49 protein-coding genes and 1 pseudogene (1 of these 50 running past the window's edge) are annotated in these 57,671 nt (G+C 63.6%); 30 read left to right on the forward strand and 20 right to left on the reverse strand.

All coding sequences use genetic code 11. The features are described from left to right. Nucleotides 1-189, forward strand: a pseudogene (gene tdh, locus AC0L17_RS14610) (L-threonine 3-dehydrogenase); the annotation flags it as partial. A 62-nt stretch (nucleotides 190-251) separates the two neighbouring features. Here tdh and AC0L17_RS14615 read toward each other — a convergent pair. Then, a complete protein-coding gene (locus AC0L17_RS14615; RefSeq protein WP_473516344.1) occupies nucleotides 252-707 on the reverse strand; it encodes a MarR family winged helix-turn-helix transcriptional regulator in 456 nt (151 codons plus the stop codon). 79 nt (nucleotides 708-786) lie between these two features. Here AC0L17_RS14615 and hmgA point away from each other — a divergent pair, with 79 nt between their 5' ends. The 6 genes from hmgA (at nucleotide 787) to AC0L17_RS14645 (ending at nucleotide 5,283) form a co-directional block, all read left to right on the forward strand. Further along, nucleotides 787-2,100 carry a homogentisate 1,2-dioxygenase gene (hmgA, locus tag AC0L17_RS14620; protein ID WP_473516345.1) on the forward strand — a complete coding sequence of 438 codons (1,314 nt, stop codon included), beginning with the start codon at nucleotides 787-789 and terminating at the stop codon, nucleotides 2,098-2,100. Between the two features lie 11 nt (nucleotides 2,101-2,111). After that, nucleotides 2,112-2,993: an MBL fold metallo-hydrolase gene (locus tag AC0L17_RS14625; protein ID WP_473516446.1), complete on the forward strand. Its 882-nt coding sequence runs from the start codon at nucleotides 2,112-2,114 to the stop codon at nucleotides 2,991-2,993. A gap of 83 nt (nucleotides 2,994-3,076) precedes the next feature. Beyond that, a complete protein-coding gene (locus AC0L17_RS14630; RefSeq protein WP_473516346.1) occupies nucleotides 3,077-4,090 on the forward strand; it encodes a fumarylacetoacetate hydrolase family protein in 1,014 nt (337 codons plus the stop codon). A 27-nt stretch (nucleotides 4,091-4,117) separates the two neighbouring features. After that, nucleotides 4,118-4,666, forward strand: a complete 549-nt coding sequence (locus tag AC0L17_RS14635; RefSeq protein ID WP_473516347.1) for a DinB family protein — start codon at nucleotides 4,118-4,120, stop codon at nucleotides 4,664-4,666. 51 nt (nucleotides 4,667-4,717) lie between these two features. Beyond that, nucleotides 4,718-4,963, forward strand: coding sequence for a BrnT family toxin (locus tag AC0L17_RS14640; protein ID WP_473516348.1), 246 nt, complete (start codon nucleotides 4,718-4,720; stop codon nucleotides 4,961-4,963). Then, nucleotides 4,960-5,283, forward strand: coding sequence for a BrnA antitoxin family protein (locus AC0L17_RS14645; RefSeq protein WP_473516349.1), 324 nt, complete (start codon nucleotides 4,960-4,962; stop codon nucleotides 5,281-5,283). Before AC0L17_RS14640 ends, AC0L17_RS14645 begins: the two co-directional genes overlap by 4 nt. A gap of 7 nt (nucleotides 5,284-5,290) precedes the next feature. On the opposite strand, the gene hppD is transcribed toward AC0L17_RS14645, so the two are convergent. After that, on the reverse strand, nucleotides 5,291-6,403 hold the full coding sequence (gene hppD / locus AC0L17_RS14650) for a 4-hydroxyphenylpyruvate dioxygenase (RefSeq protein ID WP_287173235.1): 1,113 nt from the start codon (nucleotides 6,401-6,403) through the stop codon (nucleotides 5,291-5,293). 140 nt (nucleotides 6,404-6,543) lie between these two features. Here hppD and AC0L17_RS14655 point away from each other — a divergent pair, with 140 nt between their 5' ends. From AC0L17_RS14655 to AC0L17_RS14665, 3 genes are all read left to right on the forward strand, one after another. Further along, nucleotides 6,544-7,011, forward strand: a complete 468-nt coding sequence (locus AC0L17_RS14655) for an Lrp/AsnC family transcriptional regulator (RefSeq protein ID WP_023803215.1) — start codon at nucleotides 6,544-6,546, stop codon at nucleotides 7,009-7,011. 78 nt (nucleotides 7,012-7,089) lie between these two features. Beyond that, nucleotides 7,090-7,395 (forward strand): 4-fold beta flower protein, encoded by a 306-nt coding sequence (locus tag AC0L17_RS14660; RefSeq protein WP_473516350.1) that lies wholly within the window; start codon nucleotides 7,090-7,092, stop codon nucleotides 7,393-7,395. Continuing rightward, the gene (locus AC0L17_RS14665) at nucleotides 7,392-7,772 is read left to right on the forward strand and encodes a DUF2513 domain-containing protein (RefSeq protein ID WP_473516351.1); all 381 of its coding nucleotides are present in this window, start codon (nucleotides 7,392-7,394) and stop codon (nucleotides 7,770-7,772) included. Before AC0L17_RS14660 ends, AC0L17_RS14665 begins: the two co-directional genes overlap by 4 nt. 74 nt (nucleotides 7,773-7,846) lie before the next feature. Here the strand turns inward: AC0L17_RS14665 and AC0L17_RS14670 are convergent, their stop codons facing one another. From AC0L17_RS14670 to aztA, 4 genes are all read right to left on the reverse strand, one after another. Next, on the reverse strand, nucleotides 7,847-8,185 hold the full coding sequence (locus AC0L17_RS14670) for a protein tyrosine phosphatase family protein (protein WP_473516352.1): 339 nt from the start codon (nucleotides 8,183-8,185) through the stop codon (nucleotides 7,847-7,849). Nucleotides 8,186-8,331: 146 nt separating this feature from the next. Further along, nucleotides 8,332-9,264 carry a zinc ABC transporter substrate-binding protein AztC gene (aztC, locus tag AC0L17_RS14675; protein ID WP_473516353.1) on the reverse strand — a complete coding sequence of 311 codons (933 nt, stop codon included), beginning with the start codon at nucleotides 9,262-9,264 and terminating at the stop codon, nucleotides 8,332-8,334. Between the two features lie 19 nt (nucleotides 9,265-9,283). Continuing rightward, nucleotides 9,284-10,159 (reverse strand): zinc ABC transporter permease AztB, encoded by an 876-nt coding sequence (gene aztB, locus AC0L17_RS14680; RefSeq protein ID WP_027153901.1) that lies wholly within the window; start codon nucleotides 10,157-10,159, stop codon nucleotides 9,284-9,286. After that, on the reverse strand, nucleotides 10,159-10,983 hold the full coding sequence (gene aztA, locus AC0L17_RS14685) for a zinc ABC transporter ATP-binding protein AztA (protein WP_473516354.1): 825 nt from the start codon (nucleotides 10,981-10,983) through the stop codon (nucleotides 10,159-10,161). The genes aztB and aztA overlap by 1 nt, the downstream gene beginning before the upstream one ends. 223 nt (nucleotides 10,984-11,206) lie before the next feature. On the opposite strand from aztA, the gene AC0L17_RS14690 reads away from it, so the two are divergent. Then, nucleotides 11,207-11,551 carry a RidA family protein gene (locus tag AC0L17_RS14690; protein WP_473516355.1) on the forward strand — a complete coding sequence of 115 codons (345 nt, stop codon included), beginning with the start codon at nucleotides 11,207-11,209 and terminating at the stop codon, nucleotides 11,549-11,551. Between the two features lie 350 nt (nucleotides 11,552-11,901). Here the strand turns inward: AC0L17_RS14690 and hutC are convergent, their stop codons facing one another. Beyond that, nucleotides 11,902-12,663 (reverse strand): histidine utilization repressor, encoded by a 762-nt coding sequence (gene hutC / locus AC0L17_RS14695; RefSeq protein ID WP_091600541.1) that lies wholly within the window; start codon nucleotides 12,661-12,663, stop codon nucleotides 11,902-11,904. Then, a complete protein-coding gene (locus tag AC0L17_RS14700; RefSeq protein ID WP_473516356.1) occupies nucleotides 12,660-14,012 on the reverse strand; it encodes a formimidoylglutamate deiminase in 1,353 nt (450 codons plus the stop codon). The genes hutC and AC0L17_RS14700 overlap by 4 nt, the downstream gene beginning before the upstream one ends. 100 nt (nucleotides 14,013-14,112) lie before the next feature. On the opposite strand from AC0L17_RS14700, the gene hutI reads away from it, so the two are divergent. From hutI to AC0L17_RS14740, 8 genes are all read left to right on the forward strand, one after another. Then, nucleotides 14,113-15,348, forward strand: coding sequence for an imidazolonepropionase (gene hutI / locus AC0L17_RS14705; RefSeq protein WP_473516357.1), 1,236 nt, complete (start codon nucleotides 14,113-14,115; stop codon nucleotides 15,346-15,348). After that, the gene (gene hutH / locus AC0L17_RS14710) at nucleotides 15,345-16,880 is read left to right on the forward strand and encodes a histidine ammonia-lyase (protein WP_473516358.1); all 1,536 of its coding nucleotides are present in this window, start codon (nucleotides 15,345-15,347) and stop codon (nucleotides 16,878-16,880) included. The genes hutI and hutH overlap by 4 nt, the downstream gene beginning before the upstream one ends. 52 nt (nucleotides 16,881-16,932) lie before the next feature. Continuing rightward, nucleotides 16,933-17,751 (forward strand): N-formylglutamate deformylase, encoded by an 819-nt coding sequence (hutG, locus tag AC0L17_RS14715; protein WP_473516359.1) that lies wholly within the window; start codon nucleotides 16,933-16,935, stop codon nucleotides 17,749-17,751. A gap of 40 nt (nucleotides 17,752-17,791) precedes the next feature. Then, nucleotides 17,792-19,462: a urocanate hydratase gene (gene hutU, locus AC0L17_RS14720; protein ID WP_473516360.1), complete on the forward strand. Its 1,671-nt coding sequence runs from the start codon at nucleotides 17,792-17,794 to the stop codon at nucleotides 19,460-19,462. 8 nt (nucleotides 19,463-19,470) lie between these two features. Continuing rightward, on the forward strand, nucleotides 19,471-20,058 hold the full coding sequence (locus AC0L17_RS14725) for a HutD/Ves family protein (RefSeq protein ID WP_473516361.1): 588 nt from the start codon (nucleotides 19,471-19,473) through the stop codon (nucleotides 20,056-20,058). A gap of 244 nt (nucleotides 20,059-20,302) precedes the next feature. Further along, nucleotides 20,303-28,861: a glycoside hydrolase family 94 protein gene (locus tag AC0L17_RS14730; protein WP_473516362.1), complete on the forward strand. Its 8,559-nt coding sequence runs from the start codon at nucleotides 20,303-20,305 to the stop codon at nucleotides 28,859-28,861. 360 nt (nucleotides 28,862-29,221) lie between these two features. Then, entirely contained in the window at nucleotides 29,222-30,994 is a 1,773-nt protein-coding gene (locus tag AC0L17_RS14735) for a glucan ABC transporter ATP-binding protein/ permease (protein WP_128170259.1), read from the forward strand. A 96-nt stretch (nucleotides 30,995-31,090) separates the two neighbouring features. Continuing rightward, nucleotides 31,091-31,855 carry a heme ABC transporter permease gene (locus tag AC0L17_RS14740; protein WP_027153912.1) on the forward strand — a complete coding sequence of 255 codons (765 nt, stop codon included), beginning with the start codon at nucleotides 31,091-31,093 and terminating at the stop codon, nucleotides 31,853-31,855. 89 nt (nucleotides 31,856-31,944) lie between these two features. Here the strand turns inward: AC0L17_RS14740 and AC0L17_RS14745 are convergent, their stop codons facing one another. Next, nucleotides 31,945-33,003: a D-TA family PLP-dependent enzyme gene (locus tag AC0L17_RS14745; protein ID WP_473516363.1), complete on the reverse strand. Its 1,059-nt coding sequence runs from the start codon at nucleotides 33,001-33,003 to the stop codon at nucleotides 31,945-31,947. A 146-nt stretch (nucleotides 33,004-33,149) separates the two neighbouring features. Here AC0L17_RS14745 and AC0L17_RS14750 point away from each other — a divergent pair, with 146 nt between their 5' ends. After that, nucleotides 33,150-33,836 (forward strand): D-lyxose/D-mannose family sugar isomerase, encoded by a 687-nt coding sequence (locus tag AC0L17_RS14750; RefSeq protein WP_473516364.1) that lies wholly within the window; start codon nucleotides 33,150-33,152, stop codon nucleotides 33,834-33,836. A gap of 15 nt (nucleotides 33,837-33,851) precedes the next feature. Here the strand turns inward: AC0L17_RS14750 and AC0L17_RS14755 are convergent, their stop codons facing one another. The 6 genes from AC0L17_RS14755 to AC0L17_RS14780 are packed head-to-tail and all read right to left on the reverse strand — an operon-like array spanning nucleotide 33,852 to nucleotide 39,811. Further along, the gene (locus AC0L17_RS14755; RefSeq protein ID WP_473516365.1) at nucleotides 33,852-34,718 is read right to left on the reverse strand and encodes an RDD family protein; all 867 of its coding nucleotides are present in this window, start codon (nucleotides 34,716-34,718) and stop codon (nucleotides 33,852-33,854) included. Continuing rightward, nucleotides 34,705-35,736, reverse strand: coding sequence for a stage II sporulation protein M (locus AC0L17_RS14760; RefSeq protein ID WP_473516366.1), 1,032 nt, complete (start codon nucleotides 35,734-35,736; stop codon nucleotides 34,705-34,707). Before AC0L17_RS14760 ends, AC0L17_RS14755 begins: the two co-directional genes overlap by 14 nt. Beyond that, on the reverse strand, nucleotides 35,733-37,043 hold the full coding sequence (locus AC0L17_RS14765) for a DUF58 domain-containing protein (protein WP_473516367.1): 1,311 nt from the start codon (nucleotides 37,041-37,043) through the stop codon (nucleotides 35,733-35,735). Before AC0L17_RS14765 ends, AC0L17_RS14760 begins: the two co-directional genes overlap by 4 nt. Continuing rightward, complete coding sequence (locus tag AC0L17_RS14770) at nucleotides 37,040-37,996, reverse strand: AAA family ATPase (protein WP_473516368.1); 957 nt, start codon at nucleotides 37,994-37,996, stop codon at nucleotides 37,040-37,042. The genes AC0L17_RS14765 and AC0L17_RS14770 overlap by 4 nt, the downstream gene beginning before the upstream one ends. Next, nucleotides 37,983-39,188, reverse strand: a complete 1,206-nt coding sequence (locus AC0L17_RS14775; RefSeq protein ID WP_473516369.1) for a DUF4350 domain-containing protein — start codon at nucleotides 39,186-39,188, stop codon at nucleotides 37,983-37,985. The genes AC0L17_RS14770 and AC0L17_RS14775 overlap by 14 nt, the downstream gene beginning before the upstream one ends. After that, a complete protein-coding gene (locus tag AC0L17_RS14780; protein ID WP_473516370.1) occupies nucleotides 39,185-39,811 on the reverse strand; it encodes a DUF4129 domain-containing protein in 627 nt (208 codons plus the stop codon). Before AC0L17_RS14780 ends, AC0L17_RS14775 begins: the two co-directional genes overlap by 4 nt. A gap of 151 nt (nucleotides 39,812-39,962) precedes the next feature. On the opposite strand from AC0L17_RS14780, the gene AC0L17_RS14785 reads away from it, so the two are divergent. Next, nucleotides 39,963-40,727 carry a glycerophosphoryl diester phosphodiesterase membrane domain-containing protein gene (locus AC0L17_RS14785; RefSeq protein ID WP_473516371.1) on the forward strand — a complete coding sequence of 255 codons (765 nt, stop codon included), beginning with the start codon at nucleotides 39,963-39,965 and terminating at the stop codon, nucleotides 40,725-40,727. A gap of 69 nt (nucleotides 40,728-40,796) precedes the next feature. Continuing rightward, nucleotides 40,797-41,669 carry a DUF7847 domain-containing protein gene (locus AC0L17_RS14790; protein WP_473516372.1) on the forward strand — a complete coding sequence of 291 codons (873 nt, stop codon included), beginning with the start codon at nucleotides 40,797-40,799 and terminating at the stop codon, nucleotides 41,667-41,669. Nucleotides 41,670-41,675: 6 nt separating this feature from the next. On the opposite strand, the gene AC0L17_RS14795 is transcribed toward AC0L17_RS14790, so the two are convergent. From AC0L17_RS14795 to AC0L17_RS14815, 5 genes are read right to left on the reverse strand one after another with little or no spacing between them, the layout of a single operon-like run. Further along, on the reverse strand, nucleotides 41,676-42,986 hold the full coding sequence (locus AC0L17_RS14795; RefSeq protein WP_473516373.1) for an aspartate aminotransferase family protein: 1,311 nt from the start codon (nucleotides 42,984-42,986) through the stop codon (nucleotides 41,676-41,678). Continuing rightward, nucleotides 42,983-43,750: an N-formylglutamate amidohydrolase gene (locus AC0L17_RS14800; RefSeq protein WP_473516374.1), complete on the reverse strand. Its 768-nt coding sequence runs from the start codon at nucleotides 43,748-43,750 to the stop codon at nucleotides 42,983-42,985. The genes AC0L17_RS14795 and AC0L17_RS14800 overlap by 4 nt, the downstream gene beginning before the upstream one ends. After that, entirely contained in the window at nucleotides 43,750-45,072 is a 1,323-nt protein-coding gene (locus tag AC0L17_RS14805) for a type I glutamate--ammonia ligase (protein ID WP_473516375.1), read from the reverse strand. Before AC0L17_RS14805 ends, AC0L17_RS14800 begins: the two co-directional genes overlap by 1 nt. Then, the gene (locus AC0L17_RS14810; protein ID WP_473516376.1) at nucleotides 45,069-45,716 is read right to left on the reverse strand and encodes a cysteine hydrolase family protein; all 648 of its coding nucleotides are present in this window, start codon (nucleotides 45,714-45,716) and stop codon (nucleotides 45,069-45,071) included. Before AC0L17_RS14810 ends, AC0L17_RS14805 begins: the two co-directional genes overlap by 4 nt. Then, the gene (locus tag AC0L17_RS14815; protein WP_473516377.1) at nucleotides 45,713-46,660 is read right to left on the reverse strand and encodes a MurR/RpiR family transcriptional regulator; all 948 of its coding nucleotides are present in this window, start codon (nucleotides 46,658-46,660) and stop codon (nucleotides 45,713-45,715) included. The genes AC0L17_RS14810 and AC0L17_RS14815 overlap by 4 nt, the downstream gene beginning before the upstream one ends. 158 nt (nucleotides 46,661-46,818) lie before the next feature. Between AC0L17_RS14815 and AC0L17_RS14820 the strand changes: the two genes are divergently transcribed. The 8 genes from AC0L17_RS14820 to metH form a co-directional block, all read left to right on the forward strand. After that, entirely contained in the window at nucleotides 46,819-47,985 is a 1,167-nt protein-coding gene (locus tag AC0L17_RS14820; RefSeq protein ID WP_473516378.1) for an NAD(P)/FAD-dependent oxidoreductase, read from the forward strand. Next, nucleotides 47,985-49,862, forward strand: coding sequence for a branched-chain amino acid ABC transporter ATP-binding protein/permease (locus tag AC0L17_RS14825; RefSeq protein ID WP_473516379.1), 1,878 nt, complete (start codon nucleotides 47,985-47,987; stop codon nucleotides 49,860-49,862). Before AC0L17_RS14820 ends, AC0L17_RS14825 begins: the two co-directional genes overlap by 1 nt. A gap of 41 nt (nucleotides 49,863-49,903) precedes the next feature. Next, nucleotides 49,904-51,076 (forward strand): ABC transporter substrate-binding protein, encoded by a 1,173-nt coding sequence (locus AC0L17_RS14830; protein ID WP_473516380.1) that lies wholly within the window; start codon nucleotides 49,904-49,906, stop codon nucleotides 51,074-51,076. Between the two features lie 4 nt (nucleotides 51,077-51,080). Beyond that, nucleotides 51,081-51,785, forward strand: a complete 705-nt coding sequence (locus AC0L17_RS14835; protein WP_473516381.1) for an ABC transporter ATP-binding protein — start codon at nucleotides 51,081-51,083, stop codon at nucleotides 51,783-51,785. A gap of 3 nt (nucleotides 51,786-51,788) precedes the next feature. After that, nucleotides 51,789-52,670 carry a branched-chain amino acid ABC transporter permease gene (locus tag AC0L17_RS14840; protein WP_091591683.1) on the forward strand — a complete coding sequence of 294 codons (882 nt, stop codon included), beginning with the start codon at nucleotides 51,789-51,791 and terminating at the stop codon, nucleotides 52,668-52,670. 63 nt (nucleotides 52,671-52,733) lie between these two features. Further along, nucleotides 52,734-53,363, forward strand: a complete 630-nt coding sequence (locus AC0L17_RS14845; RefSeq protein ID WP_473516382.1) for an FMN-binding negative transcriptional regulator — start codon at nucleotides 52,734-52,736, stop codon at nucleotides 53,361-53,363. A 28-nt stretch (nucleotides 53,364-53,391) separates the two neighbouring features. Continuing rightward, the gene (locus tag AC0L17_RS14850) at nucleotides 53,392-54,456 is read left to right on the forward strand and encodes an ornithine cyclodeaminase (protein ID WP_473516383.1); all 1,065 of its coding nucleotides are present in this window, start codon (nucleotides 53,392-53,394) and stop codon (nucleotides 54,454-54,456) included. Nucleotides 54,457-54,784: 328 nt separating this feature from the next. After that, nucleotides 54,785-57,671, forward strand: partial view of a methionine synthase gene (gene metH / locus AC0L17_RS14855; protein WP_473516384.1) — the 5' portion only. The gene runs 923 nt beyond the window's last position; the window shows 2,887 of its 3,810 coding nt (coding positions 1-2,887); the start codon lies at nucleotides 54,785-54,787; the stop codon falls past the right edge of the window.

The following is a 57,671-nucleotide window of genomic DNA, read 5'->3' on the forward strand; positions in this document are numbered from 1 at the left end:
AAGATGCTGCATCTCAAGGGCATCTATGGCCGCGAAATGTTCGAGACCTGGTACAAGATGATCGCGCTGGTGCAGGGGCCGCTCGATGTCACTGGGCTGATCACCCACCGCATCGGCGTGGACGACTTCCAGACCGGGTTCGACGCGATGAAGAGCGGCAATTCCGGCAAGGTGGTGATGGACTGGTGAGTGTTGGCCGGCTGCCGTTCCGGAAACGTTGGAGGGGTGGGAAGGATCGCTGCGTAGCAGTTTCATAGCTGCGTCGTTGATCTATCCAATGCCCCCTTAAGTGCCGCCATCCCTTCCGTGACCGCCGCTCGCTCGCTCGCGGTCAGCCTTCCCAGCAAGTCCCGCTCGAACGCTTTTGCCAACGGCACCATCTCGCGATAGGCGGCAAGGCCCGCGTTGGTCAGCGTCAGATGCTCGACACGGCGGTCTTTTTCATCAGGTTTTCGCGTCAGCCAGCGGCGTTGTTCGAGCTCGGCGACGGCGCGCGAAACCTTGGTCTTGTGCATAGCCGACTGTTCGCCGAGCGCTGTTGCCGTCATCGTGCCGTGCTGGCCGAGACCGGCCAGCGTGCGCCATTCGGGCCGCGTCAGGCCGTGGCGGTCCTTGTAAACCCTGGAAAATTCGCGGCTGACAGCATCGGCAAGGCGATAGAGCCGGTAGGGCAGGAAGCTTTCGAGTTCGAGGGTGTCAGCCTCCATGGTCTGCTCCATCACGATTGATAGTTACATTTTCAATGGTTACAAACGAAACCAATTTGGTCAATCCAGGGAGGATGCCATGGCCTTTTCCTACATGCCGGGGTTCGGCAACGACTTCGAAACCGAGACTTTGCCCGGTTCGCTGCCGCAAGGGCGGAATTCGCCGCAGCGGCCGGCCTACGGCCTTTATGCCGAGCAGCTTTCGGGCTCGCCCTTCACCGCGCCACGCGGTACCAATGAGCGTTCCTGGCTTTATCGCATCAGGCCGAGCGTCAGGCACACCGGCCGCTTCAAGGTGGCGAATTATCCGCTGTGGAAAAGCGCGCCGAATGTCGGCGATCACGAACTTGCGCTTGGCCAGTACCGCTGGAACCCGGTGCCGATGCCGAAGGAGCCGACCGACTTCATTGCCGGCATGCGCTCGATCACCACCGCCGGCGACGTGCTCGGCCAGACCGGCATGGCCGCCCATGTCTATGTCGCCAACCGCTCGATGGCCGACGACCATTTCTTCAACGCCGACGGCGAGTTGCTTATCGTGCCGCAAGTGGGGGCGCTGCGCTTCGTCACCGAGATGGGCGTCATCGAATTGCGACCGGGCGAGATCGCCGTGCTGCCGCGCGGCCTCGTGTTCAAGGTCGAACTGGTCGATGAAACAGTGCGCGGCTATGTCTGCGAGAACTACGGCGCCAAGCTGACGCTGCCGGATCGTGGCCCGATCGGCGCCAATTGCCTGGCCAATCCGCGCGATTTCAAGACACCTTGCGCCTGGTTCGAGGACAAGGAGACGCCGTGCCGGCTGATCGTGAAATGGTGCGGCCAGTTTCATGTCACCGAACTCGATCATTCGCCGCTGGATGTGGTGGCGTGGCACGGCAACTACTCGCCCTATAAATATGATCTTGCAACGTTTTCGCCGGTCGGCGCGATCCTGTTCGACCATCCCGATCCGTCGATCTTCACTGTGCTGACCGCGCCGAGCGGCGAAGAGGGCACCGCCAACATCGACTTCGTCATCTTCCCGCCGCGCTGGCTGGTGGCCGAAAACACGTTTCGCCCGCCCTGGTATCACCGCAACATCATGAGCGAGTTCATGGGCCTGATCCACGGCCAGTACGACGCCAAGGAAGAGGGTTTCGTTCCCGGCGGCATCAGCCTGCACAATCTGATGCTGGCCCACGGGCCTGACGCGTCTGGCTTCGAAAAGGCCTCGCGTGCCGAGTTGAAACCGGTCAAGCTCGACAACACCATGGCCTTCATGTTCGAGACGCGATTCCCACAGATGCTGACCCGCTACGCCGCCGAGGTTGAAACCCGGCAGGACAATTACATCGACTGCTGGGCCGATCTGAAGAAGCGCTTCAACGGCACCCCCGAGGGCGACTGGTCTTGAGCGCTGATCCAATGCGGGATCGGCTGGTGCTGCTGGGCTCGAAGGGCGGCCCGGCGCTCCGGCCGGGCGGGCCGTGGCCGAGTTCGTCGCTGCTGAAATTCGGCGGGCGTACCATCGTCGTGGATTGCGGGCTTGGCGTGACGCACGGGCTGGCCGAGACCGGCATCAGCCTGAAGTCGCTCGACCTGGTCTTCATCACGCATTTGCATTCCGACCATGTGCTGGAACTCGGTCCGCTGATCCACACCGCCTGGACGGCGGGCCTGGCGACACCGGTCACCGTGTTCGGCCCGCCCGGCACCGGCCACTACTGGCAGCGCTTTTGCCAGGCGATGGAATTCGACATCGAGATACGCATAGTCGACGAAGGCCGGCCTGATATCGCAGATATGGTTTCGATCATCGAGTTCGGCGAAGGCCGGGTGATGGAGGAGCGCGGCCTGAAGGTTTTGGCGCTGCGCGTCGACCATCCGCCGGTGAACGACTGCTTTGCGCTGCGCTTCGAGCATGCCGGACAGAGCGTGGTGTTTTCCGCCGATACGGCGTTCTTTCCGCCATTGGCGGATTTCGCCAAAGGTGCCGACATTCTCGTCCATGAAGCCATGCTGGAAGACGGCATCGAGCGGCTCGTCGCGAAAACCGGCAATGGCGCGCGGCTGAGGGAGCATCTGCTCGCCAGCCATAGTTTTGCTGAGGAGGCGGGGCGCATCGCCAGTGACGCAGGAGCCAAAAGACTGGTGCTCAACCACCTCATCCCGGCCGATGATCCCGAGATCGGCGAGGCCGACTGGATCGCCGCCGTTAGGAAAACATGGGCCGGAGACTTGACGATCGCCCGCGACGGCCTTGTTGTGGGACTGGAGCATGATCCCGAACCGAAGGGACCGCGTTAGCGAAAAGTGAGAACCGGTTTTCGGAAGAGATCATAAGAACAAAATTCAAAGCGGCACCAAAGCCGCATCAGAGAGGAAACCGCATGAAGCTTGCCACATTGAAGGACGGGACGCGCGACGGAAAGCTGGTCGTCGTCTCGCGCGACCTGACGCGGTTCACCGATGCCTCGTTTCTGGTGCCGACGCTGCAGTCGGCGCTCGACGACTGGAACCGGATCGCGCCGCATCTGGCGACAATAGCGGAATCGCTGGAGAACAATGCGGTGCCGTCAGCGCGCTTTCACGAGCATGATGCCCATTCGCCGTTGCCGCGCGCCTACCAGTGGGCCGATGGCTCTGCCTATGTGAATCATGTCGAACTGGTGCGGAAGGCGCGCGGCGCCGAGATGCCGGCAAGCTTCTGGACCGATCCGCTGATCTACCAGGGTGGTTCGGACAGTTTCATCGCGCCGCGTGATTCGATCCGCACGGTCGACGAGGCTCTTGGCGTCGACATGGAAGGGGAAGTCGCTGTCGTCGTCGACGATGTGCCGATGGGGGCAAGCCGCGATGCGGCAAGAGCCGCCATCCGGCTGGTCATGCTGGTCAATGACGTCACGCTGCGCTCCCTCACCGCGCCAGAGCTTGCCAAGGGCTTCGGCTTCTTCCAATCAAAGCCGTCCTCGGCGTTTTCGCCCGTCGCGGTGACGCCGGACGAACTTGGCGAGGCCTGGGATGGCGGCAAGGTCAACCTGCCGCTGCTGGTCGATCTCAACGGCAAGCCGTTCGGCCGCGCCAACGCCGGCGTGGACATGACATTCGATTTTCCGGCGCTGATTGTGCATGCCGCGAAAACCCGGCCGCTGGCCGCCGGCACCATCATCGGTTCGGGCACGGTCTCCAACAAGCTCGACGGCGGGCCTGGCAAGCCTGTCGCGGCGGGCGGCGCCGGCTATTCCTGCATAGCCGAGTTGCGCATGATCGAGACCATCGAGGCCGGCGAACCGACAACCCCGTTCCTGGGCCTTGGCGATATTGTGCGCATCGAGATGAAGGACAGGATCGGACATTCGATTTTTGGTGCGATCGAGCAGAAGGTCGAGAAATACATCAGGTAAGATTGCACTGGGAGGACGTCTGAAACGATGAACCTGCTGGACCATTTCAGCCGCATGGCGCGCAACAATCTCTGGTCGAACGACCGGCTCTATCGCGCCGTGCTGCAGCTTGAGCCCGGCGAATTCGAAGCCGAGCGAACCAGCTTCTTTCCGTCGATCAAGGCGACGCTCAACCATATACTGGCGGTCGATCATCTCTATCTCGATTTTCTCGAAGAGGGCGGCGTTGGCGCCGCGGCCCATGACGATTTCGTGCCGTTCGATGAACCACAAGCGCTGTTTGACGCCCAGGGCGCATCCGACCGGCGATTGATCGCCTTTTGCGATCATTTGTCGGCGGCCGATCTCGACCGCCATGTCATCACCGACCGGCGCGAGGACGGAAAAATACCGGAGCGCATCGGCGACCTGCTCGCCCACCTCTTCATCCACGACATCCATCATCGCGGCCAGGTGCATGCCATGCTGTCCGGCACGCCGGTGAAACCGCCGCAGCTCGACGAATTCTTCCTCGACTATGATCTGAAACTCAGGAGAGCGGAGGTCGAGCGGTTGGCGATTGATGGCGGCAATTAATTGTAGTTACGAAAATTCTTGACTTAATTATTGTAGGTACATAAATTTCGGATGAAGATCGTCTGGGACGAGATCAAGCGGCGGGCGAACATCTCGAAACATGGGATGGACTTTGCGGACCTTGAAATCGATTTTTTCTATGCCGCTACCATCCTGCCGGCACAGGGCAAGCGCTTCATGGCGATCGGCGGCATCGAAGGGATTGCGGTTACCGTCGTTTTCTCACGCCTTGGAAGCGAGGCTGTTTCCATCGTTTCTATGCGGCCCGCCAGCGAGAAGGAAAGGAGTGTCCGATGACGGCTAGGAAGCCAAACATCACCGAGCCTGACAAGAAGTTCAAGCCAGGTAAAGGCTTCACCAAAGCCGATTGGGACGCAGTCGACAGTCCGGAGGCCACCGATGAGCAGATTGTTCAAGCTCGTCCCTTCGCTGAGGTTTTTCCGGACCTCGCCGAAAGCATTCGTCGTTCGCGCGGGCGGCCGGCGCTCGACAATCCCAAGAAACAGGTGACGCTGCGCCTCGACAGCGATGTGGTCGCTCGCTTTCGCGCCGGCGGTCCCGGCTGGCAGAGCCGCATCAACGACATTCTGCGCAAGGCCGCCGGCTTGCCCAAATAGGCGTCGCCTACTCCGCCGCCTGCACCTTCAGCACCCCGCGCTTGATCTGGTCCTGCTCGATCGATTCGAACAGCGCGCGGAAATTGCCCTCGCCAAAACCCTCGTCGCCCTTCCTCTGGATGAATTCGAAGAAGATCGGCCCGATTACGGTTTTCGAGAAGATCTGCAGCAGGATCTTGGTCGTGCCGCCGTCAACCACGCCTTCGCCGTCGATCAGGATGCCGTGCTTTTTCATCCGCTCGATCGGCTCGTCATGGCCGTGCACGCGGGCATGAGACATCTCATAATAGGTTTCCGGCGGGCCGGGCATGAACTTCAGCCCGTTGGCTGCCAGCCTGTCAGTGGCGCCGTAGATCTCGTCCGTGCCGACGGCGATGTGCTGGATGCCTTCGCCATTGTACTTCTTCAGATATTCGGCGATCTGGCTGGTCTCGTCCTTGGACTCGTTGAGCGGGATGCGGATCTTGCCGCAGGGCGAGGTGATCGCGCGGCTGACCAGGCCGGTGATCTTGCCGTCGATGTCGAAGAAATGGATCTGCTTGAAGCCGAACAGGTCACGATAGAAATCCCACCATTTGTCCATATTGCCGCGATAGACATTGTGGGTGAGGTGGTCGAGATAATAGAAGCCGACGCCTTCCGGCTTCGGGTCGGGCTCGCCCAGCCAGTCGAATTCGGCTTCGTAGGCCGAGCCTTTATCGCCGTAGACCTCGATGAAATAAAGCAGCGAGCCGCCAATGCCTGATATCGCCGGCACATCGAGCGCCTTGTCGACGCCTTCATAGGGTGTGGCGCCCTTGGCGACAGCATGGTCGAACGCGTGCTTGGCATCGACCACCCGCCAGGCCATCGAGGAAGCGCAGGGGCCGTGCTTGTCGACGAATTTCATCGCATGCGAGCCGGGTTCGGCATTGACGACATAGTTGATGTCGCCCTGCCGCCAGACGGTGATGTTCTTGGTGCGGTGCTTGGCTACCGGTACATAGCCCATGCGGGTAAAAAGGTCGGCGAGCTTTTCCGGTTCGGGATGCGCGAACTCGACGAATTCGAAGCCGTCGGTGCCGGCGGGATTGGCCTTGCTGATCGTTGCGGGCGGTGCATCGTGCGGGAAGGGACCCATGGTGTTGTCCTCCTAAAGCTGCTTGGCCGCAAAGGGCCATTTTGACGCTACTATAGCGCGGAGCAGGCGCATGGTGCTTGCATTCAAACGCTTTAAACGAATAGATCATGCGGGAATTGTGCATGGTGGATGAAAAAATCATGGATGAGGCGCGCATAGACCAGTTTGACCGCAAGATAATGGCTCTCTTGCAGGGTGACGCACGGCTGACCAACAACGATTTGTCGGAACGGGTGAACCTGTCGGCGTCGCAATGTTCGCGTCGCCGCCAGAGGCTGGAGGAGGACGGCTATATCAGGGGCTATCGCGCGGTGCTCGACCGCGACAAGCTCGGCTTCTCACTGGTCAACGTCATCTCGGTGACGCTCGCCACCCACAACCGCGACAATGCGCGGCGCTTCGGCGAGTTGGTGGCGCGGTTGCCGCAGGTGCAGGAGGCGCACGCGCTGACCGGCGAGATGGATTACATCCTGAAAGTGGTGACGCCCGACCTGAAATCGCTGTCGGAATTCGTCAACGGCGTGCTTTTGCCGCACGAATCCGTGCAGCATGTGAAGACGGCGATCGTGCTTGAAACGCTGAAAGAAACCGGCGCGCTGCCGATCTGAGTAATTATGAACAAGTCAAATTCGTCTGAAATAGATGCAATGATGATAGTATTGTGTGCGAGTGCGGTGGGGGAACGGATGAAGTCGCTTTGGACATGGGGTGGGAAGTGTTTTGGGTATCGCGATGGCGATGATCTCTGGACCTATGACGGTCGCCACGTCGGTCGATTCAGTGGGGACAAGGTCTACGATCGCAGCGGCCGCTACCTGGGGGAGATCATGAATTCGGACCGTCTTATAAGCAGTAAAAGCAATAAAAGCGTACGGGGCTATTCGTTCATGCCATGGGCCAAGCGGGTCGGCTACGTGAAATATGCCAGCTATGTTGGGTACGCAATGTACGCCGGATATGAAGATTTCCCAGAACCCGAGAGCTTCCGATGAAGCGCGACATGGATCTGGTCCGCTCGTTGCTCCTGGAAATCGAACAGAAGCACGACGGCTCTGGCCGGATGGTTGAGATTTCAGGCAATGAGCATGCACGTGAGCAAGTGGTCGAACACCTATTCTTGCTTGCAGAAGCAGGTTTCATCGAGGCTCGCGATGCCTCTCATTTGCAAGGGCGTGAGATTTTGGTGCTTCGGATGACTTGGGATGGCCATGAGTTCTTGGACACCATCCGCGACCCTAAGATTTGGGCTCAAACAAAAGACGGGGCCAAAAAGGTCGGCGCTTTCAGCCTCGATGTGCTGAGCGACATTGCAAAAGGGATTGTCAAGAAGAAGGTCGCTGACCTGTCCGGTGTAGAACTTGAGCTCTAACTTTTGAACGCAAGCAGGTGTTGTTTGCGAAGACCCACCGGAATCAGGACAAGGATCGGCTGCAAGCTCAACGCTCACCCCTTCGACTGCTGGATCAGCCCAAAAAGGTTGGTGCAGCGTGCGCCGGAACGGCAATAGGCGAACACCGGGCCTTCGAGTTCATCGAGCGCCTCAGCCTGGTCCTCGACATTTTGGGCGGTGATCTGGCCGCTGATGACCGGGATGTAGCGAAAGGTAAGCCCGGCGCCTTCGACTGCCGCTTTGACGGTGTCCGCCGAAGGCTGGCCGGGCTGCTCGTCATCAGGCCGGTTGCAGATGACGCTCTTGAAGCCGGCGGCCTTGATGGCGGCGACTTCTTCGGGCTGGATCTGGCCGGAGACCGAATAGTCCTCGGTGATCTGACGATATTCCATGTTTCCTCGCAAAACTGGTTTGGCCGCAGTCTTAAGACTCTCCGACGAGATCGGCAATCCGCGCAGAATGAAATCCCACTGCGCAGATAGTTATTTTCGACGGAGAATCCAACCGAGCCGACGCGGCCCGGCTGGCCAGGAAGGCATCAGCTTCCGAGGATCGCGCCTTTGATCTGGGCGATGTTGTTGTGCATCAGGTCGATATAGGTCGAGGCCGGACCGTCGGGTTGCGACAGCGCGTCTGAATAGAGCGTGCCGCCCACCTTGACCCCGGTCTCGCTGGCGATCTGCTCGATCAGCCGCGCGTTGGCGATGTTCTCGACGAAGACCGCCGCCGCCTTGTCCTGCTTCACCTGACTGACCAGCTTGGCGACGTCGGCAGCGGACGGCTCCGACTCGGTCGAGACCCCTTCGGGCGCCAGGAAGGTGAGGCCATAGGCCTTCTCGAAATAGCCGAAGGCGTCATGCGAGGTGATGACGACGCGTTTCTCCTTCGGGATCGACTGGATCGCCGTCTGCACTTCGCCCTCAAGCGCGTCGAGTTTCTTTGTATAGGCGGCGGCATTGGCCTTGTAGCTGTCGCAACCCCCAGCGTCGGCGGTGCAGAAGGCATCGGCGATGTTCTTCACATAGATCTTGGCGTTGGCGATCGACTGGAAGGCATGCGGATCGGTCTCGTCATCAGTGTGGGCGCCTTCAGCAGCGTCGGCATCGGCGAATTCGGGTTTGAAGTTGATCGGCGTGACGCCCTTGGTCAAAACGGCGATCGTCGCCTTGGTGGCGCTGGCGTCGACCAGGCGCTGCAAGAAGCCTTCGAAATGCAGGCCGTTGACCAGCACCACATCCGCACCCGCCATCGCCACCGCGTCGGCCGGGCTCGGCTCGTAGACATGGGCATCGCCATCCGTCCCGACGATGGTGGTCAGATTGATCCGGTCGCCGCCGACATTCTTGGCGAAATCGGCAATGATCGTGAAGCTTGCGACCACTTTCAACGGCTCCGCGAGGGCCGACGACGCGCCAAAGGCTGACAATGTTATGACGCCCACTGCCAAGGCGGCGCGGATCGATTTCAGCATGGACAGCACTCCTTTGGGATCAGGCGGTTCTGTGGCGGTGATGGATAATACGGGCGCGCAGGATGCCGCGCGTGCCGAACAGGATCGAGGCAAAATAGACCACGCCGGCCGACAGGATGATGGCCGGGCCGGAAGGCAGCGACACGTGGTAGGACAAAAGCAGCCCGGCGACGCAAGAGGCAAAGCCGATCAGCACCGCCAGCACGCACATCGGCTCGACGCGCATGGTCCAGAAGCGGGCGGCGGCCGCAGGCAGCATCATCAGCCCGACGGACAGCAGCGTGCCGAGCGCCTGGAAGCCGCCGACCAGGTTGAGCACGACGAGGCCGAGGAAGATGAAATGCACCGGGCTGCCCAGCCGGCTGACCGAACGCAGGAACAGCGGGTCGAGACATTCGGCGACGAGCGCCCGCCAGAAGATGGCGAGGCTGACCAGCGTGACCAGCACGATGCCGCCGATCAGTGTCAGCGCTTCATTGTTGAGCGCAAGCACGGTGCCGAACAGCACATGCATGAGATCGACGCTGGAGCCGCGGATCGACACCATCAGCACGCCGATCGCCAGCGAAATCAGGTAGAAGGCCGCCATCGAAGCGTCCTCGCGCTGGATGGTGAAGCGCGAGACGGCGCCGGCGCCGAGCGCGACGATGATGCCGGCAATCAGCCCGCCGATGGTCATCGGCAGGATTTCCAGCCCATAAAACAGGAACCCGGCGGCAGCACCCGGCAGGATGGCGTGGGCCATGGCGTCGCCGGAAAGGCTCATGCGCCGCAGCATCAGGAACACGCCGACCGGGCAGGCGCCGAGCGACAGCATCAGCGAACCGGCAAGCGCCCGCTGCATGAAGGCGAATTCGGCGAACGGAGCGATGAGAAGACCGTAGAGCGTGTCCATCATGCGGCCCGCGGCCCGGAGCCGTGATGATGGTCGTGCGCATGGTTGTGCCCAGGGTCGTGCCCGGGGCCGTGACCGTGATCACCGTGCTTGTCGGGCTCGCACCAGGGCGCGTTCTCTTCCCAGGCTTCGTGGAAGCGGCGCGCGCGCAACAGGTTTTCCGGCCGCAGCGTTTCCCTGGTTTCGCCCCAGGCGATTGGCTGGCGCGCCAGCAGCAGCGTCTCGGGGAAATTCTGGCGCACCAGTTCCAGATCGTGGACGACAACCAGGATCGTACGTTCCTCGCCATGCCAGCGCTTGATCAGTGCGATCAGGTCGCCGACGGTCTTGGTATCGACGGCGTTGAACGGTTCGTCGAGCAGAATGAGATCGGCGTCCTGCAGCAGCACGCGGGCGAACAGCGTGCGCTGCAGCTGGCCGCCCGACAGCGTGTCGATCGGGCGCTTCTCGAAGCCGCCGAGACCGACGGCCATCAGCGCCTGGCTGACCGAATCGCGATCTTGCCTGGTGTAGCGGCCGAGCAGCCCGCGCCGTGGCCACAGGCCGAGCGAAACCAAATCCACGACCCGAGCGGGAAAGGAGCGGTCGAGTTCCGACTGTTGCGGCAGATAAGCTGCGCGCACGCCGGGCGCCCGGACAACCGTGCCGGCCATCGGTTTCAACACGCCGACGATACCCTTCATCAGGGTCGACTTGCCCGAGCCATTGGCGCCGACGACGGCAGTCAGCGACCCGCGGCGGATCGTGCCATCGAGATGATGGATCGCCGGATGGCTGTTGTAGCCCAGCGTCAGGTCGCGGAATGTCAGGCAGGTTTTGGTCATGTGACGATCCGTGGGACACGACTAATATGGCAGCGGCGGTGGATATGTGATGTTATTACATTAGTCAACAAGTCAATCCGGCGGAATTGCGGCGACCGGAGCAATTTGCGTGTGCCTATTTTCGCCCCACGCCTGCTGGCTCAAGAGGATTCGCTCATGCTACCTTGCCCCCAGCGAACCGCGACTCTAAAGAGGCGCGACCTACAAAGGAAGGAAACGCCCAATGAGCATTCGTCGCATCGATGTTGGCCCACGCATGAGCCAGATCGTCATCCACGGCAACACCGTCTATCTGGCTGGTCAGGTCGGCGAACCAGGCGGAAACGTCGGCACCCAGACCAGGGACATCCTGGCGGCCATCGACGAATTGCTGGCCAAGGCCGGCACCGACAAGACCAAGATCCTGCAGGCGATCATCTGGCTGGCCGACATGGGCACCTTTGCCGAGATGAACGTGGAATGGGACAAGTGGGTGCCACAGGGCCACACCCCGGCCCGCGCCACCGGCGAGGCCAAGCTTGCCGGGCCGGAATATCTGGTCGAGATTATTATTACTGCAGCGATTTGAGATGCGGCTCTTAACCCTCCCCCTCGAGGGGAGGGTCGGCGAGTAGTCGGAGCGAAGCGGAGATTGCGAGACGGGGTGGGGTCGGCGAGGTTGCACCGGGCCCCCCCCCCCCCCCCAAAAAAACCCCAGCGGGCGATTTATAACCCCCCCCCCCCCCCACCGGGGGGGGGTTACCACCCCCCCCCGGGGAACCCCCCCCCCCCGCGGGGGGGGGGGGGGGCGTTCGGGGCCCGCCCTGGGTTTTTGGGCGCGGGGGGGGGCCGCCGGCGAGGTTGCACCGACCCCACCCCGCGTCACAAAATGCCGCCATGCGGCATTTTCCTCCGCGACCCTCCCCTCGAGGGGGAGGGTTACCCCTGCGACGGCGTGAACCGCGCGACCAGCGTGTGGCTGTCGGCCGCATAGGTGAAACGGACATGGGTGACCGGGTGCTCGGCGCTCCATGTCCGTCGCTCGACCACCAGGCAGGGGGCGCCGGACTCGATTTCGAGTGCGGTCGCAATGTGTCTGTCGGCGGCGACGGCGCGGATGCGGTGCTCGGCGGCACTCCACGGCACGCGGGCGATCAGCCACGGCCCAGGCGCGACGGCAAAAAATTCCTCGTTGGCGGCCTCGGCCACAGCGGCCAGGTTGATCAGCCGCTGTTCGTGGGCGAACGGCCGCTTGCCGGCGAAATGCCGGCATTCCAGCGCCAGCACCGGCCCGTTGGAGTCGAGTTCCAGCAAGGCGCGATCCTCGGCGCTGCTGCGCCTTTTATGTCGCGCCACACGCTCGTAGCGATAGGGCAGGCCGAGCGCCTCGACCTCGATCCTGATGTCATGGATTTCCAACACCGCGGCTTGCGACTGGGGCCGCCGGACAAAGCTGCCAGAGCGGCGGCGGCGCTCTATCAGCCCCGCCTTGGCAAGCTGCGACAGCGCCTTGTTCACCGTCATGCGCGAACATTTGTACTCGGCCGTCAGTTCGTGCTCGAACGGGATGCGGTGGCCGGGCGCCCAGGCGCCGGACAGGATTCGTTCGCTGATGTCGGACAGGATGCGTTGATGCAGCGAGAGGGGCTCGCCGCCGTCCGCATCCCCGCCGTCCGCATCCATTGTCTGGATCATGCTCATGCCGAAAGCGCCGTCATCACCTTGCGAAAACGCTCGGCAATAAAATCGCGCCTTGCGTGCCTGCCACTGCTGACCAGTTTCTTGCCATGCACCCAGACACAATCGACCTTGGAACCGTTGGCGAAGATCCAGGTGTCGAGCACTGCATCGCCCGTCTTGCCGGCAAGCGACGAGTGCTTGCCATCGAGCGAGATGAAATCGGCTGGGGCGCCAGCGGCGATCCGCGAGGGGCTTGCGCCGAGCGCTGCGCTGCCGCCGTCGAGCGCGGCATCGAACAGTGCGCGCCCGGTCGAACCGCCGGCGACCGCCAGCAGATTGCGGGCACGGTGGGCGAGGCGCTGCGAATATTCGAGCTGCCGCAATTCGTCCGGCAGGCCGATCAGCACGTTGGAGTCGGAGCCGACGCCGAAGCGGCCGCCATGCTGTTTGAACAAAGGTGCTGCAAAGGTGCCGTCGCCGAGATTGGCCTCGGTGATCGGGCAGAGGCCGGCGATTGCTCCGCTTTTCGCCATGGCCGCCGTCTCGGTCTCGGTCATGTGGGTGGCGTGGATCAGGCACCAGCGACTGTCGACCCTGGCATTGGCGAGCAGCCATTCGACCGGCCGCGCCCTGGACCAGGCAAGGCAGTCCTCGACCTCCTTCACTTGCTCGGCAATGTGGATGTGGATCGGTCCGCCGGGTGCCATCGTCGCGATGTTTTCCAACTGCTTCGGTGTCACGGCGCGCAGACTGTGCGGGGCGATGCCGACGACCGCGTGATTCAAGGTGCGAACGGTTTCGTGACATTTCTCAACAAGCCGCGAGAACCGATTCATATCGTTGATGAATCGCCGCTGGCCTTCATTCGGCGCTGCGCCGCCGAATGAGGAATGTGCATAGAAGACCGGCAGCAGCGTCAGCCCGATGCCGGTGTCGGCAGCCGCGGCGGTGATGCGGTCGGCCATTTCGGCGACGTTGGCGTAGGGCTGACCGTCGCGGTCGTGATGCAGATAGTGAAACTCGCCGACGCGTGAGAACCCAGCCTCCAGCATCTCGACATAGAGCTGCGCGGCGACCGCCTCGACCTGATCCGGCGTCATCGACAGCGCGAAGCGATACATCACCTCGCGCCAGCTCCAGAAACTGTCGGCTGAAGGGCCGCGCAACTCGGCTAGACCGGCCATGCCGCGCTGGAAGGCGTGGCTGTGCAGGTTCGGCATGCCTGGCAGCAGAATGGCATGGCGTTCGTCACCGGGCTGGGATGCGGTGTTCGGCTCGACCGTGGTGATGTGGCCATCACTGACGACGATCCGGGCATTGGAATGCCAGCCGTCGGGCAGAAGCGCCTGTTCCGCAAAGATCGCCGTCACGTTTTTCTCTCCGATTCCCAGTGTCCCGTGCAATGATACCACTTGCAGTGCGTTTCAATATGTATATACATAACCGCGGCCGATTGAAACGGAAAAGATGATGGCTGGAGAGAGCAAAAGCCGGGCAGGGGAGATCCGCCTCTGGCGCAATGCGCGACTGGCGACCATGGCCGACAGCGCCGCCGGACGGGGTATCGTCGAAGACGGCGCGATCGTCGCGCGCGATGGTCTGATCGTCTATGCCGGCCCGGAAGCCGACATGCCGGCAGCCTTCAGCCAGAACGCCGAGATTGTCGATTGCGAAGGCCGCTGGATCACACCCGGCCTGATCGACTGCCATACTCATCTGATCCACGCCGGCAATCGCGCCAACGAATTCGAGATGCGGCTGGCCGGCGCCACCTATGAAGAGGTCACCAGGGCCGGCGGCGGCATCGTCTCGTCGGTCAAGGCGCTGCGCGCTGCCAGCCAGCAGGAATTGGTTGCGCAGTCGCTGCCGCGCCTCGACGCGCTGATCGCTGAAGGCCTCACCACCATCGAGGTCAAGTCGGGCTACGGGCTCGATCTCGAAAACGAGAAGAAATCGCTGCGCGCCGCGCGGCTCCTGGGCGAAAACCGTCCAGTAACCGTAACAACGAGCTTCCTCGGTGCGCATGCCCTGCCGCCTGAAGCGAAAGGCGACAAGGACGCTTTTATCGATCTGGTCGCAAACGAGATTTTGCCGGCCGTCACCGCCGAGGGCCTGGCCGATGCGGTCGATGGTTTTTGCGAAGGCATCGCCTTTTCGCCCGAGCAGATTTCTCGCGTGTTCGACGCGGCGAAAGCAGCAGGCCTGCCGGTAAAACTCCACGCCGACCAATTGTCCAACCTGCACGGCGCAGAACTTGCGGCGCGCTATGGCGCCCTGTCGGCCGACCATCTCGAATACACTGACGAGGCGGGTGCGGCGGCGATGGCGAGGGCCGGGACCGTGGCGACGATCCTGCCCGGCGCATACTATTTCATCCGTGAGACCAAGAAGCCGCCGATCGGCCTGTTTCGCCGGCACGGCGTCAAAATGGCGGTCGCCACCGACTGCAATCCCGGCACCTCGCCGCTGACCTCGCTGCTGCTGACCATGAACATGGCGGCGACTTTGTTTGGTCTGACTGTTGACGAATGCCTTGCCGGCGTCACCCGCGAGGCCGCCCGTGCGCTCGGACTGCTCGGAAGAACCGGCACGCTGGAGGCTGGAAAATCGGCCGACCTGGCGATCTGGGACATCGAGCGCCCGGCCGAGCTCGTCTACCGCATGGGTTTCAACCCGCTGCATGCCCGCATCTGGAGGGGACAATGAGTGAACTCAAACTTAAGCCGGGCAACACGACGCTGGCCGACTGGCGCGAAATCTATCGTGGCGCGATGCCGAAGCTGGACGCGGCCTGCTGGCCAAAGATCAAGGCCAGCGCCGAGGCCGTTGCCCGCATCGTCGCCAAGGGTGAGCCGGTCTATGGCATCAACACCGGTTTCGGCAGATTGGCCAGCGTCCGTATCCCCGCCGCCGATCTCGAGACGCTGCAACGCAACATCGTGCTGTCGCATGCCGCCGGCGTCGGCGAACCGATGCCGGTCGCTGTTTGCCGGTTGATGATGGCACTGAAACTGGCCAGCTTGGCGCAGGGCGCCTCCGGCGTGCGGCCGCAGACCATTGAGCTGCTCGAAGCGATGCTCGCCAACGACGTCATTCCGGTGGTGCCGGCGCAAGGCTCGGTCGGCGCATCCGGCGACCTTGCGCCACTGTCGCACATGACGGCGGTGATGATCGGCGTCGGCGAATGTTTTACCCCGCATGGCCGGTTCCCGGCCAAGGTCGCCTTTGTCTCGCACGGGCTGGAGCCGGTCACGCTTGGCGCCAAGGAAGGGTTGGCGCTGCTCAACGGCACACAGTTTTCGACCGCCTATGCGTTGGCCGCCTTGTTCGACGCCGAAGTGCTCTACCAGTCAGCGCTGGTCGCCGGTGCGCTCTCGACCGATGCCGCCAAGGGTTCCGACGCCCCCTTCGATCCGCGCATCCACCTGCTCAGGAGGCATCCTGGCCAGATCGAGACGGCAGAGGCGCTGCGCAACCTGATGGCCGGCAGTGCCATCCGTGAATCGCACCGGGTCGGAGACGAACGCGTGCAGGACCCGTACTGCTTGCGCTGCCAGCCGCAGGTGATGGGTGCAGCGCTCAGCGTGCTGCGCCAGGCCGCCGGCACGCTGGGCACCGAGGCCAACGGCGTCACCGACAATCCGCTGATCTTCGCCGAGGACGACACAGCACTTTCCGGTGGCAATTTCCACGCCGAGCCAGTCGCCTTCGCCGCCGACATGATCGCGCTCGCCGTCTGCGAGATCGGCTCGCTGTCGGAACGGCGCATCGCCATGCTGGTCGATCCGGCGCTGTCGGGCATGCCGGCCTTCCTGACCCCGAAGCCAGGCTTGAATTCCGGCTTCATGATCCCGCAAGTGACGGCGGCGGCACTCGTCTCGGAAAACAAGCAAAAGGCCTATCCGGCCAGTGTCGATTCGATCCCGACCTCGGCCAATCAGGAAGACCACGTCTCGATGGCGGCACATGGCGCGCGCCGGCTGATCGGCATGATCGAGAATGCGACGGCCGTCATCGGCATCGAATTGCTGGCCGCCACGCAGGGCTGCGATTTCCATGCGCCGCTGGCATCGAGTGCGCCGCTCGAAGCGGTGCGCAGACTGGTCAGGGCCGAAGTGCCGCATCTCGACAATGACCGGCATTTCCACCCCGACATGGAAAAGGCCATCGCCATGGTGCGCAGCGGCGCTGTCGTGAAGGCAGCGGGCGCGGTGGCGCTGCCGGGAATCGCGTCGTGAGGATGTGCGCCTCTATAGGTCGCCGCAAAGCGCCAGCGCAGGGAGACCATTCATGAACGCGCCCTCCTGGCTCACTGTAAAGCGCGGCACCACCCCCCTGCTGGTCTCGATCCCGCACACCGGCATCGATCTCGCCGGCCTCGAGAACCGGCTGGTGTCGCCTTGGCTCGGCCGCCGCGACGCCGACTGGTGGATCGATAAGCTGTATGAGTTTGCCGAAGACCTCGGCGCGACGGTGGTGCATACCGCGATCGCGCGCACCGTCATCGACGTCAATCGCGATCCCTCCGGCGTCTCACTCTATCCCGGCCAGGCAACTACCGGCCTATGCCCGACCGAGACCTTCGACGGCGATCCGCTCTATCGTGTCGGGGAAGAGCCTGATGCCTCGGAGGTCGACGAGCGCCGCGAAAAGTACTTTGTGCCTTACCATGCCGCCATGCAGGCCGAGATCGACAGGCTGCGCGCCGTGCACCGGAAGATCGTCCTCTATGACTGCCATTCGATCCGCTCGATGCTGCCGCGGCTGTTCGAAGGCACTCTGCCGGTGTTCAACCTCGGCACCAATGACGGCAAAAGCGCCGATCCGGGCTTGCAGGCAATGGTCGGCCAGATCCTCGCCGAGACCGGCGAGAGTTTTGTCGTCAATGGCCGCTTCAAAGGCGGCTGGATCACGCGCCATTTCGGCCAGCCGCAAAACGGCGTTCATGCGCTGCAGATGGAACTGTCCAACCGCGGCTATATGCGCGAGCCCGAGGGCAAAGGTACGCCCGACAATTGGCCGGTGCCTTACGACCCGGCATTCGCCGCGCCGATCCGCGCCACGCTGAAGCGGATCCTGGAAAGCGCGATTGCCTGGGCCGGGCGCTGACGCATCGCCGCGCAGCTCATTCGAAAGGAAAAGTGACGCCATGACCGATCCTCGCCACAACATCCGCGAAGTCCGCAGCCCGCGCGGCAGCGAGCTCAATGCCCGCACATGGCTGACTGAAGCGCCGTTGCGCATGCTGATGAACAATCTCGATCCCGACGTCGCCGAAAACCCCAACGAACTGGTCGTCTATGGCGGCATCGGCCGCGCGGCGCGCACCTGGAACGACTTTGATCGCATCGTCGCCTCTCTGAAGACGCTTGGAGACGACGAGACCCTGCTGGTGCAGTCGGGCAAGCCGGTCGGCGTGTTTCGTACCCACACCGATGCGCCGCGCGTGCTGATCGCCAATTCCAACCTCGTGCCGCACTGGGCGACATGGGAGAAATTCAACGAGCTCGATAAGAAGGGCCTGATGATGTACGGCCAGATGACGGCCGGCTCGTGGATCTACATCGGCACCCAAGGCATCGTGCAGGGCACCTACGAGACCTTCGTCGAGGCCGGCCGCCAGCATTACGACGGCAACCTCAGGGGCAAATGGCTCCTGACCGGCGGCCTCGGCGGCATGGGCGGCGCCCAGCCGCTGGCCGCGGTCATGGCCGGCGCCTGCTGCCTGGCGGTCGAATGCGATCCCGACCGCATCGATTTCCGGCTGCGCACTCGCTATGTCGACGAACGCGCCGACACGCTCGACGAGGCGCTGGAAAGGATCGAGCGCTGGACCAGGGCCGGCGAGGCGAAATCGGTCGGCCTGGTCGGCAACACCGCAGACATCGTGCCGGAACTGGTGCGGCGTGGCGTGCGCCCCGACCTGGTCACCGACCAGACGTCGGCGCATGATCCGCTCAACGGCTATCTCCCCAAGGGCTGGTCGCTCGCCGAATGGCGCGAGAAGCGCACCAGCGACCCGAAGGCGGTCGAAAAGGCGGCGCGCGCGTCGATGCGCGAACATGTCGAGGCGATGGTGGCGTTCTGGAACGCCGGCGTGCCGACGCTCGACTATGGCAACAACATCCGCCAGGTGGCGAAGGAGGAAGGGCTCGACAATGCCTTTGCCTTCCCGGGTTTCGTGCCGGCCTATATCCGGCCACTGTTTTGTCGCGGCATCGGTCCGTTTCGCTGGGCAGCCCTCTCCGGCGATGCCGACGACATCTACAAGACCGACGCCAAGGTGCGCGAGCTGACGCCAGGCAACACCCACCTGCACAACTGGCTCGACATGGCGCGTGAGCGCATCGCCTTCCAGGGTCTGCCGGCGCGCATCTGCTGGGTCGGTCTCGGCGACCGCCACCGGCTCGGCCTCGCCTTCAACGAGATGGTGGCGAAAGGCGAGCTCAAGGCGCCGGTGGTCATCGGCCGCGATCATCTCGATTCAGGCTCGGTTGCCTCGCCGAACCGCGAGACGGAATCGATGAAGGACGGCTCGGACGCCGTGTCCGACTGGCCGCTGCTCAATGCGCTGCTCAACACCGCCTCCGGCGCAACCTGGGTATCGCTGCATCATGGCGGTGGCGTCGGCATGGGGTTTTCGCAACATGCCGGCATGGTCATCGTTGCCGACGGCACACGCGAAGCGGCCAAACGCCTGGAGCGGGTGCTATGGAATGACCCCGCAACCGGCGTCATGCGCCACGCCGATGCCGGCTATGACCTCGCCATCGACTGCGCCAGGGAGCACCAGCTCAACCTGCCAGGCATCCTCGGCTGAACCGCGCCTTGCGCATCCTGCGGGCAGCCGAATACCGGTCCATGCCGTGGAAGAACGGCGGCGGAATGACGACGGAAATCGCCGTCTCGCCTACACGTGCTGCGCTCGACGATTTCGACTGGCGCGTCTCCATGGCGCGCGTCGAAAGCGGCGGGCCATTCTCCGACTTTGCCGGAGTGGACCGAAGCTTGGCCGTACTGGAAGGTGAGGGGATTGTCCTCGATATCGCCGGCGGCCCGACGACTACGCTGACCAAAACATCCGCCCCGCTTTCGTTTGCGGCCGATGTGCCGACGCAAGCGGCGCTGATCGCCGGTCCGATCACCGATCTCAACGTCATGACACGGCGTGGACGGATGACCCATGCCGTCGAACGCCTGGTGATTTCAGCCCCGACGGACATCCAGTCGGCCGCTGATGCGACCCTCATCCTGTGTTTTGACGGCGAGATCACGATGGCCGGCGCGGCGCCTGTCCGCATCGGACCGCGCGACACGCTGTTGCTCGGACCGGGCGCTCTGTCACAGCGCCTGGAGCCTGCGCGACCAGCGACGCTGTTCGTGATCCGCATCGATCGCGTTGCGGCAAACGATTAACGCCTGTTTCGAAACATGATCACAACACCGGCGAAATATGCCGTAAGCTCAAGCCCAGATCACGAAAAAGCCTGAATCCTTCCGTCGATCAACCCCCGGCGGGAGGGAGGTGGTTCGTCTGCAGGTCTGGTGCGAAAATAAACTTTCGGCCCTTGTTTCGATGCAACCAATTCCATTTCAATCGGTTCTAGGGACATTGCCGTGGCGGTGACGCCGCTAACGCGTCCCCCATGCGGAATTTTCAATGAATATCCAGACAGACCCCACCCAATTGGAAAAGACGAGCGCGAGCTTTCCGGCCATCACGGAAGAGCCGATACGCTCCAATTTCCTGCCGGAAGAGCGCCTGCGCACGCTGGGTACAAGCCTCGCCAAGGGCGACGTCAAGGATCTGTTCGGCCTGGAGCCGTTCGATTTCCAGCCACGCGTCCGCGACAGTGCCAGCAAGATCCTCGAAGTCTACCGTTCGACCAACGCCGCGCAGGCGAGAGGCGAGACGATCACACCCGCGGCGCAATGGCTGCTCGACAACAATTATCTGGTCGAGGAAACCATCTTCCAGGTCAAGCGCGACCTGCCACGCCGCTTCTATCGTCAGTTGCCGACCCTGAAACTGTCCGACGGCGCCAGCGTGCCGCGCGCCCTTGCGCTGGCCTGGACCTATGTCGCCCATTCGGACAGTTCGGTCTCGGCGACCATGTTCAAGGCGATCGTCGAAGGCTTTCAGGCCGTCGAGCCGCTGAAGATCGGCGAGCTCTGGGCGCTGCCATCACTGCTGCGCTTCGTTCTGATCGAAAATCTTCGCCGGATCGCGGTCCGGGTCAGTCGTACCCGGCAGATGCGCCAGATTGCCAACGAGGTCGCAGACCGCGTGCTGGCACTCGATGAAACCGCCGACCGTCAGGCAATCCTGTCGAACTACGTCGCCCATGCACAAGACACCACCTTTGCCACCCAATTGCTCTACCGCCTGCGCGACGGGTCGCAAAATGCCGGCAGGGCGCTGGAATGGCTGGAGGGCGAGCTTGAAAGGTCCGGCTCCGATGCCGAGGAAATCATCATCAGCGAGCATCGCACGTTGTCCAGCGGCAACGTAACCACCGGCAACATCATCCGCGGCCTCAGGCTCATCAACGATATCGACTGGACGGTTTGGTTCGAAGATGTCAGCCGCATCGACACCTTGCTGCGCGAGCGCACCGATTTTGCCGCGCTCGATTTCTTCTCGCGCGACCAGTACCGGACCGCGATCGAGGAAATGGCGCGCCGCTCCGATCGTTCCGAATTCCGCGTTGCTGAAAAGGCGATCGAACTCGCCGGCCATGCCGCTGTCGCCGATACCACCGTCACCGGTCCGACAGCTCACGCCGACGTCGGGTTCTTTCTGGTCGGCCCGCGCCGGCTGGAACTGGAAAAGGCGATCGGCTATCGGCCGACGGTCAGCGTCACGATCAAACGGGCGTTCCGCAAGACCGGATGGCTGGGCATTGTCGTGCCGGTGTTCGCGCTGACGGTCCTGCTTCTTGTCCTCTCCGGCAACGCCCTTGCCAGTCTCGGCCTGTCCATACCGTCGATCGTCCTGATGCTGGCGCTGTTTGCCGTGCCGGCCAGCGAAGGCGCGCTTGCCTTCTTCAACACCGTCGTATCGTTGTTCCTGAAGCCGACGCGCCTCGTCGGCTACGACTATAAACGCGGCATGCCGCCCGAGGCGCGCACGCTGGTGGTGGTGCCGTCGCTGATCGGCTCGCGCGACGACGTCGAGGAGAACATCCGCAACATCGAAGTGCACCACCTGGCCAACACGGCGGACGAAATCCATTTCGCTCTGCTTTCGGACTGGCCGGACAGCAAAACCGAAATCGATGCGGCGGATATCGAGATCCTCCAATATGCTCGCGACGAGATCGCGCGGCTGAACGCCCGCTATCCCAGCGAAGGCGCGCCGCGTTTCTACGTCCTGCACCGCCGGCGGCTCTACAATGAATCCCAGGGCGCCTGGATGGGTTGGGAACGCAAGCGCGGCAAGCTCCACGAACTGAATCTTCTGCTGCGTGGCGACAGCGACACCACCTTTCTGCCGCTGGACGTGCCGTTGCCCGAAAACGTCATCCATGTGATGACGCTGGATGCCGATACGCGCACCACCCGCGATGCCGTCGCCAGTTTGGCTGGAAAGCTTTGCCATCCGCTCAACCGCCCGCATTACGATGCGGCAAAGCGCGTCGTCACCGCCGGCTATACCATCCTGCAGCCGCGCATCACCGCGTCGCTGACCAGCGGCGACGACGCATCCTTCTTCCAGCGGGTCTTTTCTGCCAATCGCGGCCTCGATCCCTACGTATTTGCCGTGTCGGACATCTACCAGGACGTCTTCGGCGACGGCTCCTTCACCGGCAAGGGGCTCTATCACGTCGACGCCTTCGAGGCGGCGCTGAAGGGCCGCATCGAAGAAAACACCGTCCTCAGCCACGATCTGCTCGAAGGCGCGTTGGCGCGCGCGGCACTGGTCACCGACGTCGAACTGGTCGAGGACTATCCGACCCGCTATTCGGTCGACGCGTCGCGCCACCATCGCTGGGCGCGGGGCGACTGGCAGCTTCTGGGCTTCATTCTCAATCCGCGTTCCGGCGTGCCGGCGCTGTCGCGCTGGAAGATGGTCGACAATCTGCGCCGGTCGCTGACGCCGATCTTCTGGGTGATGGCCGCGATCGCCGGCTGGACGCTGCTGCCCTTCACCCAGGCCGCGCAATGGCAGGCGCTGCTGATCCTCACACTTTTCATGGCGCCGACGTTCGACATCGTCCACGCCATTCTGCCGAAAAGCGGCGACCAGACGCCGCGCGGTCATTTCTCGGCGCTGGCGCGCGACGTCGTCTTCGGCACCGCCCTGGTGGCTCTGAAGATCGTGCTGATGGCGCATCTGGCCTGGATGATGGGCGATGCCATCATTCGCACGCTCTACCGCCTGTTCGTCAGCCGGAAGAACCTGCTCGAATGGCGCACTGCCTCGCAGGCTCACAAGATCGGCGACAACGATCTCGGCTCCTATTACGGCATGATGTACGGTGCTGTGATCGTCGGCGTCGTCGGCCTCGCCATCCCTGTTGTGGCCGATTCCACCGGAGCTTTCGTCGCCTTCTTCTTCGCGCTGTTCTGGATCGGCTCGCCGGCCTTCGCCTTCTTTATCAGCCGCTCGGCCGAAACCGAGGACCGTTTGCGCATATCGGCGGCGGACATCCATGTGCTGCGCACGATTGCGCGGCGCACATGGCATTATTTCGAGACCTTCGTGACGGCCGAGCATCACAATCTGCCGCCCGACAATTTCCAGGAAAGCCCGGCGCCTGTCGTGGCCCCCCGCACCTCGCCGACCAATATCGGCGTCTATCTCCTGTCAGTTGTTTCGGCGCGCGATTTCGGCTGGATCAGCCTGTCCGACGCCACCACCCGCATCGACGCGACGATGTCGACGATCGAGAGCATGCCGCGTGAGCGCGGCCATCTCTTCAACTGGTATGACACGACGACGCTGAAGCCGCTCTATCCGCTGTACATTTCCGCCGTCGATAGCGGCAATCTCGCCGGCCATCTGGTGGCGGTGGCGGCAGCCTGTGCCGAATGGGCGGAAGCGCCTGCAGTCCACCTTCAGGGCGACTTCGAGGGTATCCTCGATACGGTGACGATCCTCGACGAAAGCCTGGCCGAGTTGCCTGACGACCGCCGTCAGTTGCGGCCGTTGCGCCAGCGACTTGCCGATCGCCTCGATGGCATGCGACGCGCGGTCGAATCGATCAAGGCACAGCCCGAGATGGCGTCGATCCGCACCATCAACCTGGCCGTTCTGGCCGGCGAGATCCGCAAGCTCGCCATCGCTATCCATACTGAGGCCGCATCGACGCAGAGCGACACCATCGCCGACTGGGCGGCGAGACTGGAAGCCACCTGCGAAGCGCATGTCCATGACGCGCATAGCGACGACACTGCCGTCGAGGCGCTGCGGGCCAAGCTTCTGTCGTTGCGCGAGCGTACGCGCCGCTTTGCCTTCGAGATGGATTTCTCATTCCTCATGCGCAAGGAACGCAAGCTTCTGTCGATCGGCTACCGGGTCGAGGAGCATCAGCTCGACGAAAGCTGCTACGACCTGCTGGCTTCCGAGGCGCGGCTGACCAGCCTGTTCGCCATAGCTAAGGGCGATCTGCCGACGGAGCACTGGTTCCACCTCGGCCGGCCGATCGTCGAGATCGGGTTCAAGGGCGCGCTGATGTCCTGGTCCGGCTCGATGTTCGAGTATTTGATGCCGCCGCTGGTGATGAAGGAGCCGCAAGGCAGCATCCTTAACCAGACCAGCAAGCTCATCATCAAGCGCCAGATCCAGTACGGCCGCTCGAAGGACGTGCCCTGGGGGATTTCGGAAGCGGCCTACAACGCCCGCGATCGCGAACTGACCTACCAGTACACCAATTTCGGCGTGCCTGGGCTGGGCCTGAAGCGAGGTCTTGGCCAGAACACGGTGATTGCCCCCTATGCGACCGTGCTGGCGGCGCAGTTCACCCCGCGTGAATCGGTGCAGAACCTGGCCAGGCTGAGGCGGCTCGGCGCCCTTGGCCGGCACGGCTTCTACGATGCGGTCGATTTCACGCCGCAACGCGTGCCGGAGGGCACCGACCATGTCGTCGTGCTGAACTACATGGCCCACCATTCCGGCATGTCGATCGCCGCCGTCGCCGACGCCATCTTCGAAGGACGCCTGCGCGACCGCTTCCACAGCGATCCGGTGATCGAGTCGGCCGAGTTGCTGCTGCAGGAAAGAGCGCCGCGCGACATCCCGACCGCCACCGTCAGGACAGAGGCCGACGAACGGTCGAAGGACGAAACGGAAGCCGAAAGCCCCGATACGCGCATCGTGCTCAACCCGCTCAAGGCGCTGCGTTCGACCAGCGTCATGTCCAATGGCCGCTACTCGGTCATGGTTACCGCGACCGGCTCCGGCTATAGTCGCTGGGGCGAGCTTGCCGTCACGCGCTGGCAGCCGGACCCGACCGAGGATCGGCTTGGCTCCTACATCTTCCTGCGCGACTCCGGCACCGGCGACTGGTGGTCGGCCACCGCCGAGCCGAAGCGTGCCACCCACGAAGAGGTGCGGACGCTGTTCTCCGACGACAAGGCGAGCTTCGTCAAGTCAGTGGGATCACTGCGTTCGGAGGTCGAATGCATCGTCATTTCGGAAGGAAATGGCGAAGGCCGGCGGGTGACGCTCTACAATGACGGCCCGGTCGACCGGCATATCGAAGTGACCTCGTTCGCTGAACTGGTGCTGGGCTCCGAAGCATCCGACAACGCGCATCCGGCGTTCTCGAAAATGTTCGTGGAAACCGAAATCGCTGCGAATAACGCAGCGATCTTCGCCACCAGACGTAAGCGGGAAACGGACGAGCCTGATGTCGCCATGGTGCATTTCGTCACTGACCCGTCTGGGTCGACGCGCGACGCCGAGGCCGAAACCGACCGGCGCGCCTTCATAGGCCGCGGCCGCACCATTACCGAGGCCGCCGCATTCGATCCCGGCGCCAAGCTTGGCGGCCATTCCGGCTTCACGCTGGATCCGGTCGCGGCACTTCGCCGACAGGTGCGCGTGCCGGCCAACAAGAAGATAGCGCTGACCTTCTGGACTGCCGTCGGCGCCAACCGCGCCGAACTCGAAGAAGCCATTGCGCGGCTTGATCATCCGGAAGCCTTCGCGCGCCAGGCGATGCTCGCCTGGACCCGCTCACAGGTGCAGACCCGGCATCTCGGTCTCAGCCTTGCCGATGCCGCCAATGTGCAGAATCTGGCGCGCTACCTGATCTATCCGGATCCGTTCCTGCGGCTTCCGGCCGAATCGATCGCTTCCGGGCTCGGTAGGCAATCGGGCCTATGGCCGACCAGCATATCCGGCGACTTTCCGATTTTCCTGGTCAGGATCGGCGATGTCGCCGATCTCGAAATCGTTGCCCAGGCGCTCCGCTTCCAGGAATACATGCGCGCCCGAGGCATGATGATCGACTTTGTCGTCATCAACGAGCAGGCTTCGTCCTACGTGCAGGACCTGCAACGGGCGGTTGAGACGCTGTGCGAAAACAGCCGCCTGCGCGGCAAGGAGCTAGGACCCCGCCAGCACATCTTCGCGGTGCGCCGCGACCTCATGGACGAGGCGACCTACAAGACGCTGCTGGCCACTGCTCGCGTCGTTCTGCACACGCGCAACGGCACCATCTTCGATCAGATCGAGCGCGCCGAGGCCGCTGCGCTGCAAGCGCGGGACGCCTTGCAGCCGGCGGGTGCAGCAGCGCTTCGTGAACCGTCTCCGCCGGCGCCACAGACGTGGGCCCAAGCCTCGTTCGACGGCAGTGCCGACGGCAGCGGGCTCAACCAGTGGAACGGTTTTGGCGGTTTCGAGGGCGACGGACGCCACTATGTCGTGCGCCTTGCTGGCCGCCGCACGACGCCGCAGCCCTGGATCAACGTCGTCTCCAACGCCTCGTTCGGTTTCCACGTTTCGGCTGAAGGCGCTGCCTTCAGCTGGAGCCGAAACAGCCGCGACTATCAACTGACGCCGTGGGCGAACGACCCGGTCACCAACCGGCCGGGCGAGGGCATCTATATCTACGATCATGCCAGCGGCCGGGCGTTCTCGCCGCTGGCCGCCGTCGTCCGCGATCCCGCCATGACCTACGAAACATGGCACGGGCAGGGGTTTTCGACCTTCCGTTCGAAGCGCGGACCGCTGTCGATGGACCTTACCCATGTGGTGGATTCCGTCGATCCGGTGAAAATCTCCAGGTTGCGCATCCAGAATTCCGGTTCGGCGCCGGCGCGACTGCGCGTCTATGCCTATGCGGAATGGGTTCTTGGCAGCCATCGTTCGCGCACGGCGGCGACCATCGTTCCGTCCAGGGATGCCGCGACGGGCGCGTTGCTGGCGCAAAATCCCTACGGGCTCGATTTCAGCGAGCGGGTCGCCTTCCTGGCCGCCGACGGCGCTGCACACTCGGTGACGGCCGACCGCGGCGAGTTCATTGGCCGCCACGGCACCAGCGAACTCCCGCAAGCCGTGCTCAGCGGCGCAAGCCTGTCGGGCCGCGTCGAGGCGGGCGACGATCCTTGTGCGGCAATTGCACGCGACGTCGACATCCCTGCCGGCGGCGACGTGACGCTGCTCTGGCTGCTCGGCGATGCAGCCTCTGCCGAGGAAGCCAGCGCGCTGGTACAGCATCATGGCAGCAAGGATTTCGATCAGCGGCTGACTGACAATGAACGCACCTGGCGAGGGTTTCTCGACACCATCCAGGTCGAGACGCCGGACAGGGCGCTCAACGCGATGGTCAACCACTGGCTGCCCTATCAGAGCCTTGCCTGCCGCATCCGCGCCCGCTCGGCGTTTTACCAGGCGAGCGGCGCCTTTGGCTTCCGCGACCAATTGCAGGACACGCTGGCCCTGCTTCTCCATGATCCGAAACTGGCGCGCGACCAGATCCTCAATGCGGCGCGGCGGCAATTCGCCGAAGGCGACGTGCAGCATTGGTGGCTGCCGCGAACTGAGGCAGGCGTCCGCACCATGATTTCCGACGACGTGGTCTGGCTCGCCCACGCCACGGCACACTACTTGCTGGTGACCGGCGATACCGCGATCCTCAGGGAACAATTGCCCTTCATCGAAGGGCCGTCGCTGGAAGAAGGTGAGCACGACGCCTTTTTCACGCCGGAGATATCGAAGAAGACCGCTTCACTCTATGATCACTGTGCGCGCGCACTTGACCTTGCCATCAAGCGCAGCAGCCCCGCCGGACTGCCGCTGATCCTCGGCGGTGACTGGAACGACGGCATGAACCGTGTCGGCGAGCACGGTAAGGGCGAGAGCGTCTGGCTGGGTTGGTTCCTGCTGAAGACGCTGGGCGACTTTGCAGCTGTCGCCAAGGCGGAAGGCGACGCCAAGCGTGCGCAAGCCTGGACAAAACACGCCGGCGTGCTGAAGCGGGCGCTGGAAAGCACGGCCTGGGACGGTGAATGGTACCGTCGCGGCAGCTTCGACGACGGCACGCCGCTGGGATCGCGCAGCTCGCAGGAATGCAAGATCGACTCGATTGCCCAGTCGTGGAGCGTGCTGTCGGGCGAGGGCGATCCGGCGCGATCGACGACGGCGATGCAGCAGGCGATGAAAATGCTCGTCGACGACGAGCTCAACATCGTCAAGCTTTTCACGCCGCCCTTCTCCAGGACGGAACAGAACCCAGGCTACATCAAGAGCTACCCGCCGGGTGTCCGTGAAAACGGCGGCCAGTACACCCACGCGGCGACATGGTTCGTCATTGCGCTCGCCGAAATGGGGCGCGTCGACGACGCCTACCGCTGCTTCTCGATGCTCAACCCGGTCAACCATGCACCCGACGAAGCCGCTGCCGAGCACTACCGCGTCGAGCCTTATGTCGTCGCGGCAGACGTCTACGCCGGGCAAGGCAAGGGCGGCCGCGGCGGCTGGACCTGGTATACCGGCTCGGCCGGCTGGCTTTATCGCGCGGCGGTCGAAGGCATCCTCGGCATCGAGCGCAGGGGCGAGCGCATCCAGTTCAGGCCGAAACTGCCCAGCCATTGGGATGGCTATGCGGCAACGCTCAAGGTGCTGGGGGCCGAGCTCAGGGTTCAGGTTGTCCGCGACAAGAAGGCCAAAGCCGTCTCGCTCGAGGTAAATGGTAAAAAGACGAAGGCTTCGTCTTTCGAACCGAAAGCCGGCGACAAGGCCGATCTGGTCGTCAGGATACCGGCGTAGCTTCAAGGGTTTGGAGCGTCTTTGTACATCTTGACGATGTGCGTTATTTAAAGTTGCTCGAGCAATTCTATTGCGCATGAGATATCCCAAAAGCCGATGCAGGCTTTTGGGATTCGTACATGCCAAGTTGCTGATTAAAATTTCGGCAGTGCTTCCGGCCTGCCACGATTTTGCCGCAAGGCTGACATTTTACCTTTCTTCTCAAACCGTTAGGTGATCACGACAGATTTCGCAGCGTCGCCATCTTTTGTTCGCGAATTGGGAACTGAAGGGGTACGAGGGCATTGTTTCGCGACACGTCAACGAGTACGAGTCAGAAAATGATGCAGTGCACAATAACAATTTGCCGGAGTAGCTGAAGTGTCCCTTCTGCAAATCTACTGGAGAGCGCTCGGTTATCTCGCTGCCGACAGAAAACGCGTCGCGTTTATCTGTGGGGCGAATGTCGCGCTTGCGATTATCGCCATCCTTGAGCCGATCATGTTCGGACGGGTGATCGATGCCATTTCGGATAGCGGCTCGGTCTTTTCGACGCTCGGCCTATGGGCCGGTATCGGCGTCTTCAACGTCATCGCCTTCGTTCTGGTGGCGCGCGGCGCGGACCGTTTTGCCCACGCCAGGCGCAGCGAGGTTCTTTGCCAGTCGTTCGAGCGCGTGATCACCATGCCGCTTGCCTGGCATCATCAGCGCGGCACCTCCAATTCCCTGCATACGCTGCTGCGCGCGGTCGAGACCTTGTTCAGCCTCTGGCTCGAGTTCATGAGGCAGCATTTGTCCACGGTTGTCGCGCTGGTTCTGCTGGTGCCGACGGCGCTCAGCATGGATATTCGCATGTCGATGGTCCTGCTGGCGCTGGGCGCGCTCTACGTCGGAATTGGCCGGCTGGTGATGCGTCGCACCAGGGAAGGCCAGGCGTCCGTGGAGCGGCATTTTCACCAGGTGTTCGCGCATGTGAGCGACTCGGTCAGCAATGTCGCCGTGCTGCAGAGCTACAATCGCATCGGCCACGAGACCGACGCCTTGAAGCGCTATGTCAAGAATCTGCTTGATGCCCAGTATCCGGTGCTCGACTGGTGGGCGTTGGCCAACGCCCTGCACCGTCTGTCGTCGACCATTTCGATGATGGTCGTGCTGTTGATCGGCTCCTATCTGGTCATGCATGGCCAATTGCGTATCGGTGACGTCATCGCGTTTACCGGCTTTGCCACGCTGCTGATCGCCCGGCTCGACCAGATGTCGGCCTTCGCCAACCAGATTTCGGAAGCCAGGGCCAAGCTCGAGGAATTTTATCGCCTTGAGGACTCCGCGGCCGAGGCCGCCGAGCCGGACGGGTTGCGTGACCTGGTCAACGTCACTGGTCATGTGCGTTTCGAAAACGTCAACTTCGAATTCGCCAATTCGGGGCAGGGCGTGAACGACGTGTCGTTCGAGGTCCATGCCGGCCAGACCGTGGCCATCGTCGGCCCGACCGGCGCAGGCAAGACCACGCTGATCAATCTCCTGCAGCGGGTCTTTTCGCCGTCCAGCGGCCGTATCCTGATCGATGGCATCGATACCCGCACGGTGACCCGCAAGTCGCTGCGCCACTCGATCGCCACCGTGTTCCAGGATGCCGGTCTGCTCAACCGCTCGATCGAGGACAATATTCGCGTCGGGCGCGCCGAGGCGACCTATGACGAGGTCCACGCCGCCGCCAATGCCGCTGCCGCGCAGGATTTCATCCTGTCGAAGAGCAACGGCTACGATACGGTCGTCGGCGAACGCGGTGGACAACTTTCGGGCGGCGAGCGCCAGCGTATCGCAATCGCGCGCGCCGTGCTGAAGGATTCACCCATCCTGGTGCTCGACGAAGCGACCAGCGCGCTTGACGTCGAGACGGAAGACCGCGTCAAGGAAGCGATCGACGAATTGCGGCGCGGCCGCACCACCTTCATCATCGCACACCGCCTGACCACTGTTCGCGATGCCGATCTGGTCGTCTTCATGGACAAGGGCAAGGTGGTCGAAATGGGTGGCTTCGCCGAATTGTCGATGCGCAATGGCCGCTTCGCCAGCCTGTTGCGCGCCGGCGGCCTGCTCAACGACGAGGAAGTCCGCCGCCTCAGCCGCACCATCACGGACGCGGCCGCCTGAGTTCTTGCCTTCTCCCCTTGTGGGAGAAGGCAAGACCCCGCCTGCGACACGGTGCTGTAGTTGCCCCACGCCTGTCGCCGGTTTATGTAAAGCCGCATGAGTGACCTGACTTCACGCCTCAGCGGCTGGATGGATTTCGCCAACCCGACGCGGTTTGTCGGGTTGGCCGACAAGGTGGTGCCGTGGCTGGCAACCATCGCCACACTCCTCCTGGCCGCCGGGCTCTACATGAGCTTCACGGCGCCGGAGGATTTCCAGCAAGGCATCACCGTACGTATCATGTACATCCATGTGCCGTTCGCCTGGCTGGCCATGATGTGTTTCACGCTGATGGCGGTTTCCGCATTGGGCACGCTGGTGTGGCGCCATCCGCTGGCCGACGTCGCGCTCAAATCGGCGGCACCCATCGGCGCCGTCTTTACAGCGCTCGCGCTGATCACCGGTTCGATCTGGGGCAAGCCGATGTGGGGCACCTGGTGGGTGTGGGATGCGCGGCTGACCTCGGTGTTCGTGCTGTTCCTGATGTATCTCGGCATCATTGCGCTGACGCGGGCCCTCGACGATGCCGCGCGCGCCGCCTGGGCCGCTGCAGTCATCACCCTGGTTGGATTCATCAACATCCCGATCATCAAATTCTCCGTCGACTGGTGGAACACGCTGCATCAGCCGGCTTCGGTGATCCGGCTCGGTGGGCCGACCATCGATCCCAGCCTGTTGCGGCCGTTGCTGGTGATGGCTCTGGGCTTTACCGTGCTGTTCTTCGCGCTGCATCTGATGGCGATGCGCACGGAAATCCTGCGTCGCCGGGTCATTGCCATGCGCCGCGTCGCGGCACGGCAGGCCGAACGGCAATCAGCCTGACTCCCTTCAGCTTTGCCCCCTCGCAGGCTCAGGGGGGCAAAGCTCGAAAGCCAAGCAATTGGCTTTCCGTCCGCTCCGCGGACCGCTTCTCACCCCATGCAGCCGCGCGCCGCCACCGGCAGCGTCTCCAGCACCCGTTCTCCGGCGATCAAGTGAACTTCGTCGAACAGATTGGTGACGACGCAGCAATGGTCGGGCACGATGCGCACGCGCTCGCCGATACGCAGCCTGGCCTCGCCGGAAAGCGTGACGTTGCCGTGCTCCTCGCTGAGGCTGGCGACGGTGGCGCCCGGAATACCCAGCAATTCGCCGAAATCGGGCAGCCCCAGCGTGTCGCTGGACAAGGCCTTGCTGCCGGCATCAAGGATGGCCCGTGTCGGCGTCGGATGGCTGACCACCGTCGACAGCACCGTCAGCGCGCAATCGTCGAGGCTTCCGACGCCCTTGGCGACCTGGTAGCGGTCGAGATAGATGTAGGTGCCGGGGCGGTACTCGGTGACGACGGAAGCCTCGCCTGCGCGCCACATATCCGGCGTGCCGCCGCTGGAGATGCGTTCGCAGGCAAGGCCGGATGCGGCGAGCGCGTCGCGCGCATCGGCCAGCCACGCCTCGGCCTCTGCGGCGCGGCCTGCCGCCGGATAGGTCATCAGCCCACCGAAGGCGAGCCCCCTGGCCTTGTCGATCTCTCCGGCCAGCGCCACCGCCTCGCTAGCCGACTGGACGCCGCAGCGGCCCATGCCGGTATCGCACTCCACCAGCACTTTTAGCGGCTGGCCTGGATCGGTGAAGGTGGCGGCGAGACCCGCAAGCGTTTCCATGCTGTCTGACGTCACTGACAGCGTCACGCGGCCGTGCAGCGCCTTGAGGCGCTCCAGCTTGGCCCTGCCCAGAATGTTGTAGGGCACAAAAATGTCGGTGAGGCCGGCATCTGCCATCACCTCGGCTTCACCGATCTTCTGGCAGGTGATGCCGACCGCACCGGCTGCGATCTGCTTCTTTGCCCAGTAAGGCAGTTTGTGGGTCTTGATGTGCGGCCTGAGCTTCAGCCCGTGGCGGTCGGCGTGGGCCTGCGCCCGCGCGATGTTGGCTTCGGCGCGGTCGACATCGATCAGGATCGCCGGTGTATCGAGGTCGTCTATGCTCAGCATGGATTTTCACCCTGGGATTTGCCTGGACTTATGGCCTTGATCGGCCCGGATGTCATGAGGCCAGCACGCGGTTTACGTCGACACCGGATCGGTGTTCGGCTATTCGGTTTGGAGATCACCCAGGCCAACGGGAAGGAACCACAACCATGAAACGCTCCGCTATCAACGACATCATCCGCGACGCCGATGCCTTCATCCGTTCGTTCGGCTACATCATGCCGCCCTTCGCCTATTGGACCCCGGAACAGATGAAGGCGCGCCGGCAGGATTCGTCGGCCATCTTCTCCTCGCGGCTCGGCTGGGACATCACCGATTACGGCCAGGGCAAGTTCGACCAGCTCGGCCTCTTCCTGTTCACCGTTCGCAACGGTCGCTACGAGGACATGAAGAAGGGCATGGGCATGCTCTATGCCGAGAAGATCATGATCTCGCGCAAGGATCAGCTGTCGCCGATGCATCGCCATAACATCAAGGCCGAGGACATCATCAACCGCGGCGGCGGCAAGCTGGTGCTGGAGCTGTTCATGCACGATCGCGATGGCGGCATCGACCCGAAGGCGGAAGTATCGGTGCCGGTCGACGGGACCATCCACCGCCTGCCGGCGGGCGGGCTCTTGAAGCTCGATCCGGGCGAGAGCGTGACGCTTTTGCCGGGCGTCTGGCACGCCTTCTGGGCCGAGGGCAAGGACGTGCTGATCGGCGAGGTTTCGACCGTCAACGACGATCTCACCGACAATGTCTTCCGCGAGCCGATCGGCCGCTTCGCGGACATCGACGAGGACATCGCGCCGCTGCACCTCCTGGTGTCGGACTACGAGAAGTGGGTGGGGTAAGACGGCCTTTCGTTCCTAACGCTGATGCTTGTCTTCCTTTCGCTTGCCCAGCAGCAGCTTTCGCTCGAGATGGGCCCGCAGGTCGCCGTAATACGCGGTCAGGAACGGGCGGGCATCATGCGCCTGCGGCGTTGAACCGATCTTGCGTCCGATCGTCTCAGCCACCGCCCGCAGCGCGAAATAGTCGTCGCGGCGCAGCACTTCTTCCAGCTTGTGCAGTTCGGCGATGCCATAGGCATCGAGCTGCGCGTGGCTGAACTGAAAAGTCCTGGCGACCGGATCTTTTCGTGCCGACAGATCCTCCATCAGCGTGCGCTTAGGCGCCTCGACGACCCAGGTTCCCGCCAGGAGGTCGCCAATCCGCAACCGGTCGCGATTGAAAAGCGGGAACAAGGCGAACAGCAGCGCCCATACCAACCCAAAAACTGTCGTCAGCGTATCGGCGACGCCCATCCCACTGCGTCCGGCGATAATCGACAGCGGCAGAAAGACCTCGATCTCGCGCATCAGATTGCGGGCGATGACCTGATCCACCGACAGGCCGGCTCCGTTGCGTGACGCCACCCTGATGCCGATGATCCGCTTGCCGGGGGTCGACGCGCGCCGGCCCGCCTCGAAGGCGATGAAATAGACGTTGCGCAGAAAAAAGATCGCGATGATCCAGACGATGAAAAGCGGCTGCAATTTATCAGTGCCGAAACCGGTTACTCCAAAGATCGCAACAATCGTGACGGCGATTGCAGCCGTGGCGATAAACACGACATCGAGCAGGAAAGCGGCCGCCCGTGTGCCGGCGTCGGCCAGCTTTATCTGAAGGTCGACACCTTCAGGCGTGATCAGCGAGCGCATTGTCGCCAGCGCAGCGCGTCTAGCGGTCGCCATAGCGCACCACCTGGAAAAGGTAGAAATAGCCGATCCACAGTGCGAGCATGCCGCCGCCAACGGCATAGCGGGTGACATCGCTGGTGATCGTCTGCCTGCCGATGCCCTCGAGCAGTCCGGCAAACAGCAGCATGACCGAAACGCCGACCATCGCGGTCGCTGCGATGCGTCCGGCATGGGCGGCTGCCGTCATGCGGGTCAACTCGCCGGGAAAGGCGATGCTCGTGCCGATCCGGATGCCGGCAGCGCCGGCCAGTGCTATGGCGAACAATTCGGTGGTGCCGTGAATGGCCAGCCAGCCGCCAAGTTCCATGCCGAGCCCCTTTGCCCAGTAGACCTGGAACAGCGCACCCAGCATGCAGCCGTTGAACAGCATCAGCAGCACCGTCGGCACCGCGAAAGCAAATCCAAGCGCGAAGGCGAGGATTGCGACCTGGACGTTGTGGGTGAAAAGATAAGCGGCAAAGCCTGAGAGAAAGCCATTGTCGCCATCATAAAGCATGCTGCGCAGCATCTCGGCCGAAGCGTCGGGGCCACGGCCGGCGGCCAAGCCCGACGGGATGATCGCGTCGAACCAGCCCTTGTCGGACGCTACCAGCCAGGCGCCGGCGCCGATGCCGATAAACATCAGCGCCACCGACACCAGCGTCTCGCGCCACAAATCGCGGATGGCACCGGGCCAGTCGTGCAGGAAGAAATCGCCAACACGCTGCGGTAGTCCGCGGCGTGCCCCATAGAGATAAAAATATCCCCGCAGCGACAGGGATTCGAGATAGGCGATCAGTGCGCTGTCGAGGGATGTCGCTCTCGCCACCGAAAGCGAAGACAATGCCGACCGGTAGAGCAGCGGCAGCGACAGCAGCTCTTCTTCCGACAGCGTCCGCGGCGCGCGTTTCTCGACGCGGGCGAGTAGCGCCTCGAACGCCTTCCAGTCGGCCTCGCGCTCCCGACGGAAGCTGGCCAGCGACTGGCGTACGGCATCGCCGCGTCGAGCATCGCCGGGTACTGGCGCAGTCACAACAAATCCTCGCGCTTGAACTGCAGGTAGCGCTCGACCAGCGCCGGCCCCAGCCTTTGATGGTCGGCTTCGATCACATGCGCGCCGAGCAGCCGCAACCGGCCGATGACGACCTGCCTTTCGCGCAAAAGCCCGCCGGCGACGACGGCGCGGGCGACATCCTCGCCTGATGAAGGTGGCATGTCGGCCAAGCTCTCCAATTCGACATCCCTGATCATCATGAACAGCACCAGATGCCGTTCGGTGAGCCTGCCGACGGTGCGCAGCATCAATTCCGCGCTGATCGGATCGACGAAGTCGGTGAAGATGATCACCAGAGAGCGCCGGTCGAGCCGTGCCGCAAGCGTGGTCAGCGCCAGGGTGAAATTGGTCTCCTCGTTGGAATAGTCGATCTCAACCGCCCGCTTCTGGATCATTGCAAAGCTGGCCGAGCCGCGCACCGCGCCGCTGGCGACGCGCGGCCGCGCATCGAAGCTGAACAGGCTGACCATGTCGCCGCCCTTGAGCGCAATGAACGCCGACAGCAAGGCGGCAGCCACTGCCCGGTCCACCTTCGGCAGGCCGTCGACCGGCTCGCACATCAGGCGTCCGCTGTCGATGGCCAGCACGATGTTGTTGTTCTCCTCGATACGGAACTCGCGCGCCAGAAGCCTGCCGTGGCGGGCGCTGCGCTTCCAGTCGATCATCCGCCGGCCCATGCCGGGCTGATAATCCTTGAGCGCCTCGAATTCCCGGCCCTGGCCGGCCCGGCGCTGCGCATGCCCGTCGGGCAGGGCGTTGCGCTGCAGCAGCGTGATCGCCTGGTCGCGGGCGCTGCGGACGTCGGGCAACACCGCCACCTTGCTTTCCATCGGCAGGACGACCTGGTTCCAGACCAGCCCGAACGGCCCGCGCCAGCGCAGCCACAGACGATCGAAGCTGGCGATGCCGCGCCGCAGCGCCTGGAACCGCAGGTCGAGCGATCCGCCATCCCCGGTGGCAGCCAGGGGACCGCCGGTTCCGCCGATCGGCACCAGGCGCTCATCATGACCGACGCGCGCCTCCAGGGTTGGCGTCCGGCCTGAAAGACGGGCGGCGACATGGACGGTGAACTGGCCGCCGACGCCGACCTGCGGCGGCGCGTGGAGGCTGGCAGCCAGCGATTTCCGCCCGCGTCCGGCCGCGGTGTCCACCGCCAGGAAGGCGAGCACCAGGCAGATCCACAGTAATCCGAGATACCACAATGACGGCAGCGCCAGTGCGACCAGGAAGGCCGGCACCGCGCCCGCCGCTGCCGCCCACACCGCTCGGCCGCTGGGATAGATCAACGCGGCGCTTCCGTCTGGTCGACCAGGTCGGAGACGATCTGCTCGACCAGCCGGCCATCGATCTGCGCGGCCGGCGACAGGATGACGCGATGGCGCAGCGCCGGCACCGCCAGCGCCTTGACGTCGTCTGGGATCACATAGGCGCGGCCGTCGAGCGCTGCCCGCGCCCGCGCCGCCCTGGCCAGCATGGCGCCCGCGCGTGGACTGGCGCCAACCTCCAAATCGGCGGTGTCGCGTGTGGCGCGCACCAGCGCCGCGATGTAGCCGACGACGTCGTCGACGAGGGTGACGGAGCCGACGGTTTCGAGTGCCTTCTCCAGCGTCTTGCGATCCGTCTGGGCCTTGATGCCGTATTGCGCGATGTCGTGCGAGGCGGAGCCGCCACCGTGATGGATGATGATGGCCCGTTCCTCCTCGGGACCGGGATAGCTGACCCGATGCTTGAACAGGAAGCGGTCGAGCTGTGCTTCGGGCAGGGGATAGACACCCTGATGCTCGATCGGGTTCTGGGTCGCGACCACCATGAAGTTGCGGCCCAGCGAATGCGTGGTGCCGTCGAAAGTGACCGCATGCTCCTGCATCGCCTCCAGAAGTGCTGCCTGTGTCTTGGGTGGCGTGCGGTTGATCTCGTCGGCAAGCAAAAGTTCGCAGAAGATCGGACCGCGCGTCAGCGTGAACTGTCCAGTCTGGAAATTGTAGATGTTCGATCCGACGATATCGCCAGGCATCAGGTCCGGCGTGAACTGGATGCGCCCGTAGGCGACACCCAGAGCCTGCGCGAAGCAGCGCGCGGTCATTGTCTTGGCCGTGCCCGGAGGGCCTTCCAGCAGGATATGCCCGCCGGCGAACAGGGCGGTCAGCATCAGGTCGACCGTATCGTGCTGTCCGGTGATCGCCTTGGCCACTTCTTCCCTGATCCGTGTCGCCAGGGCCTTCACTTCATCGACGTTCACCGAGCCTCCTTGCCGTCCAATCGTGCAGCCGCTCGGCTGCCTCGTGCATTTGCGTCAGGTTTTTCGCCTCGCCGGCGGCTTGCGCCCGCGCGGTGAATCCGCTGATTTCGTCCTTATCGCGAGAATCGAGCCAGCGGTCGAGCGCTTCGCCTTGCAGGCCCTGCGGCGCTCCCAGCAGTGCGCCGGCGCGCACCCGCATCAAGGCGGCATAACGGCCTCCCAGTTCATCGAGCCGCCCGGCGCGCCGCAACAGCATCGCCGTCGTATCCACCAGCGCACGCTTGCCGAAGGCAATGGCGCGCTGGTCGGCGCGCGGCGGGCCGAAACGGCCTAGGCCGCGCAGGAAAGCCAGCGCCGCCGCGGCCAGGATCGTCAGCGTCAGCGCCAGGAACGGCGGTTCGACCAGGAGCTTGGCAAGGTCGTATTTTCGCCCCGCGCCGTGCAGCGTGAGATCGAACATGACCTGGCCCTTTTCGGGCTGCAGCAATGCAATCAGGTCGAGCGCGGCTGCCGCCTTGGCGGAATCCGCAAGCGCGGCGTTGTTGATCAGGTCGGGGTCGGTCAGGATATAAAAAGGCTTGTCGACCAGTTCGGTGAGCACAGCCTTGTCGTTGCCGGCTGCTATGATTGGATGCTCGTCCGCCACCCACTGCAATTCGTCGGGGGCGGCAACGGACCGGCCTTCGACGTCGAGTTGCCGCACCGTGCTTTGGCCGTCGCCGATCCTTGTCTTGGCGATCCGGCCGAGCCATTGGTTCACCACGGTTTCTGGCAATCGCCCGAATTTCATCTTCCAACCTTCGTGCTCCTGCAGCGGCAGGGTTTGCCATTTGGGCAGCACGAAGAGGGTATTCAGGTCCTGCCGAAGTTCGAGGATGCGGTCGAGCGCGGCGGGATCGCTCTCGGGCGAAATGGTGACGATCAGCAGCATGTCGGTGCCGAGATCGTCCTCGGTTCGTGCCATGGCTGGAGGCTCGCCGGTGAGCCGCAACCATTCAGCCAGGCCGGCATAGCCAACGCCGCTTTTCGACAGCGGCGTGGCGCCGCCATTGCCGGGTTGCCGGAAGTCGGGCGCATAGGTGGACAGCAGGAAGAAACCCGCTGCCGCAAGCAGGCTGGCGAAAATGCCCCAAAACAGCGTTCTTCGATTGAACGGTTCCTGCGCCGCTGGTTCGACCGTCGCAGCGCTCATATCCAGGCATCCCGGAAGACGAACCGCTCATAGGCGCCGCGTGCTTGCCGCCAGCCTTCGGCGCCGACCGGCCTGCGCGCGAACAATGCGGCTTCGACGATGCGTGCGATCTCGGTAAACGCCGCGCGGGCCTTGGCGGGAACCGAAGCAGCCGCGGCGATGTCGCGCGCCGTGAGCGACGGGCGCAAAAAATCCGGCAGCCGGCCGGCAATATCGGCGACGCTGCGCCGAAGCAGGAGATGAACCGCTTCGTCATAGTCGCCTCGCGCGGCCAGCGAGTCGGCTTCCGACAGCAGGATCTGCGCGGCGCCGGCGTCGGGACGCCATGCTTCCTCCGCCTCGGTTTCGCGCCGCGCGCGCTGCCATGGCAGGCGCCAGGCGATACCTTTCATCTCGAGAAAGACCAGGAGCAGGATGATCGCGGCACCTGATATCACCGCCCCCCAGAACAGATAGATCATGTAAGGACCGAGCGACGACAACAGGTCCAGCAGCGGCTTCAGCCAGTCAGGCGGCTGGGGCGGCACATAGGCCGGCAGCTCGAACTGGATCGACTTGTCCGAGATCAACTGCTGATGCGCTTTTGCCAGCCATTCGGCTTCCGCTGTGCCTGGCTGTGCCACTGCCAACCGTCCCCTGCAACCTGTGGTTCCCAGTCGACACTGGCAATGCACAATGGCAATTGCAAGTGGGCTAGACGTCGATCTCCAATGTTGGCACATTTGATGCGGGGATCACCAGCCGATATGCGGCGATTGAGCGAGGGGACGCATCATGGTTTCAACGACACTGGAACGACCGGACAAGTTTCGCATCGGCAGGGTTTTCAACGACAGCTTTGCTGTCATCAGCCGCAATATCGTGCTTTGCCTCGGGCTGGCAGTGCTGTTTTCAGGCTTGCCAACGTTGCTCTACCAGCTTTGGCTCTGGAAATGGGCAAGCGGCACCGAGACAGGCACTCCGGAGTTCTCGGCCCAACGCGTTATCGTTACAATCCTTGTCGTGCTGGCTTCCATGGTGTTGGCAGCGATCTTGCAGGCGACGCTGGTGCGCGCGGCCATCGAGGATCTGAATGGCAAGCGGCCATCAATGGGCGACAGCCTCAAGATGGCAATCTCCCTCCTGCTGCCGGTGATAGGCATCGCAGTACTGGTCTCTCTTGGTGCGGGATTGGGCTTCATGCTGCTCATCGTCCCCGGCATCATCCTATGGCTCCGCTGGTCGGTCGCCGTGCCGGTTCTGGTTCAGGAACGGCGGGGGGTGTTCGGCAGCATGAAGCGCAGCCGCGAGCTGACCAAAGGGAGCCGCTGGGCGCTGTTCGGATTCTGGATTATCCTGATCATAGCGGTGATCGTCATCCAGCTGGTCTTGAGCCAAGTCGTCATGGTCTTTGGCGTGACAACGGCTCTCATCCTGGATGCCCTGGTGACATCCGTCGTATCCGTGGTGACCTCGGTTGCGCCGGCGGTCAGCTATGTCGAGTTGCGGCAGGTCAAGGAAGGCACCAGCGTCGACGAACTGGCGGAGATCTTCTCATAGCGGCAAGGCCGCCTTCACCGCATCAGGATCGGCCTTGACTGGACAGGTTTACGTCATGGTTCAACGACATTGGAACGACCGGACAAGTTTCGCATCGGCAGGGTTTTCAGCAATAGTTTTGCGGTCATCGGCCGCAATCCGGGTCTGTTGGTCGGACTGGCGGCTCTTTTTTCCGCCCTTCCGGCACTGGTGCTCAACCTTTGGAATTACAGAAATCTTGCCAACCTTGATTTTGCCGATCCCGAAAGCCTGGCGGTTGCCGATCCATCGGCGGTTCTAGGCAACTCGCTAATATCGATGGCTTTTGGCTTGATCTATTTTGTGCTGGCTTTGTTGTTTCAGTCGTCACTGGTAAGGGCGACGATAGAAGACTTGAACGGCAAGCGCCCGGCAATCGGTGACTGCATCCAGATCGCCTTGCGTTGCATGTTCCCGACGCTCGGGATGGGCCTGGTTGTCTTCCTCACCATGATCCTCGCGTTAGTGGTGACGATGTTCGTGGCTGGCATGCTTATCACCGTTTTTGGAAACATCATTGTGTTCATCGCGTTCATCGCGTTGGTGGTTCCAGGCATCATGTTGTTCCTCGGTATATTGGTTTCCGTGCCCGTGCTGATCCAGGAGCGGCTTGGCGTGTTTGGTTCGATGTCGCGCAGCCGTGCTCTGACGAAGGGCAGCCGCTGGTCATTATTCGGTCTTTTGCTGGTTCTGTTCTTGGCGGCGATTGCCATCCAAATGGCGTTTGCATTGTTGTTTGGATTTACTTTCGCCATTACCGGCAGCCTTTCGACCGTTGGCCTTGTTGTCGGCGCAATCGGAAGCGCGCTTGTTTCGACAGTCGTGTCTACTTTGATGTCGGTTGCCATCGCGGTCAGCTACGTCGAACTGCGGCAAGTCAAGGAAGGCACCAGCGTCGACGAACTGGCGGAGATCTTCTCCTGACGCCGCCTACCACATCATGAAGGATGCGACATCTGCGTCGGAGACCTTGCCTGCGGTCACGTCGGTGATCGCCTGGTCGATTATTGCTGCGCCCTCGGCAACCTCGTCCTCGGTCAGCGTCAGCGGCGGCATGAATTCGAGCACATTGGCTTTCAGCCCAACATAGGTGAAGGCAGCACCCAGTTCGTAGCCGCGATAGATGATCTTGGCCGTCGTCGTTGCCGCGACCGGCTCGCGTGTCTTGCGGTCCGTGACCAGGTCGACGCCGACGGCTAGGCCACGCCCGCGCACGTCGCCGATGATCTCATGTTTTGCGCAGAGCGCCCGCAGTGCGTCTGAAAACAGCGTGCCGACGCGCGCCGAGCGTGCGACCAGACCTTCGCTGTCGATCGTTTTCAACACGGCGTTGCCGGCAGCCGTCGCAACCGGGTTGCCGGCGGTCGTCTGCAGAGCGAAGGCCGGCGCGTGGTCCATGATCTCCTTTGGGCCGACAACGGCCGAAAGCGGCAGGCCGCCGCCGATACCTTTACCGAAGACGACGAGATCCGGCGTCAATCCTTCGTGCTGGAAACAGTGCATCATGCCGCTGCGGGCCAGCCCGACCTTGACCTCGTCGACGACAATCTTGATGCCATGCCTGCGGCAACGTTCCTGCAACGCCTTGAGGAAGCCGGGCGGCGGCACGATCAGCCCGCCATTCGACATCAGCGGCTCGATAAACACTGCCGCGACCTGATGCGGCGGACAGGTGGTCTCGAACTGGTAGTCGAGCAGCGCAAGAACCGCCTCGGCACTAAACTGCGGCCGGAACGGATCGGGGTAGGGGAGCAGCAGCAGGCCCGGCCTTGGCAGCGTGTGGGTCATGGCGGTATGGCCGCTGATGCCCATCGAGCCGGAGAGATTGCCGTGATAGGAGCCGATGAAGGAGATGAAGCGCGAGCGGCCTGTGGCGGCCTGCAGCACACGCACCGCGCAGTCATTGGCGTCCGATCCGGAATGGCCGAACCAGACACGCCGCTCACCGTCGCCCGGCGTGATCGCCAGCAGCCGCTCGGCCAGCGAAACCGCTGGTTCGTTGGGGTAGAGCAAGAGGCTGGCGCCGGCCATGTCGCGGATCGCCGCCTCGACCGCCGCGACGATGGCCGGATGGCCGTAACCGAGGATTGCCGGACCGGCTGAGCCGGACAGGTCGAGCAGCGAGCGGCCGCCTTCCTCGATCAGCCGGTTGCCCCGGCCGCCGACGACGCTCAGCGGCGAGAAACGCAGCTTGCCAATCTGGGCGATGGTTATTGCATCGCGCTCGCGCAGATTGCTCATGACGCCTTCTCCTTCTGTTGCGCGGGCAAGACGGCGGCCAGGCGGTTCGCCCATGCCTCGATGCCGGAGCGGCTCGACAACAGATCCTGCCGGATCTCGATGAGGACGGCGGCAATGCCGCGGTCGTCGCCGTGGATGGGCACGGCGTAGTCGGCGTCGCGGCTGATCACGTAAGGCACGTTCGCCGCGACATTGAGCGCTTCGTCGTGGCGCAGGCCGGCAAGGATCGTTTCACCGAAATCGCCGGCGCGATCGTAAAGCACGCCGGCATGCCAGGGCCTGGGAACCCCGAGGAAGACCGGCGTAAAACTGTGGATCGTCGCGATCCGTGTCGGCCTGCCGTCCTTCGCCCGGCGGTCGAGATAGGCGGCCACCCGGTCATGGAAAGGCGCGAACATGATTTCGGCGCGCCGTGCCCGCTCGGACGGATCGAGGCCGATATTGCCGGGAATACCGGTGTCTTCGGACAGGTCAGGAATGCTGCCGCTCGTGCCCAGCGGCCGGTTGAGGTCGATCAGCAGCCGCGAATAGCCGCCGAGGAAGGCAGGTGCATCGAGCAGCACCGACAGACGGCGCGTCACTTCGGCGGCGCCGATATCCCAGGCGATGTGGCGTTGCAGATGGCTGATATCGAGCCCCAGCTGTCCGTACTCCGCCGGAATGTGGTTGGACGCATGCTCGCACAACAGCACGATGTCAGAGCGTCCATTTTCGTTGAGCACGTCGACGGCAGCCGGCCACTCATTCGCAAGCTTCGCAGCCATCAATAAAGCGTCCGGTAGAGGTCGCAAACAGCCACCGGATCGAGGCCGGCAAGGCGCTCGGTCTCGTGTCGCTTGAGCCCGACGAACGTCTCGACGAAGACCGGCGCGAACCACCCGGTGACGGTGCTGTCGGCGGTGAGCGCGTCGAGCGCCGCCGGCAGGGTTTCCGGCAGGCGCACCAGACCAAGCTTCTTGCGCTCCGCCTGGCTCATCAGCGTCGGGTCGCCGGTGACCAGCGGCGGTGTCGGCAGCTTTGCCTTCAGCCCTTCCAGCCCGGCCCGAATGATCGTCGCCAGGGACAGATAAGGATTGCCGGTGGCGTCGGCGGCCCGATATTCGATGTTGTATTGCGGCGCCGGATCGCGCCCACCGATCGTCACCGTCGGGCAGATGCGCAGGCTAGCCTCGCGGTCGCGATCGGCAAGCCAGGTGTAGGACGAACTCCAGCTATGCGGCTTCAGCCGGTAATAGGACGACACGCTCGCCGCCGTCATGGCGGTGATCCCAGGCAGATGGCGCAGCACGCCGGCGCAGAAGGCGCCGGCCTGGCTGGAAAGACCGCCCGGTCGCGCCGAATCGTAAGTCACCGGCTTGCCGGCCTCGTCGACAAAGCTGAAATGGATGTGGACGCCGTTGCCGACAGCATCGGGCGCGGGTTTGGGTGTGAAGCTGGCGCGCCATCCGGCATTGCGCGCGACTTCGCGGGTGATCTCGCGGATAGCGACGGCTCGGTCGGCTGCGGCAAGCGCATTGGTTGGCTCGTGCGTCACCTCGAACTGCTCGTTGCCGAACTCAGCGATGACGACTTCGGGCGCGACGCCCGCTTCCTCCAGCGCCGCCATCAGATTTGGCGCAAAGGGATCGGCGCGGCGCAATGCGGCGAACGACAGTGAATGACCCGGCACGAAGCCGGCATCGGCGATGTGGAATTCATGTTCGAAGGCGGCGATGACGGAAAGCCCGGTTGCCGCCTTCAACTCCGCCAGCGCATCGCTGAGCATGGTTCGCGTGCAGCCGACCCAGGGGCTGCCGTCGAGTTCGACAATGTTTCCCGCGACCATGTCGAACGGCGTCACCGACCCGGTTAGCGCCGTGCGAAAACGTGCGTTGAGGTCAGGCACCAGTCGCACATCGCCGGACGAACCCCAGGGATTGGGATCGACGATGGAATTGAACGGGGTCAGCGACAAATTGGCCTGCAGCCAGCCGACGCCGGTGGCAGCGATGTTCTGCAGCCTGCTTTCGACGACGGAGCGGCCGCGCGTGATCGCTGAGAGATCGGTGGTGACGACGGCAACGAGCGGTTCGACGGTCGATGTCATGCGGCTTTTCCCAAGGCTTCGAAGCGGGCGGCGACGGTAGCGGTGTCGGTGACCCAGCAATAGCCGCCGAAGGCTTTCAGCGCACCGTCGTGGCGCTCTTGCGTGGCGGCGGCACAAGCATCCGACACGCAGGTGACGAGATAGCCGCGATCGGCGGCGTCGCGCACCGCCATGTCGACGCACTGGTCGGTCATGATGCCGGCAACGATGAGGTAACGCACGCCGAGGTTTTTCAAGACATAATCGATGTTGGTCGAGTTGAATACGCCCGGCGAGGTCTTCGGCAGCATGATCTCGTCGCCGACCGGCGCCAGCGACGGCACCGGCAGGCCTGCCGGCCAGCTGGGCGCGATATGGATCGGCGTCAGCTTGTGGTCGAGCGAGCGATCGCGGCCGTCTTCCGTCAGGCTCTGTATGATGGTGTGGATCACCTCGACGCCATTGGCACGGGCAGCCGCCAGCAGCCGTTGCTGGTTGGGGATCGTCTGCGACGCCGTCTGCCGGTAGAAATAGTGGTCGGGGCCACGCTCCGGATGCGCCGGATCGGCGCCGGGCTCCAGCCAGACACGTTGCATGTCGACCAGCAGCAGCGCGGTTTCGCCGGCCCGGAACGGCTCGTTTCGTTTTGGCAATGCCTGCGTCATGCTTTCTGGTCCTGCCTCACTGATTTGGGTGATCTGGGTTGGGCTGATTTGGGCCCGGGCATCCTGCGCGCCGCGTTTTCTTCGGGGCCGGCACTGTCGAGGGTCACGGCATTGGCATGCCGCACCTCCTCCAATTTTTCGATGCGTTCGCGGGCGCCATCGCTCAGCGTGGCGACGATCTGCGCGACCAGCGCCTCCATCTGCGCCATCGCCGGCGCCAGCGTGTCATAGGGGGAGGCGACTTCCAGCGGGCTGACGATGGTGACTTCGGCGAGATCGGCGATCGGCGACAGCCATTGGTCGGTGAACAGCACGATGCGCACGTCGCGCGCCGCCGCCTGCCTGGTGTAGTCGATGACGTCGAACTGGTAGCGGCGATAATCGAAAACGACGAGCACGTCGCGTCGGCCAAGATCGGCCAGCGTGTCGAAGGCCTGTGCCGACAGCGCGCCGAGGTCGCGCACACCCGGCCTGAATTGCAGCATGTAGCCGGCGAGCATGCCGGCGATGTGGCGGCTGAAACGGCCGCCAAGCATGACCACCTCGCCCTTGGTCTCCATCAGCAAACGAGCGGCGCGCTCATAGCTCTGCAGCGGGGTCAGGCTGACGGATTTCTCGAGCGCGGCACCGACGGAGCCGAGATAGGCGAGGATGGCGCTGTCTTCCGCGCCTGTCGGCCGCTTGGCCTCCATCATCAGCAGCGGCGAATGCAGTCTGGCCTCGACTTCGGCCAGAAGCTTGGCCTGGAAGTCCGGAAAGCCGTCATAGCCGAGCTTCACCACCAGCCTGACCACGGTTGGGTCACTGACGCCGGCGCGCCGGGCGAGTGACGAAGCGGTCCCGAGACCAGAGGTCGGATAGTCGGTCAGAAGCAGCCGGACGATCTTTTCCTCCGACGGCGTCAGCGCAAGATCCCCGCGCATCAGAACATCGCGTATCGCCATAGGCCTCCCCAAAATCCGCGCTGGGCTTGCTCTGCCTCGTTGTGTCGAGTTTATTACAGAGATTTTAATTTCGGTCAATAATGAAGAGATGTTGACATAGCGGGACGACTGGTCTTAGCTTTGTCACAAAGCAGCCAAGAGACTGTGGGGAACAGCCCATGCGGACTGGAAGCGACGTCATTGTCGTCGGCGCGGGTATCGTTGGATCGAGCGCGACCTATTACCTGGCTGCGTCCGGCGTGACGGTGACGCTTGTCGAGCAGACGCATCCCGCCGGCGGACCGTCCGGCAAGTCCTCGGCCCTGCTGCACGCCTTCTATCTCTTGCCGGAACTGTCACAGCTTGCCATTCGTGGCCGCGAGATCCTCGTATCATTGCCGGAGATATCGGGCGAGGGCCCTTTCGTTACCGAAATCGGCATGATGTGGGTCTGCGGCAACGACAATGAAGCGAGCTGGAAGGCCGCCGCCGAAAGGATTCGCGGCGAGGGCGCATTGATCGAGACGCTGTCGCCGCAAGCCTTCGCCAACGCCGCACCGGGCTTTGCACTGGCCAATGTCGCGCTGGCGCTATGGGAGCCCGAATACGGCTATGCCGACGCCTTCGGCGCAACCAATGCAATTGCCCGTGCCGCCAAGGCACGCGGTGCCAGGATCATGCAGAACACCCTCGTCGAACGGCTTGTGAAAGAGGGCGACCGCATCAGCGGCGTCGCGCTCGCCGATGGAACGGTGCTGAAGGCCGACGCCGTGGTGCTCGCCGCCGGGCCGTGGACACGCCGCCTGCTGGCGACGGTCGGCCTCGACCTGCCGCTGCATGTCGAGCGTCATCCGATGGCCGTGCTCGACGCAGCCGGAAAGGCGCGCCAGGTCATGCCTTTTGCCTGGTGCGACGACATCTCCTGCAATTATGCGCGGCCCGACGGTGACGGTGTCATCCTTGCCGGCAGCTGGGCCGGCGGCGGCACAGGCGTGCGCCACGAACAGGCCGGTCGTCCGCGTTTCGTCGACAATCCCGACGACTACATGGAAGGCGTCGAGGAATCAGAATCGGTCGAGATCCTCGAGACCTTCGCGGCGCGGGTGCCGGCGATGGCCGAGCTGGGCATCCGTCCCGGCTATGCCGGGCTATACGACATGAGCCCCGACGACCTGCCGGTGATCGGAGCCATGCCCGGCGTCGATGGTCTGTTCGTCTCTGCCGGCTCCTCCGGCCATGGTTTCAAGACTGGTCCGGCGGTCGGCGAAGCGGTGGCCAGGCTGGTCACCGAAGGCGCCCAGCCGATGCTGGCGCCGTTTTCGCCCAGCCGCTTCAAGGTCGCCTGATGGCATCGGCGGCGAGGGGCGAGACAAGCGCGTGGTCGTTCATGCCGGCCGCGTTCCGCAACGCCAGCGCCGATGCGCTCTGCATGGTGACGGTGCTGCTGCTGGCAGCGTTTATTGTCTTCTTCTTCGGTGGCGCCGCCATGCAGCGCGTCGTCACCTATGCCGCGATCATGCTGACGGCGGTGCTCGGCCTGCAGATCTTTTCCGGCAACAGCGGCATCGTCTCCTTCGGCCACGCCGCCTTTGTCGGCCTCGGCGCCTATGCCACCGGCATCCTGACCATGCCGGCGGCGCTGCAGCGCACTGCGTTGCGCGACCTGCCGCAGTTCCTCGCTGGTTATGAACTCTCTTTCTTCGCGGCGCTGGCCGTCGTGCTGATCCTTGCGGTCGTCATCGGCCTGCTGACCGGCACGCCGCTGCTCAGGTTGTCCGGATCGAGCGCATCTATCGCCACGCTCGCCATGTTGATCATCGTCTACACGCTGCTGGTTGCCGGGCGCGAGATCACCCGCGGCAGCCAGCCCTTTTACGGCGTGCCGCGCGAGGTCGGTCTGTGGACCGCCATCGGCGTCGCTTCGGTGGCACTGGTGATGGCGAGGCTCTTTCGGGAAACCGCCTTCGGCCTTGCCACCCGCGCCGCCGCCAATGACGAGCGTGGTGCGGCTGCCGTCGGCGTCGACCAGCGCACCTCGCGGCTGGCCGCCTGGGTGGTGGGCGCGGTCGCCGCCATGGCCGCCGGCGCCATGATGGCGCAGTTCCTCGGCGCGTTCTCGCCGCGCGATTTCTATTTCGACCTCGGCTTCACCTTGTTGGCCATGCTCATCGTCGGCGGCATGAACTCCTCGCTCGGCGCCTTTGCCGGCGTCGTCGTCACCATCGTGGTGATCGAGGTGGTGCGTCGTTTCGAAGGCGGCGGCGAGGTGTTCGGCCTGCATCTGCCGGTGCTGTTCGGCCTGACCCAGGGTGTGCTTGCCATTGCCATGATCCTGGTCATCTGGCGGCGGCCAACCGGCCTGTTCGGCGAGCGCGAGCTGAACCTTTTGCGCCGGCCCGGCCGCAAGGCCGCCACGCTTCCTGCTGCGCCGCTGCTTCATGCCGAGCGCGACCGGCTGGCCGCCGACCATCTGTCGCGGCGCTATGCCGGTGTCATCGCCGTCGACGACGTCACGCTCGCCTTCGACACCGACAGCATCACCGGCATCATCGGCCCGAACGGCGCCGGCAAGACCACACTGCTCAACATGCTGGCCGGCGACGTCGAGCCGAGCGCCGGCATGGTGTCTATCGGCGGTTTGGTGAGGCAGGCCTCGGCCTTTCGCTTCGCCCGCTCCGGCGTTGCCCGCACTTTCCAGAACATCCGCGTCTTCGCGCAAATGACCGTGCTGGAAAATGTCGTGGTCGCCGCCCGCTCGGTCGAGCCCGATCTTGCCAATGCCGAGGCGGCGGCGATGCGCGAGCTTTCGCGCATGGGGCTGGAGAAATTTGCCGATCAACCCGCCGCCAGGCTCGCCTACGGCCAGCGCCGCCGGCTGGAGGTGGCGCGTGCGCTGGCGCTGAAGCCGCGCTTCCTGCTGCTCGACGAGCCCGCCGCCGGCATGAACGCGGTCGAGACCGCCGAGCTGGTTTCCATCCTCTCGGCCGTCCGCGCCGCGCGCCGCATCGGCGTCGTCCTGATCGAGCACGATATGCGGCTGGTGATGAACCTGTGCGAACGCATCGTCGTCATCGACCATGGCCGCGTCATCGCCGACGGCACGCCGGCCGAGGTGCAGAACAACCCTGCCGTCGTCGCCGCCTATCTCGGCAGCCGCACCGCCCGCGCCAAGACAGGACAAGAGACGCCCGCCAGCGAAACGCCCGCAAGTGAAACCGCATGAACCGTGTAGCCAACGACAATAAATCCAGAAGGAGAACCGACATGCCAAAGCTCTATCGCCTCCGCCGCGCCGCCCTCTATGCGGCGGTGTTCGGCATGACCCTCGCCCTCGTTTCCAAGGCTTCAGCCGAGGAGATCATCATTGGCGCCGCGACGGCGCAGACCGGTGGTCTTGCTCCCTACGACCAGCCGGCACTCGCCGGCCTGCGCATGGCGCTCGACGAACTCAACGCCAAGGGTGGGCTTGGCGGCAAATACACCGCCAGGCTGATCATCAAGGACACCCGATCCGATACGGCGCAGACCGCCACCGTCGCCCAGGAATTGATCGACGCCGGCGCCAAGATCATGATCACGCCTTGCGACGCCGATCCCTCGATCTCGGCCGGCCAGCTCACCCAGCCGCTCGGTATTCCGACATTGACGCTTTGCGGCTCCGCCCCGGTGCTCACCGCCGCGGTCGGCGACGTCATGTTCGGCACCTATCCAGCCGACAATGTGCAGGCGACCGCGGTCGCCAACTTCGCCATCGCCGAAGGCAAGAAGAAGGTCTATCTCCTGACCTCGCCGGACTCCACCTACACCGCCAACCTGCCCGAGTATTTCGGCAAGGTGTTTGAGAAGAAAGGCGGCGCCGTCGTTGGCCGCGGTACTTTCACCATGGGCCAGCCGGACTTTTCCGCCGAGATCACCAACATCAAGAGCCTTGCCGACCAGCCGGACCTGATCATGACCGCCGCCTATGAGCCTGATTTTCCGGCCTTCATCCAGCAATTGCGCGGTGCCGGCGTCACCGTTCCGGTCTATGGCGCCGACGCCATCGGCACGCCGACCGTCAAGGGTTTGGGCAAGCTGGTCGACGGCGTCGTCTATACGGCAGCCGGCTATGCCGAGCCGGGCAGCAAGCTGGAGGCTTTCAACACCGCCTTCGCCAAATATGCCGGCCACGCGCCGGAATCGACCTATGAGGTGAACGGCTACGAGATCGGGCTGATCCTCGACCAGGCGGTCAAGACGGCCGGCTCGGATGATCCGAAGGCGATCCGCGACGCCATTGCCGGCCTCAAGGACTTTGATGGCATCACCGGCAAGATCACCTATGCCGGCACCGACCGCATGCCGCTGCGGCCGGTGGCGCTGATGCGTTATGAAGGCGGCGAGGGCAAGCATATCCAGACCATGATTCCCGACGCCGCCGACGTTCCGGCGCCGTGACATCATGCTGAGCGTCGAAGCCCTGAGGATCCGCTACGGCGAGGTCGAGGCGGTGCGCCGCGTCGATCTCGCCGTCGACAGCGGCGAGATCATCGCGCTGGTCGGCGCCAATGGCGCCGGCAAGAGCTCGACGCTTGGCGCCATTGCCGGGCTGGTCCCGGCCGTCTCCGGGAAAGTGGTCTTCGACGGCGTCGATATCACCGGCCTGGCGCCTGAGGCGATCGCCCGCAAGGGGGTGTCGCTGGTGCCGGAAGGCCGGCGCATTTTCGCCGGCCTGACCGTGGCCGACAATCTGCGTCTCGGCGGTGCGATGCACCTGCCGGCGGTGGAGGTGAGGGTGCGCGAAGAGGAGATGCTGGAGCTGTTTCCGGTCCTGCGGCGCTACCACCGCGTCAAGGGCGGCAATCTCTCCGGCGGCGAGCAGCAGATGCTGGCGATCGCTCGCGCATTGATGGGCAAGCCGCGCATGGTGCTGCTCGACGAACCGTCGCTCGGTCTTGCCCCGCAATTGATCGACACGGTCTTCGACCTGATCGCCGAACTGCGCCGCAGCGGGCTGACCATCCTTCTCGTCGAGCAGAACGTGGCGCTGGCGCTGGAGGTCGCCGACCGCGCCATCGTGCTTGCCAATGGCGAGGTGGTGCTATCGGGCACCGCCAAGGAACTCGCCACCTCGGACCTCGTCCGCCAAGCCTATCTCGGAGCCTGAGCCATGATCGCGCAGCAGATCATCAATGCGGTGAGCCTCGGCGGCGTCTATGCGCTGCTGGCACTTGGTTTGGCGATCGTCTTTTCCATCGTCGGCCTGATCAACTTCGCCCATGGCGAGCTGATGACATTGTCGGGCTATGCCTTGCTTGCCGCGCTGGTTTTCGGTCTGCCGTTTCCAGCGGCGGTGCTCGTCGCCGTCTCCTGCGGCGCGCTCGCAGCGGTTGCCATGGAGCGTGTTGCCTTTCGCCCGATGCGCGGCGCCAGCGTCACCAGCCTGCTTCTGACCAGCTTCGCCGTTTCGAGCCTGCTGAAGGTCGTCTTCCAGAACGGCATCTCGGCTCGGCCGCAGCCGGTCGCCATGCCCGGCTGGATGACCGGCGCCTTCTCGTTCGGCGACTTCACCATCGGCGTCGGCCCGAGCATCTCCATCGTTGTCTCGGCCCTGGCCTTGATTGCGCTGGAACTCTTCCTGCGCCGCACGGTGACTGGCACCGCCATGCGCGCCGCGGCCGAGGATTTCAACGTCGTCCGCCTGATGGGCATCCCGGCCAGCCGCATCATCGCCACCGCCTTTTTGCTTTCCGGCCTGCTCGCCGGACTGGCGGCGATGCTGTGGGTGGCGCAGCGCGCCTCCGTCGACCCGCTGATGGGCTTTACCCCAGTGCTGAAGGCGTTCATCGCCGCCGTCGTCGGCGGGCTGGGCAGCCTGCCCGGTGCGGTCGCTGGCGGCTTCCTGCTCGGCATCATCGAAGTGTTGCTGCAGGCGACGCTGCCGGCGGCGGTCGCACCCTACCGCGACGCCATCGTGCTGTCGGGCGTCATCGCCGTGCTGCTGGTGCGGCCGCAAGGCCTGATCCCGGCGGTTCGCGTGCAGCGGAGCTAGAGCATGATCCCGAAAAGTGGGAACCGGTTTTCGGAAAAGATCATGCAACAATAAGAAGGTACTATGTACACGAAACCCGAATTCGCACCGCTGTCGCTGGACGAGGTGTTTGGCCTGTTCGAGGCGGCGGCCTTCGCCACGGTGGTGACATCGGGACCACAGGGGATCGTCGCATCGCATCTGCCCTTCGTGCTCGACCGCGAGCGGGGAGCGAACGGCACGCTGGTGTCGCATCTGGCCCGGCAGAACCCGCACAGCGCGCTGATCGCCGAGGGCAGGGAGACGATGGCAATCTTCCACGGACCGCATGGCTATATCTCGCCCTCCTGGTATCCGCGCAACCCGGTGCGCGACAGCGCGCCGACCTGGAATTTCGCCGTCGTCCATTGCCATGGCCGGCCGTTTCAGCTCGACGATCACGCCACCGCCCGGCATCTGCAGCGGCTTGTCGACGTGCTGGAAAAGGACCGCGACGATCGCTGGCGCATGCGCGAACTCGGGCCGGGCGGCATGCAGCGGCGCATCCCGCATATTCTGGGTTTCGACCTGCCGATCGAACGGCTCGAGGCCAAGTTCAAGATGGGCCAGGACGAACGGCTCTACGATACCAATGCCGCGATTGGCAGGCTTGAGGAAAGCGATCCGGCGCTGGCGACGATGATGAAGATGCACAACGCGCATCGCAAGGACTGACCGTTGCAGCAATGCGGGCAAGGACAAAATGATCCCCAATCTCAACATCGTCCCCTTCGTCAGCGTCGACCACATGATGAAGCTGGTGCTGAGGATCGGCGTCGAGGGTTTCCTCACCGAGCTCGCCTTCTATATCGAGGACGATTTCCGCCGCTGGGAGGCCTTCGACAAGTCGCCGCGCCTCGCCTCGCACAGCGCCGAGGGCGTCATCGAGCTGATGCCGACCAGCGACGGCGAGGTCTATGGCTTCAAATATGTCAATGGCCATCCGAAGAACATGCGCGAAGGCCGCCAGACGGTGACCGCCTTCGGCATGCTCGCCGATGTCCACAACGGCTACCCGGTGCTTTTGTCGGAAATGACGATCCTGACCGCGCTGCGCACCGCGGCGATGTCGGCGCTGGCGGCCAAACATCTGGCGCCGGCCGGTGCGAACTGCATGGCGCTGATCGGCAACGGCGCCCAGGCCGAATTCCAGGCGCTGGCCTTCAAGGCCTTGCTCGGTGTGCGCGAATTGCGCTTCTACGACATCGACCGCACGGCGACGGAAAAATGCATCCGCAATCTCGCCGGGCTGGGCTTCGACATGGTCGCCTGCCGCTCTACCGAAGAGGCCGTCGAGGGAGCCGGGATCATCACCACCGTCACCGCCGACAAGCAGTATGCCACCATCCTCACCGACAACATGGTCGGCTCGGGCGTCCACATCAACGCCGTCGGCGGCGATTGCCCTGGCAAAACCGAACTGCATCGCGACATCCTGCTGCACTCCGATATCTTCGTCGAATATCCGCCGCAGACCCGCATCGAGGGCGAGGTCCAGCAGCTTGCACCCGATCATCCGGTGACCGAGCTGTGGCGGGTCATTGCCGGCGTGGCTGAAGGCCGTCGCGATGCCAGCCAGATCACGCTGTTCGATTCCGTCGGCTTCGCCATCGAGGATTTCTCGGCGCTGCGCTATGTCAGGGACCAGTTGCCATCGACCGGCCTCTACCAGCAACTCGACATGCTGGCCGACCCCGACGAGCCGCGCGACCTGTTCGGGATGTTGTTGAGGGCGGCGGCTGCGAAGACTGCGCAGGTGGCGTTGTAGCGCCGGTGGGCGGCACTCAAAATTGTCGATGTCGGCGCCGCCCCTCATCGCCCTGCCGGGCCCTTCTCCCCGTGTATAGTGACGGGGAGAAGGGCGCTATCGCCAAGGATTTCGCCAATCTCCAGCGTTGCAGAAAGGGCGCCGCGGCCGCGGCCAGCTTCCCTTCCCCCGTCACTATACGGGGAGAAGGTGCCGGCAGGCGGATGAGGGGCAGCGCAAACGTCGAGCCATTCCCCGCGGCGGGGTGACAGCAGCAGATAAATGCCGTATACTCACATAAAGATGTCTTTATGTCGCTTAAGCGCGACCGTCGCCCTGAGGACGAAATATGTCGCAAAATCCATCGTCGTTGCACGACCTGTTCGGCCCCGTCGCGGCCAAGCCCGACGGTTCGGAAGTGCTTGCTGCGCTGACGGCGGCGGCGCGCGAACGCATCCTCATCCTCGATGGCGCCATGGGCACGCAGATCCAGGGCCTGGGCTTCGACGAGAACCATTTCCGTGGCGACAAATTCGCAGAGTGCGCCTGCCATCAGCAGGGCAACAACGACCTGCTGATCCTGACGCAGCCCAAGGCGATCGAGGAGATTCACTATCAATACGCCATCGCCGGGGCGGACATCCTTGAAACCAACACCTTCTCCTCGACCTCCATCGCCCAGGCTGATTACGGCATGGAGGACGCGGTCTACGCTCTGAACCGCGACGGTGCACGGCTGGTGCGCAGGGCAGCGGCAAGGGCCGAGCAGGAGGACGGCAAGCGTCGTTTCGTCGCCGGTGCGCTGGGGCCGACCAACCGCACCGCCTCGATGTCGCCCGACGTCAACAATCCCGGTTACCGCGCCGTGACGTTCGACGAATTGCGCCTTGCCTATGGCGAGCAGCTGCGCGGTCTCATCGACGGCGGCGCCGACATCATCCTGATCGAGACCATATTTGATACGCTGAACGCCAAGGCGGCAATCTTCGCGGCAGAAGAGATCTTCATCGAGAAGGACGTGCGTCTGCCGGTGATGATTTCCGGCACGATAACCGACCTGTCCGGTCGCACCCTGTCGGGCCAGACGCCGACGGCTTTCTGGCATTCGGTCCGCCACGCCAACCCGTTCACGATAGGCCTCAATTGCGCGCTGGGCGCCAAGGCCATGCGCGCGCATCTGGACGAAATATCCGGCGTCGCCGACACCTTTGTTTGCGCCTATCCGAATGCCGGCCTGCCCAATGAATTCGGCCAATATGACGAAAGCCCGGAGTTCATGGCCGCGCAGATCGAGGATTTCGCGCGCGACGGCCTGGTCAATATCGTCGGTGGCTGCTGCGGCTCGACGCCCGACCACATCCGCGCCATCGCACAGGCCGTGAAGAAATATCCGCCGCGCGCTGTTCCCGACATCGAGCCGAAGATGCGCCTTTCGGGGCTCGAGCCGTTCACGCTGACCGACGAGATTCCGTTCGTCAATGTCGGCGAGCGCACCAACGTCACCGGCTCGGCGAAATTCAGGAAGCTGATCACCGCCGGCGACTATGCCGCGGCGCTCGAAATCGCCCGCGACCAGGTCGCCAATGGCGCACAGATCATCGACATCAACATGGACGAAGGCCTGATCGATTCGAAGGAGGCAATGGTCTGTTATCTCAACCTGATCGCCGCCGAGCCGGACATCGCCCGTGTACCCGTGATGATCGACAGTTCCAAATGGGAGATCATCGAAGCCGGCCTGAAATGCGTGCAGGGCAAGCCGCTGGTCAATTCCATCTCGATGAAGGAGGGCGAGGAGGCTTTTCTGCACCATGCGAAGCTCGTCCGCGCGTATGGCGCGGCGGTGGTCGTCATGGCCTTCGATGAGGATGGCCAGGCCGACACCCAGGCGCGCAAGGTCGAAATCTGCACCCGCGCCTACAGACTGTTGACCGAGCAGGCCGGATTCCCGCCCGAGGACATCGTTTTCGACCCGAACATCTTTGCCATCGCCACCGGCATCGACGAGCACAACAATTACGGCGTCGACTTCATCGAAGCCGCCAGGCAGATCACCGCGACGCTTCCGCATGTCCACATATCGGGCGGCGTGTCGAACCTCTCCTTCTCGTTTCGCGGCAACGAGCCGGTGCGCGAGGCCATGCATGCCGTGTTCCTCTACCATGCCATCCAGGCCGGCATGGACATGGGCATCGTCAACGCCGGACAGCTTGCCGTCTATGACACCATCGATCCCGAACTGCGCGAAGCCTGCGAGGACGTCGTCAACAACCGCCAGCCGAAGGGCGGCGGCGCCGCGACCGAACGCCTGCTGGAACTCGCCGAACGTTTTAGGGGCACGGCGGGCAAGGAAGCGCAGGAACGCGATCTCGCCTGGCGCGACTGGCCGGTCGAGCAGCGCATTTCGCACGCACTGGTCAACGGCATCACCGAATTCATCGACCAGGACACGGACGAGGCGCGGCGCGCCGCCGAGCGTCCGCTGCATGTCATCGAAGGTCCTCTGATGGCCGGCATGAATGTCGTCGGCGATCTGTTCGGCGCGGGAAAGATGTTCCTGCCGCAAGTGGTGAAATCCGCCCGCGTCATGAAGCAGGCCGTCGCCGGCCTGCTGCCGCACATGGAGGCGGAGAAGCTGGCGAATGCCGCCAAAGGCGTCGACACCGGCGAGCGCCAGACCGCCGGCAAGATCCTGATGGCGACGGTGAAGGGCGATGTCCACGACATCGGCAAGAACATCGTCGGCGTGGTTCTGGCCTGCAACAATTACGAGATCATCGACCTCGGCGTCATGGTGCCGGCGGCAAAGATCCTGCAGACGGCGCGCGAGCTAAAGGTCGACATCATCGGCCTGTCCGGCCTGATCACGCCCTCGCTCGACGAGATGGCGCACATGGCCGCCGAGATGGAGCGCGAGGGTTTTGACATTCCGCTGTTGATCGGCGGCGCGACGACCAGCCGCGTGCATACGGCAGTTAAGATCCATCCGCGCTATGTCAGGGGCCAGACGGTCTACGTCACCGATGCCAGCCGCGCCGTCGGTGTGGTGTCGGCGCTGCTGTCGAACGAGACCAGGGGCGGCTATGTCGACAATGTTCGCGCCGAATACAAGAAGGTTGCCGATGCGCATGCGCGCAGCGAAGCCGACAAGCAGCGCTTGCCGCTGGCCAAGGCGCGAGCCAACGCCCACCGGATCGACTGGGCCGGCTACGCGCCGCCAAAACCGTCGTTCCGCG

The organism is Mesorhizobium sp. WSM4829 (assembly GCF_055811475.1).

Bases quoted from the DNA above. Each gene is read 5' to 3' on its own strand.
- AC0L17_RS14615 (WP_473516344.1), bottom strand. From the start codon at position 707: ATGGAGGCTGACACCCTCGAACTCGAAAGCTTCCTGCCCTACCGGCTC.
- hmgA (WP_473516345.1), top strand. From the start codon at position 787: ATGGCCTTTTCCTACATGCCGGGGTTCGGCAACGACTTCGAAACCGAG.
- AC0L17_RS14625 (WP_473516446.1), top strand. From the start codon at position 2,112: ATGCGGGATCGGCTGGTGCTGCTGGGCTCGAAGGGCGGCCCGGCGCTC.
- AC0L17_RS14630 (WP_473516346.1), top strand. From the start codon at position 3,077: ATGAAGCTTGCCACATTGAAGGACGGGACGCGCGACGGAAAGCTGGTC.
- AC0L17_RS14635 (WP_473516347.1), top strand. From the start codon at position 4,118: ATGAACCTGCTGGACCATTTCAGCCGCATGGCGCGCAACAATCTCTGG.
- AC0L17_RS14640 (WP_473516348.1), top strand. From the start codon at position 4,718: ATGAAGATCGTCTGGGACGAGATCAAGCGGCGGGCGAACATCTCGAAA.
- AC0L17_RS14645 (WP_473516349.1), top strand. From the start codon at position 4,960: ATGACGGCTAGGAAGCCAAACATCACCGAGCCTGACAAGAAGTTCAAG.
- hppD (WP_287173235.1), bottom strand. From the start codon at position 6,403: ATGGGTCCCTTCCCGCACGATGCACCGCCCGCAACGATCAGCAAGGCC.
- AC0L17_RS14655 (WP_023803215.1), top strand. From the start codon at position 6,544: ATGGATGAGGCGCGCATAGACCAGTTTGACCGCAAGATAATGGCTCTC.
- AC0L17_RS14660 (WP_473516350.1), top strand. From the start codon at position 7,090: ATGAAGTCGCTTTGGACATGGGGTGGGAAGTGTTTTGGGTATCGCGAT.
- AC0L17_RS14665 (WP_473516351.1), top strand. From the start codon at position 7,392: ATGAAGCGCGACATGGATCTGGTCCGCTCGTTGCTCCTGGAAATCGAA.
- AC0L17_RS14670 (WP_473516352.1), bottom strand. From the start codon at position 8,185: ATGGAATATCGTCAGATCACCGAGGACTATTCGGTCTCCGGCCAGATC.
- aztC (WP_473516353.1), bottom strand. From the start codon at position 9,264: ATGCTGAAATCGATCCGCGCCGCCTTGGCAGTGGGCGTCATAACATTG.
- aztB (WP_027153901.1), bottom strand. From the start codon at position 10,159: ATGGACACGCTCTACGGTCTTCTCATCGCTCCGTTCGCCGAATTCGCC.
- aztA (WP_473516354.1), bottom strand. From the start codon at position 10,983: ATGACCAAAACCTGCCTGACATTCCGCGACCTGACGCTGGGCTACAAC.
- AC0L17_RS14690 (WP_473516355.1), top strand. From the start codon at position 11,207: ATGAGCATTCGTCGCATCGATGTTGGCCCACGCATGAGCCAGATCGTC.
- hutC (WP_091600541.1), bottom strand. From the start codon at position 12,663: ATGAGCATGATCCAGACAATGGATGCGGACGGCGGGGATGCGGACGGC.
- hutI (WP_473516357.1), top strand. From the start codon at position 14,113: ATGGCTGGAGAGAGCAAAAGCCGGGCAGGGGAGATCCGCCTCTGGCGC.
- hutH (WP_473516358.1), top strand. From the start codon at position 15,345: ATGAGTGAACTCAAACTTAAGCCGGGCAACACGACGCTGGCCGACTGG.
- hutG (WP_473516359.1), top strand. From the start codon at position 16,933: ATGAACGCGCCCTCCTGGCTCACTGTAAAGCGCGGCACCACCCCCCTG.
- hutU (WP_473516360.1), top strand. From the start codon at position 17,792: ATGACCGATCCTCGCCACAACATCCGCGAAGTCCGCAGCCCGCGCGGC.
- AC0L17_RS14730 (WP_473516362.1), top strand. From the start codon at position 20,303: ATGAATATCCAGACAGACCCCACCCAATTGGAAAAGACGAGCGCGAGC.
- AC0L17_RS14740 (WP_027153912.1), top strand. From the start codon at position 31,091: ATGAGTGACCTGACTTCACGCCTCAGCGGCTGGATGGATTTCGCCAAC.
- AC0L17_RS14745 (WP_473516363.1), bottom strand. From the start codon at position 33,003: ATGCTGAGCATAGACGACCTCGATACACCGGCGATCCTGATCGATGTC.
- AC0L17_RS14750 (WP_473516364.1), top strand. From the start codon at position 33,150: ATGAAACGCTCCGCTATCAACGACATCATCCGCGACGCCGATGCCTTC.
- AC0L17_RS14755 (WP_473516365.1), bottom strand. From the start codon at position 34,718: ATGGCGACCGCTAGACGCGCTGCGCTGGCGACAATGCGCTCGCTGATC.
- AC0L17_RS14775 (WP_473516369.1), bottom strand. From the start codon at position 39,188: ATGAGCGCTGCGACGGTCGAACCAGCGGCGCAGGAACCGTTCAATCGA.
- AC0L17_RS14785 (WP_473516371.1), top strand. From the start codon at position 39,963: ATGGTTTCAACGACACTGGAACGACCGGACAAGTTTCGCATCGGCAGG.
- AC0L17_RS14795 (WP_473516373.1), bottom strand. From the start codon at position 42,986: ATGAGCAATCTGCGCGAGCGCGATGCAATAACCATCGCCCAGATTGGC.
- AC0L17_RS14800 (WP_473516374.1), bottom strand. From the start codon at position 43,750: ATGGCTGCGAAGCTTGCGAATGAGTGGCCGGCTGCCGTCGACGTGCTC.
- AC0L17_RS14805 (WP_473516375.1), bottom strand. From the start codon at position 45,072: ATGACATCGACCGTCGAACCGCTCGTTGCCGTCGTCACCACCGATCTC.
- AC0L17_RS14810 (WP_473516376.1), bottom strand. From the start codon at position 45,716: ATGACGCAGGCATTGCCAAAACGAAACGAGCCGTTCCGGGCCGGCGAA.
- AC0L17_RS14815 (WP_473516377.1), bottom strand. From the start codon at position 46,660: ATGGCGATACGCGATGTTCTGATGCGCGGGGATCTTGCGCTGACGCCG.
- AC0L17_RS14820 (WP_473516378.1), top strand. From the start codon at position 46,819: ATGCGGACTGGAAGCGACGTCATTGTCGTCGGCGCGGGTATCGTTGGA.
- AC0L17_RS14825 (WP_473516379.1), top strand. From the start codon at position 47,985: ATGGCATCGGCGGCGAGGGGCGAGACAAGCGCGTGGTCGTTCATGCCG.
- AC0L17_RS14830 (WP_473516380.1), top strand. From the start codon at position 49,904: ATGCCAAAGCTCTATCGCCTCCGCCGCGCCGCCCTCTATGCGGCGGTG.
- AC0L17_RS14835 (WP_473516381.1), top strand. From the start codon at position 51,081: ATGCTGAGCGTCGAAGCCCTGAGGATCCGCTACGGCGAGGTCGAGGCG.
- AC0L17_RS14840 (WP_091591683.1), top strand. From the start codon at position 51,789: ATGATCGCGCAGCAGATCATCAATGCGGTGAGCCTCGGCGGCGTCTAT.
- AC0L17_RS14845 (WP_473516382.1), top strand. From the start codon at position 52,734: ATGTACACGAAACCCGAATTCGCACCGCTGTCGCTGGACGAGGTGTTT.
- AC0L17_RS14850 (WP_473516383.1), top strand. From the start codon at position 53,392: ATGATCCCCAATCTCAACATCGTCCCCTTCGTCAGCGTCGACCACATG.